This is a genomic window from Pseudobacillus sp. 179-B 2D1 NHS (genome assembly GCF_045370945.1).
In the GTDB taxonomy this organism is placed as follows: Bacteria; Bacillota; Bacilli; order Bacillales; family Domibacillaceae; genus Pseudobacillus.
Map to the genome: position 1 here is coordinate 1 of NZ_JBIQDP010000023.1, position 57671 is coordinate 57671.

At 40.3% G+C, this 57671-nt stretch carries 49 protein-coding genes and 2 riboswitches; of the genes, 41 read left to right on the forward strand and 8 right to left on the reverse strand.

Annotated features, from left to right (window positions below; all coding sequences use genetic code 11):
* Window positions 1-579: 579 nt before the first annotated feature.
* From ACH0BF_RS19110 to ACH0BF_RS19135, 6 genes are all read left to right on the forward strand, one after another.
* Window positions 580-1308 (forward strand): SDR family NAD(P)-dependent oxidoreductase, encoded by a 729-nt coding sequence (locus ACH0BF_RS19110; RefSeq protein ID WP_406910025.1) that lies wholly within the window; start codon window positions 580-582, stop codon window positions 1306-1308.
* 286 nt (window positions 1309-1594) lie between these two features.
* Window positions 1595-2023: a MarR family winged helix-turn-helix transcriptional regulator gene (locus tag ACH0BF_RS19115; RefSeq protein ID WP_120037523.1), complete on the forward strand. Its 429-nt coding sequence runs from the start codon at window positions 1595-1597 to the stop codon at window positions 2021-2023.
* Between the two features lie 215 nt (window positions 2024-2238).
* Window positions 2239-3855 (forward strand): MFS transporter, encoded by a 1617-nt coding sequence (locus ACH0BF_RS19120; RefSeq protein WP_406910026.1) that lies wholly within the window; start codon window positions 2239-2241, stop codon window positions 3853-3855.
* A gap of 55 nt (window positions 3856-3910) precedes the next feature.
* A complete protein-coding gene (locus tag ACH0BF_RS19125) occupies window positions 3911-4546 on the forward strand; it encodes a biotin/lipoyl-containing protein (RefSeq protein WP_120037527.1) in 636 nt (211 codons plus the stop codon).
* Between the two features lie 132 nt (window positions 4547-4678).
* On the forward strand, window positions 4679-5218 hold the full coding sequence (locus ACH0BF_RS19130) for an NAD(P)H-dependent oxidoreductase (protein ID WP_340854507.1): 540 nt from the start codon (window positions 4679-4681) through the stop codon (window positions 5216-5218).
* On the forward strand, window positions 5218-5625 hold the full coding sequence (locus ACH0BF_RS19135) for a hypothetical protein (RefSeq protein WP_340854505.1): 408 nt from the start codon (window positions 5218-5220) through the stop codon (window positions 5623-5625). Before ACH0BF_RS19130 ends, ACH0BF_RS19135 begins: the two co-directional genes overlap by 1 nt.
* A 317-nt stretch (window positions 5626-5942) precedes the next feature.
* Here ACH0BF_RS19135 and ACH0BF_RS19140 read toward each other — a convergent pair whose 3' ends face one another.
* The 4 genes from ACH0BF_RS19140 to ACH0BF_RS19155 all read right to left on the reverse strand — a co-directional run bounded on the left by ACH0BF_RS19140 (window position 5943) and on the right by ACH0BF_RS19155 (window position 12764).
* A complete protein-coding gene (locus ACH0BF_RS19140; protein WP_406910027.1) occupies window positions 5943-7208 on the reverse strand; it encodes an MFS transporter in 1266 nt (421 codons plus the stop codon).
* Between the two features lie 764 nt (window positions 7209-7972).
* Window positions 7973-8866: a 4-hydroxy-tetrahydrodipicolinate synthase gene (gene dapA / locus ACH0BF_RS19145; protein WP_340854501.1), complete on the reverse strand. Its 894-nt coding sequence runs from the start codon at window positions 8864-8866 to the stop codon at window positions 7973-7975.
* A 127-nt stretch (window positions 8867-8993) separates the two neighbouring features.
* Window positions 8994-9173: riboswitch (Lysine riboswitch) on the reverse strand.
* A gap of 843 nt (window positions 9174-10016) precedes the next feature.
* Complete coding sequence (locus ACH0BF_RS19150; RefSeq protein ID WP_406910028.1) at window positions 10017-11399, reverse strand: M20 family metallopeptidase; 1383 nt, start codon at window positions 11397-11399, stop codon at window positions 10017-10019.
* 126 nt (window positions 11400-11525) lie between these two features.
* Window positions 11526-12764 (reverse strand): MFS transporter, encoded by a 1239-nt coding sequence (locus tag ACH0BF_RS19155; RefSeq protein ID WP_340854498.1) that lies wholly within the window; start codon window positions 12762-12764, stop codon window positions 11526-11528.
* Window positions 12765-12963: 199 nt separating this feature from the next.
* On the opposite strand from ACH0BF_RS19155, the gene ACH0BF_RS19160 reads away from it, so the two are divergent.
* The 3 genes from ACH0BF_RS19160 (at window position 12964) to ACH0BF_RS19170 (ending at window position 16635) form a co-directional block, all read left to right on the forward strand.
* On the forward strand, window positions 12964-15066 hold the full coding sequence (locus ACH0BF_RS19160) for a helix-turn-helix domain-containing protein (RefSeq protein WP_406910029.1): 2103 nt from the start codon (window positions 12964-12966) through the stop codon (window positions 15064-15066).
* 89 nt (window positions 15067-15155) lie between these two features.
* On the forward strand, window positions 15156-15314 hold the full coding sequence (locus ACH0BF_RS19165; RefSeq protein WP_406910030.1) for a hypothetical protein: 159 nt from the start codon (window positions 15156-15158) through the stop codon (window positions 15312-15314).
* A 214-nt stretch (window positions 15315-15528) separates the two neighbouring features.
* Window positions 15529-16635 carry an MBL fold metallo-hydrolase gene (locus tag ACH0BF_RS19170; protein ID WP_340856424.1) on the forward strand — a complete coding sequence of 369 codons (1107 nt, stop codon included), beginning with the start codon at window positions 15529-15531 and terminating at the stop codon, window positions 16633-16635.
* A 144-nt stretch (window positions 16636-16779) separates the two neighbouring features.
* Here ACH0BF_RS19170 and ACH0BF_RS19175 read toward each other — a convergent pair whose 3' ends face one another.
* Window positions 16780-17325 (reverse strand): GNAT family N-acetyltransferase, encoded by a 546-nt coding sequence (locus ACH0BF_RS19175; protein ID WP_340854494.1) that lies wholly within the window; start codon window positions 17323-17325, stop codon window positions 16780-16782.
* Window positions 17326-17724: 399 nt separating this feature from the next.
* Between ACH0BF_RS19175 and ACH0BF_RS19180 the strand changes: the two genes are divergently transcribed.
* The 6 genes from ACH0BF_RS19180 (at window position 17725) to ACH0BF_RS19205 (ending at window position 25713) form a co-directional block, all read left to right on the forward strand.
* A complete protein-coding gene (locus tag ACH0BF_RS19180; RefSeq protein WP_340854492.1) occupies window positions 17725-18270 on the forward strand; it encodes a helix-turn-helix domain-containing protein in 546 nt (181 codons plus the stop codon).
* A gap of 134 nt (window positions 18271-18404) precedes the next feature.
* Entirely contained in the window at window positions 18405-20456 is a 2052-nt protein-coding gene (locus tag ACH0BF_RS19185) for a hydantoinase/oxoprolinase family protein (RefSeq protein ID WP_406910031.1), read from the forward strand.
* Entirely contained in the window at window positions 20449-22206 is a 1758-nt protein-coding gene (locus tag ACH0BF_RS19190; RefSeq protein ID WP_406910032.1) for a hydantoinase B/oxoprolinase family protein, read from the forward strand. Before ACH0BF_RS19185 ends, ACH0BF_RS19190 begins: the two co-directional genes overlap by 8 nt.
* Window positions 22207-22336: 130 nt before the next feature.
* A complete protein-coding gene (locus tag ACH0BF_RS19195) occupies window positions 22337-23680 on the forward strand; it encodes an MFS transporter (RefSeq protein WP_406910033.1) in 1344 nt (447 codons plus the stop codon).
* A gap of 92 nt (window positions 23681-23772) precedes the next feature.
* Window positions 23773-24372, forward strand: coding sequence for an aspartate/glutamate racemase family protein (locus ACH0BF_RS19200; RefSeq protein ID WP_406910034.1), 600 nt, complete (start codon window positions 23773-23775; stop codon window positions 24370-24372).
* A 39-nt stretch (window positions 24373-24411) separates the two neighbouring features.
* Window positions 24412-25713 (forward strand): S-methyl thiohydantoin desulfurase family protein, encoded by a 1302-nt coding sequence (locus ACH0BF_RS19205; protein WP_406910035.1) that lies wholly within the window; start codon window positions 24412-24414, stop codon window positions 25711-25713.
* A gap of 256 nt (window positions 25714-25969) precedes the next feature.
* Here ACH0BF_RS19205 and ACH0BF_RS19210 read toward each other — a convergent pair whose 3' ends face one another.
* From ACH0BF_RS19210 to ACH0BF_RS19220, 3 genes are all read right to left on the reverse strand, one after another.
* Complete coding sequence (locus tag ACH0BF_RS19210; protein WP_340854483.1) at window positions 25970-27574, reverse strand: sodium:solute symporter family protein; 1605 nt, start codon at window positions 27572-27574, stop codon at window positions 25970-25972.
* Complete coding sequence (locus tag ACH0BF_RS19215; RefSeq protein ID WP_182917129.1) at window positions 27575-27721, reverse strand: hypothetical protein; 147 nt, start codon at window positions 27719-27721, stop codon at window positions 27575-27577. It lies immediately after the preceding gene.
* 87 nt (window positions 27722-27808) lie between these two features.
* Complete coding sequence (locus tag ACH0BF_RS19220; RefSeq protein ID WP_406910036.1) at window positions 27809-29569, reverse strand: sigma-54 interaction domain-containing protein; 1761 nt, start codon at window positions 29567-29569, stop codon at window positions 27809-27811.
* Window positions 29570-29870: 301 nt separating this feature from the next.
* Between ACH0BF_RS19220 and ACH0BF_RS19225 the strand changes: the two genes are divergently transcribed.
* The 26 genes from ACH0BF_RS19225 to ACH0BF_RS19350 all read left to right on the forward strand — a co-directional run bounded on the left by ACH0BF_RS19225 (window position 29871) and on the right by ACH0BF_RS19350 (window position 57540).
* Window positions 29871-31856 carry an oxidoreductase gene (locus ACH0BF_RS19225; RefSeq protein ID WP_406910037.1) on the forward strand — a complete coding sequence of 662 codons (1986 nt, stop codon included), beginning with the start codon at window positions 29871-29873 and terminating at the stop codon, window positions 31854-31856.
* 438 nt (window positions 31857-32294) lie between these two features.
* Window positions 32295-33470 (forward strand): PocR ligand-binding domain-containing protein, encoded by a 1176-nt coding sequence (locus ACH0BF_RS19230; RefSeq protein ID WP_406910038.1) that lies wholly within the window; start codon window positions 32295-32297, stop codon window positions 33468-33470.
* Window positions 33463-34539, forward strand: a complete 1077-nt coding sequence (locus tag ACH0BF_RS19235; protein ID WP_406910039.1) for a helix-turn-helix domain-containing protein — start codon at window positions 33463-33465, stop codon at window positions 34537-34539. The genes ACH0BF_RS19230 and ACH0BF_RS19235 overlap by 8 nt, the downstream gene beginning before the upstream one ends.
* A 308-nt stretch (window positions 34540-34847) precedes the next feature.
* The gene (pduA, locus tag ACH0BF_RS19240; RefSeq protein WP_120037551.1) at window positions 34848-35153 is read left to right on the forward strand and encodes a propanediol utilization microcompartment protein PduA; all 306 of its coding nucleotides are present in this window, start codon (window positions 34848-34850) and stop codon (window positions 35151-35153) included.
* Complete coding sequence (gene pduB, locus ACH0BF_RS19245; RefSeq protein ID WP_406910050.1) at window positions 35153-35938, forward strand: propanediol utilization microcompartment protein PduB; 786 nt, start codon at window positions 35153-35155, stop codon at window positions 35936-35938. Before pduA ends, pduB begins: the two co-directional genes overlap by 1 nt.
* A gap of 32 nt (window positions 35939-35970) precedes the next feature.
* On the forward strand, window positions 35971-37635 hold the full coding sequence (locus ACH0BF_RS19250) for a propanediol/glycerol family dehydratase large subunit (protein WP_340854474.1): 1665 nt from the start codon (window positions 35971-35973) through the stop codon (window positions 37633-37635).
* 22 nt (window positions 37636-37657) lie between these two features.
* Window positions 37658-38347, forward strand: a complete 690-nt coding sequence (locus ACH0BF_RS19255; protein ID WP_340854472.1) for a propanediol/glycerol family dehydratase medium subunit — start codon at window positions 37658-37660, stop codon at window positions 38345-38347.
* A gap of 15 nt (window positions 38348-38362) precedes the next feature.
* The gene (locus tag ACH0BF_RS19260; RefSeq protein ID WP_120037557.1) at window positions 38363-38890 is read left to right on the forward strand and encodes a diol dehydratase small subunit; all 528 of its coding nucleotides are present in this window, start codon (window positions 38363-38365) and stop codon (window positions 38888-38890) included.
* Window positions 38891-38918: 28 nt separating this feature from the next.
* A complete protein-coding gene (locus tag ACH0BF_RS19265) occupies window positions 38919-40757 on the forward strand; it encodes a diol dehydratase reactivase subunit alpha (RefSeq protein ID WP_406910040.1) in 1839 nt (612 codons plus the stop codon).
* Window positions 40742-41224: a glycerol dehydratase reactivase beta/small subunit family protein gene (locus tag ACH0BF_RS19270; RefSeq protein ID WP_406910041.1), complete on the forward strand. Its 483-nt coding sequence runs from the start codon at window positions 40742-40744 to the stop codon at window positions 41222-41224. The genes ACH0BF_RS19265 and ACH0BF_RS19270 overlap by 16 nt, the downstream gene beginning before the upstream one ends.
* A complete protein-coding gene (locus ACH0BF_RS19275; protein ID WP_120037560.1) occupies window positions 41221-41733 on the forward strand; it encodes a BMC domain-containing protein in 513 nt (170 codons plus the stop codon). Before ACH0BF_RS19270 ends, ACH0BF_RS19275 begins: the two co-directional genes overlap by 4 nt.
* A gap of 38 nt (window positions 41734-41771) precedes the next feature.
* Window positions 41772-42056, forward strand: coding sequence for a BMC domain-containing protein (locus ACH0BF_RS19280; protein ID WP_120037562.1), 285 nt, complete (start codon window positions 41772-41774; stop codon window positions 42054-42056).
* A 23-nt stretch (window positions 42057-42079) separates the two neighbouring features.
* Complete coding sequence (gene pduL / locus ACH0BF_RS19285) at window positions 42080-42733, forward strand: phosphate propanoyltransferase (RefSeq protein ID WP_340854464.1); 654 nt, start codon at window positions 42080-42082, stop codon at window positions 42731-42733.
* Window positions 42733-43560, forward strand: a complete 828-nt coding sequence (eutJ, locus tag ACH0BF_RS19290; RefSeq protein ID WP_406910042.1) for an ethanolamine utilization protein EutJ — start codon at window positions 42733-42735, stop codon at window positions 43558-43560. The genes pduL and eutJ overlap by 1 nt, the downstream gene beginning before the upstream one ends.
* Before the next feature lie 10 nt (window positions 43561-43570).
* A complete protein-coding gene (locus ACH0BF_RS19295; RefSeq protein ID WP_120037568.1) occupies window positions 43571-44347 on the forward strand; it encodes a flavoprotein in 777 nt (258 codons plus the stop codon).
* Between the two features lie 15 nt (window positions 44348-44362).
* A complete protein-coding gene (locus tag ACH0BF_RS19300) occupies window positions 44363-44638 on the forward strand; it encodes a EutN/CcmL family microcompartment protein (RefSeq protein WP_340854459.1) in 276 nt (91 codons plus the stop codon).
* Between the two features lie 14 nt (window positions 44639-44652).
* Window positions 44653-45636 carry a cob(I)yrinic acid a,c-diamide adenosyltransferase gene (locus ACH0BF_RS19305; RefSeq protein WP_340854458.1) on the forward strand — a complete coding sequence of 328 codons (984 nt, stop codon included), beginning with the start codon at window positions 44653-44655 and terminating at the stop codon, window positions 45634-45636.
* 5 nt (window positions 45637-45641) lie between these two features.
* Window positions 45642-47033: an aldehyde dehydrogenase family protein gene (locus tag ACH0BF_RS19310; protein ID WP_406910043.1), complete on the forward strand. Its 1392-nt coding sequence runs from the start codon at window positions 45642-45644 to the stop codon at window positions 47031-47033.
* An 82-nt stretch (window positions 47034-47115) separates the two neighbouring features.
* The gene (locus ACH0BF_RS19315) at window positions 47116-48258 is read left to right on the forward strand and encodes a 1-propanol dehydrogenase PduQ (protein WP_406910044.1); all 1143 of its coding nucleotides are present in this window, start codon (window positions 47116-47118) and stop codon (window positions 48256-48258) included.
* Between the two features lie 108 nt (window positions 48259-48366).
* The gene (locus ACH0BF_RS19320; RefSeq protein WP_340854452.1) at window positions 48367-49467 is read left to right on the forward strand and encodes a glycerol dehydrogenase; all 1101 of its coding nucleotides are present in this window, start codon (window positions 48367-48369) and stop codon (window positions 49465-49467) included.
* Window positions 49468-50144: 677 nt separating this feature from the next.
* Window positions 50145-50252: riboswitch (SAM riboswitch) on the forward strand.
* Window positions 50253-50361: 109 nt separating this feature from the next.
* Complete coding sequence (locus tag ACH0BF_RS19325; RefSeq protein WP_340854450.1) at window positions 50362-51642, forward strand: Na+/H+ antiporter NhaC family protein; 1281 nt, start codon at window positions 50362-50364, stop codon at window positions 51640-51642.
* Between the two features lie 581 nt (window positions 51643-52223).
* Entirely contained in the window at window positions 52224-52979 is a 756-nt protein-coding gene (locus ACH0BF_RS19330) for an ABC transporter ATP-binding protein (RefSeq protein ID WP_340854448.1), read from the forward strand.
* The gene (locus ACH0BF_RS19335) at window positions 52980-54905 is read left to right on the forward strand and encodes an ABC transporter permease (protein ID WP_406910045.1); all 1926 of its coding nucleotides are present in this window, start codon (window positions 52980-52982) and stop codon (window positions 54903-54905) included.
* Between the two features lie 20 nt (window positions 54906-54925).
* Complete coding sequence (locus ACH0BF_RS19340) at window positions 54926-55285, forward strand: YxeA family protein (RefSeq protein ID WP_406910046.1); 360 nt, start codon at window positions 54926-54928, stop codon at window positions 55283-55285.
* A gap of 137 nt (window positions 55286-55422) precedes the next feature.
* A complete protein-coding gene (locus ACH0BF_RS19345) occupies window positions 55423-56130 on the forward strand; it encodes a response regulator transcription factor (RefSeq protein ID WP_340854445.1) in 708 nt (235 codons plus the stop codon).
* Between the two features lie 3 nt (window positions 56131-56133).
* Entirely contained in the window at window positions 56134-57540 is a 1407-nt protein-coding gene (locus ACH0BF_RS19350; RefSeq protein WP_120037586.1) for a sensor histidine kinase, read from the forward strand.
* Window positions 57541-57671: the final 131 nt, after the last annotated feature.

Consider the following 57671-nt stretch of genomic DNA (forward strand, 5'->3'; position numbering starts at 1 on the left):
GGTAGTTGGGGGATTCCCCCTGTGAGAGTAGGACGCTGCCAGGCAATCCAAAAGAACAGCAGACGCTGTTCTTTTTTAGTTTATAGCTTTTATCATTTCAGTCGTCCTCCTCTTATTAATAGCTTCCTTCTCCCGATCTATTGAGTATAAGCAAATTTATTATAAGAAAATGAAATCTTCGAACCTTCCAACTTTAATTATCTATCCTATATTAAAAAGCGGATATAAAAACGTTTATTTACACCGTCTCATGTGTGATTGTTTCTCTGGTCCTTTAGGATATTTTATTGTACATATGGCGTTTTAATTATTTCAATAATAAAGTATAATCCCTTTCAGGTAGAACTTATGAACATGAACTGGAAGTTTTTCTCTGGTTCTGCTGCCATGACTGGAGTGGGTCAAAGAATCCGATAGTTAAGCTCTCGTTGATACCGTTTTATAAGAGGGGAAATTATAAATGAGGAGTGAGATAGGAGGCTAACTACAGACGAAAATGGCCTTTTCAAAGCGACGGCACGAAAAACGAAGAGAACTGAGCGTTTTCTAAAAAGTGGATAAGAAGGAGACTCGAATAGGATGGGAAAATTAATAAACAAAAAAGTATGCGTCATCACGGGCGGAACAGGCGGAATTGGATATCATCTTTCGTTAGGATTTCATGAAGCAGGATATCAAGTGATTGCGTTAGACAGGGAACAGCGTAATCCTTTGGCTGGAGGTATAGCTTTTATTAAAACAGATGTCAGTATAGCAGAAGAGGTTCAGCATGCATTTAAACAAATTACTGTCCAATATGGCACGGTACACGTGCTGATTAATAATGCAGCTATCTCCGTATTCTCTAAACCTATCTCTGATATTTCTATTGAGGAATTTGATGCAGTGCTCAATGTTAATTTACGAGGCAGCTTTATTTGTGCAAAGGAATTTATTCATGCGAACAGCGGCCAAGATTATGGACGAATCATTAATATTGCCTCCACAAGATGGAATCAAAATGAAGCCAATTGGGAAGCGTATGGCTCATCAAAAGGAGGACTCATTTCCTTAACAAATACATTGGCGGTATCTCTTAGCAACAGACCAATCACTGTGAATGCTATAAGCCCCGGCTGGATACAAACAGAAGGGTATGAAAAATTAACGTACACAGATCATGCTCAGCACCCATCTGGCCGTGTTGGCATTCCGAGAGATATTGTTAATGCCTGCTTGTTTTTAGCTGATGAGCAGAATGATTTTATCAATGGGCATAATTTAGCGATCGATGGCGGCATGACGAAGAAAATGGTGTATGAAGAATAGTTGAATTGGTTGAATAAGCAGGAAAGCTATAGGGAAAGAGAAAGTAGATTGTATAAGATATTCATAAAACTCAATGTGTAAAATTCAAAAATCTTAACGGCTGAACAATGAATGTATTCCTATTGACAAGAAGCGGTATATATTATCTAAAAAACATGCATTTTATCAATTTTTTCCCATTGAAAAACACTTTTTGAATTTTGAAACGAACGATTATGATATACTTACACAATATAAATCTTTACTTAAAATTTAAATGCTGTGTAGTGTAAGAGGAGGAATAGATTTGAATCAGGATTCACTCCAATCGATTGAATATGAAATCGCCCTGCTGGTTCGGCTTACAACCGCTCAGAGTCCGAAGTTGGGGAGCTTGGATCGATCCGAATATCTTTTATTAAGTGAATTAGATGAAAATGGACCTTTAGGTATTAACGTACTTGCTGAAAAATTGTTGCTAAATATTTCTACGGCCAGTAGGCAGGTAAGCACTTTGGAAGCGAAGAATTACATCGTTCGTTATCCTGATCCGCAAAATGGACGAATTAGCCTGCTAGAGATTACTCAAGAAGGACAAAAGATACTACATAAAGTTCAAAAAGCTCGGTTTGCCGCATATGCAGAAGTGCTTCATGACTGGACAAAGGAAGAATTAGAAGAGTTAGATGCAAATCTTACGCGTTTGAATCGCGATTTCAAAAAGTGGAGAAAATAATTGAAGAAAAATGAACAAATGGCTAAAAAAGATGGCGGACAAATTGTCGGCTGTCTTTTTTATTGTTTTTTTTGCTCTTATGTTGTATGATACAACTTGTCTTATGCAATATAAAGGTGAAGCCTTGAAAATTTGCTTCTTTTAAATGAACTGTCTTATTTGGGTATGTTGTTATTCGATAAATAAGCTAACCGCTTGATGAAAGGAGGAAGAAGATGAGTCAACAGATAAATACATCTTCATCAGAGACGGAGAAGGTCCCTATTCCTCAATATTTAATTATCTCGATCCTAACTATATTTGGAATAGGATCTCAATATTTTTCAAATCTGTCTTATATTTTGAATCAAAATATTATCCAAAATGGGCTTCATCTGGATTCTAATAGTCTCCTTTTCCCATCGACTTTGTCCAATTTGGCATTCGCATTGACGGTACCGTTTGGACCGGTATTGACGAGGCGCATTGGTCTGAAAAGAAATTACTTGGCCTTTGTTTTTATCTTTCTATGCGGTTCTATCGTCAGTGTCATTTCGTCGGGATTAATTATTTTGATTATTGGAAGAGTCATACAGGGGTTGAGTGCCGGGATGATCTTTCTCACTATTCTGCCGGCCAGTCTAAAGTCATTTCCGAACAAGATTAGGAACACTTTTTTGTTTATGGTTATTACTGGTCTGTTTGGCGCGAGTGCTATTGGCGCTTTGTTCGGTTCTATTTCTTTACAAACGGATACCTGGCGCTGGTTGTTTGTATTAAATGTGATTTCGTCTTTATTATGCTTAATCATTGGTTTCTTTGGATTACCAAAAGATGAAAAGGAAAAACACGAACACAAACCAGTCGACAAAACGGGGATATTTCTATTAACCCTTATGATGATTGTCCTTGCCGTTCCGTTGTGTAATTTATATCAAAAGGGGTTCTCTTCCCAGTATGTATGGCCATTTTTTGTGATTGCCTTTATCTTACTCGTTTTGTTTGTTTATGTTGATCTTAAAGCAGAGGTGCCGTTGATCCCTTTTGCTACATTAAGAGCACCCAAACCCATTTCGGGAACCATTATGGCAGTCACTGCTCATATTTCCTTAATCGTTGCACTTGCCGGTATAAACGGATTTTTAAGAAATAATATGAATCTACCATTTCTATATTTGTCTCATTTTTATTTTTGGTTCTTTGTCGGAATCGTGGTGACAGCCATTCTAAAAACGTTTCTTTATGACAAATTAGGTGCTGGAGTTCTGGGGTTCATTGGCTCTTTAGCCGTCATATATGTCAGCATTCAGTGGAGAATGGTTGGAGCGGATGCTTCTTTGTTCTCGCTTTATTTCCAAGCAGCTTGTTTAAGCAGTGGGATAAGTATGACGCTTGTGTCGGGAGCTCTAGGAACCGCGCTTGCTGGTGATCTTCATCAGGCATCCATGCGGTCTGTTACGTTACATTCCATTCGAAACTTTTTAGGCGCAGTTATTTCACCGGTGATCGGCTGGTTTTTAACGACGCAAAATGCCAATCATTATGAAAGAATAAGGGAGCATTTAGACGCAAACAATCCAGAGTTTAAATGGGAAATGACGAAGTTAATAAAACATTTTGTTGAGGACGGTCTCTCTTTATCAAAGGCTAAGGATTTAGCTTCATATGAAATTGTAGCCAACGCAAAAAAAGCAGCCGTCTTGGGAGCTTATCATAATTTGTTTACTTTATTGCTCATTTTAGCTGTAGTCATGATGCTCGCTTCTATTGGGAAAATTGCTACAGGGAAAGGTAGATCACTTGTTCAAAAGCCGAAAAGGACGCTTTTGCCTGCCCCTCAAGAGAAAAAGTAGAAGGCTGTTTGACATGATGAAAGAAACATAACGAAATTGAACAGGAGAGAGAAACGTGTATAAAAGACGTCTAATCTTAATCAACATTATAGGGATCGTAATCGTTGTCGGGTTAATTGCTGGTGGAGCATTTTTCTACTATGAAAACAATAATTTTGTGCGAACAGATGATGCTGTCGTATCGGCTGATATTATGCAAGTGGTTGCACCAGCTTCAGGTGTATTGAAGGATTGGAATATGAAAGCGGGTAAACATGTTGCCAAAACAGAAGCTATAGGCAAGGTATCAGATGGGAAAGAAACTCTTCCTGTTCACGCAATGGATTCAGGAACAGTGATTAAAAATGAAGCTAAAGCAAATGAAATGGTTCAGGCGGGTCAGGTTTTAGCAGAGACGGCAGACATGAATAATCTGTATATTACTGCGAACATTAAAGAAACAGATATAAAAAATATCGAAGTTGGAAATAGCGTAGATATTACTGTTGATGGGGATGCAGACACTACTTTTAATGGCACCATTCAAGAGATTGGTTATGCTACAAATTCTGTGTTCTCAGCACTTCCTTCTGAAAACTCGAGTGGCAATTACACAAAAGTAACTCAAAAAGTCCCGGTAAAAATCTCTATTCAAAGTCCTTCTTCTAAGGTATTGCCTGGCATGAACGCAGAAATTAAAATTTCCATTTAATCATGGACATGTTCCATTTATAAATACTCTTTTCTATTTGCTTTCTAATTATGAGGTTCACTTTTTAGTTAAGTTTGATGAAACGACCTTTCCTGCAATAAGGATAAATACAATATGAGGTGAAAATATACGATGAAAATCTATGTAGTTTATGATAGCGAAGGAGAACATACAAAGGTCCTTGCGGAGTCCATCGCAGAAGGGGCAAAAAAGGTTGGGGGCGCAGAAGTATACCTTGACCATGTAGAGCAGGCGGATATATACAAACTTGCTGACATGGATGCAATTATATGGGGCTGTCCAGGACATTTTGGAACAATTAGTTCCGGGTTGAAGAATTGGATTGATCGACTTGGTTATTTGTGGGCTGAAGGAAAGCTTATTAATAAGGTGGGGGCTGTTTTCTGCACGACTGCAACAACTCACGGCGGATTAGAAGCTACCATGCTTAATTTGATCACACCAATGCTTCACCAGGGAATGATCATTGTAGGGTTACCAGGAAACATCCCTGAGAATTCCCTTTACGGATCTTATTATGGGGTTGGAATCACATGTTCTGTTGATGAAACACAGCTTATTCCTCAAGAAGGGTTAGCGCTCGGAAAAGCCTTAGGGGAGCGGGTTGCCATGGTAACAAAAACGTTTACGAAAGAAAGAGATGATCAATAATGGCAGTCATCATCTTTTTTATTGTCCTCGCTATTATTGGAGTAGTGGCCTTAACCATCATTAACACAAAGGCTGTATCATCGGAAAAAACTGAAGAAGAAATTCAGCAAGGCACTGAAATGGAAGGGCAGAATAATAATGAAGTGAAGGCTTTGGAAATGGCTGAGCCCATTAAGCCTGAAGAGAAAAAAGTGGAAAGTGCCAATAATATAACATTAGAAGTTGCCGATCGTCAAACCTCCTCTACCATGAATGATCAAGCTTATCGAAAGGCCCTTCAATCATTTAAAGAGACAACTAAAGGTGATAATATAGACCACCAACCGGAGAAAAAGATAAAAGACGATGAATACCGAAGAGCCTTGCAGGCAATATCTGAAAAAAATCAACTAAATAAAAAAGATTAGAATCAAAGAAATAGAGCTTGCTCTCTGCATATTCATGAGAGCAGGCTCTATTTTTTAGGTTAATGTAATGTCTTTTCTGTTTAGCAATGATGCTCGTAAAAGAGAAAGCCCTGTGTTTAAATGCCTGTTTCTATTTTGGGCGCATTTTCTATTAAATGCCCATTTACAGAGCATGAATTGACGGTAGGTTGAATGGTTCAATGGTTTTTATGATTCAGAGCTGTTTCCACTTTTTTCTTACATCTTTCATTGCTGTAGCATGACCCATTTGACATCCTCCTTATGAATTTTAGGAAGGACAGGATCTATTGAACGCATTACATGGCTTCTTGCGGTTGAATTTCCTCTACAGGATCAAACTCCGGCTTTGTTTTACTTGCGATAAAGAATAAAACAAACTGAACAATAGCAAGTCCAATTAATACATTTAGAAGCAAGCTATAAGAATGGCTAATATTGAAGATTGCTCCTGATATTACTGGAGTGGTCGCAGCACCGAGTGAGATAAAGATGGAAACCACACCGTATTTGGCTCCGTATTCTTTTTCTCCGTAAAGAGCGCCTGTAAGATAGGCCGGTGTAACCGTAACAGCCGTTGAACCGATTCCAGAAAAAATTGTGTAAAGAACGGCCGGAGCAACGACATTTGCTTTCATTAAAAATAGAAAACTGACCAAGCTGGATGCCGAAATCAAGAATACTGTAGTAATTAGCCCAAGCTTATCAAATAGCCGCCCTACTAATAGCTTTCCGATAATAACCATAGCTGAACCTAATGATAGAAGCAATGCAGCTGTTTTGGCCGTTGTGCCGATACTAGCCAAATATGGCGCGAGGTTGATCAACATGGCATTCACAACAATGCCGCCAATTAAGATTGCTGCACACAGAGCCCAAAATGACACGGATTTAAATGTTTCTCCCTGAGTAGCACCTGCTAATACTTTATTTTGCACAACATCTGACGATGGTGCTTCACCTAACGGCGCCAAGCCTTTATCAGCAGGGTGCAATCTAATAACAAAGACTGCTAATGGAATTAAGATCACAGCAATTAAAATTCCAATCACAAGATAAGCTGTTCTCCAGTCATAAGCTGAAATAAGCCAGTTGACAACAGGGCTCATGATAACACCGCCGAAACCACTTCCTGCAAGAGCAATCCCTAAACATAAACCACGTTTTTCATTAAACCAATTTGTAATCAGAACAGATCCTGGTATCATGGCACCGCCAGACAAGCCAGCACCCATAAGGATAGCAAATAAATAGAAATGAATCAGTTTTGTTGAGAAGGAAAATTCGATAAAGGCAAGAGCTGAAATTGAAATAAATAATGTTAAATAAACTCTTACGTCCATCTTTTTCATTAGTTTTCCGGCAAATGGTCCTGTAGCCATCGCAGCCAAGGACATAATGGTGAAATACAACATAAATTGAGAAGAACTAAATCCGAGTTCCTTTGTAACAGGCAGGGTAAACAAAGAAACCAAGTTTGCAATTGGAGCATAAATAAATGTCATAATTAAGAAGGCTGCTGCAACAATCCACCATCCGTAAAAAATTCCGCCTTTTTTATTCATATGAAAATATCCATCCTTTTCTATCTTTTTTCACAACCGTATACATTCACATCTAAATTATAGAAGCTAAGTAATAACCGCTTAGTGCTCCCCGTTATAAACCAATCAAGCGACTTTTCGATACTCCTCTCTTTACTGACTCAAGTGAGGATGATTTTAATCATCCGCTTGTAACCGCTTCCCTTGGTTTTATTCTAATATGCAATTTGTGTGCCAATCTCATAAAAATTTGCTGCGAAACGTTGTAAATAAGGAATTTTCTCAATATTATTTTATTGTTCAAACGAACTGACTAAAATCGGGGAGCCCCCTCAATCCTGAGTTATATAAAAATAATATAAATAGTAAAAAAAATTTCATCCGCTTGTAAAAATTTTTTTACATAGAGAGGCGCGTGTTGGAAATGATTTCGTGTGATTTTATTTTTAGCAGGAGGGAAATAAACTTCCAGCAGCTAAAATCCTTTACGGTAGATGACAGTCTTATCCGTGTATTTGGTTGTCGGGAGAATGAATGGTTATTCCTTTATTAATTGCATAATCAACAAAGGACAGTTGAATGAAATCAAAGTAGCTAATGGATTCTTTGGTAGAAAAGAGGATAATGGTTAATTTCACAATGAGTATAAGATAAGAAGCGACTGCAGCGGGGATCTGTTGAAGAGTAGGTGGTGGGGTTTATTCGTAGCAGTGTGAAATACGAGAAAAGAGCTGACCTTGGTGCAAAAATGCACGAAAGCCAGCTCTTTTTCAATAGAATGTACATTAAGAAATCGCTTTTTCTTTTACACTCAGTGATTGCAGTGCTTGTTGTAAGTCCGCTTTTTCTTCCTCATTTAGAGGAACCATTGGTAAGCGAACACCGCCTACAGGGATCCCGTTTAAATTTAATGCGGCTTTTACAGGTGATGGACTTGGTGCAGCAAATAACGCTTTCACGATGGGGAGAAGGTGGCGATGGGCTAGAGCCGCCTCTCTAAGTTTTCCATTCCTGAAGTTTTCAATCATCCTTTGCATTTCATTTCCGATAACATGAGAAGCAACTGAGATCACTCCTGTACCGCCAATTGATAATACTGGTAAGGTTAACCCATCGTCTCCACTGTACAATGAAAAATCGTCAGGTGTTTGGCTTATGATTTCTGTCATGGCATCTAAATTGCCGCTTGCATCTTTAATGGAGACAATGTTGGGGATCTGTGCCAGGCGAACAACTGTCTCAACAGACATATTGACCACGCTTCGCCCTGGTATATTATAAAGCATGACCGGTAATGACGTGGACTCAGCAATCGCTTTAAAGTGTTGATGTAAACCCTCTTGCGACGGCTTGTTATAATAAGGGACAACGAGCATAATGCCATCGACTCCTGCTTCCTCTGCAAGCTTCGTCAAATGAATAGAGGCTCTTGTGTTATTGGAGCCGGTACCAGCAATAACAGGAACTCTTCCATTTACAACTTCGACGACAAACTTAAATAACTCAACTTTCTCTTCCGTCGTTAACGTAGGGGATTCTCCGGTTGTGCCCGCTACCACTAAGCCGTCCGTGCCATTGTTAATTAAATAATTAATTAAGTTTTCTGTAGCATGAAAATCAATCTCACCATTTTGTTCAAATGGGGTTACCATAGCAGTTAAAATTTGTCCGAAATTCATTGCTTCTCCACATCCTTTATTATTTTTATACAATAGAGGGAGAAGGGCGGTTGGTAGTTAACGCAAAAAAGCAGCAACGAGGCTTCGCTGCTGCAGTAGAAACAATTAGGTGAAAAATTATTTCTGTGCGTAAGATAGCCCTCCATATAGTTTCCTATATGACAATTCTGTATTTATTCAATAACAGAACCAGCTTCAAGAAAAATGAGATTCTTTCGGCTTCGGCAAATTCCCCTTTTCGCAATCATCATTGGACCTCATTATCCTCATATTGCGTACTCATGGTCTTTGCGCCTCTATCCTTACTTCAAAAAAGTATTGAAATAAGTAAATATGTAATTATATTATACAATATCAGCTTTTCTATTGGATTGCAAGGATAAGTGAGAGCTGTCTTTAAGTATTTTAATGTAATAGAGTGGTAGGGGGAAAATAGTTGTAGTCGGGAGCAGGGTTAACAGAAAACAAGAGTACTCATCGTTCAATCCTGGAGTCAGGTCCAGTGGTGACAGGTGAGCACTCCCAAGATATTTTTAACTCATTTAAAATTAGTGAAAGGGAAGAACGCAATGAAGAAGGGGAATTTTTTCTTGTTAACGGTGATGCATATGTATCTACGTTCAATGGAAATTCGTTTAGTTCTAAGCATTACAGCGTCATATGATAAAAAGTTTTATCGTTATCACTCATATTAGCTTTTTTATTGAATTGATCACTGCTTTCATAGTAGTTTGTTTGTATGCTCTTTATTCGGAAAAGCCAATCGAGTGGAACAGCTCCCCATTCCTGCCGTGCGGGTAATTAAAAACCGACACCATTTACAGATGCCGGTCGTGATACTGACAGTATTACATATTAAACAATGCCATCTTAGCGTACGGCGCCTAAACGATCGAAAAGAACCACGGAGTCGGCTTTATACGCAATATCGGTTTTGTTTTCGGTGGCATTAGGTCACATAGCCGCCCATGGAAAAACTGTCTGGATGCTAAATTTTGTTAATCAGCTTCAGCATTCAGTTTTAAAGCCAGCTTAAATTGCCGATCTGAAGATGGAGCAGTTTGCCTCTAAGCTTTTGTCACCCAGCAAAAGAAGAGTTTTTTACTATCTGTTATTTAATAAGAAAAGAACGCATCAGTATATTCCGTCTTTACACAGGAAGAGCAGGCTTATACTTGTTATCTTTCGTACGAGTTTCAAATTCCCGTTTGGCTTGCTCGATTTTTCTGTCATCGCTGTACAGGTCATATAAACCCCCAGCGAGGGTTTTTGCTGCAAAAATCATTCCTTTTAAGCCGACTCCTGAACCGGAGGCAGCCGTTGATTGCCATGTGTGTGGAGCTGTGCCCATTGGCCAGCAGCTTATTAAGCATTGTGCAAGCGGAGTAATCCAGCTAACATCACCAACATCGGTGGAGCCGGGAGCAATTTTTCCTTTATCAAATGTGGCTTCAACTGAGTCATGAAGGACCATTTGGTTGATATAGTCTGGCGCATGATAGGTCTGCATCACGCTGCGTTTTTGACTTAAGGTATATGATTTAGAGATTTCCTCGGCAAATTGGTAGTCCTCTCCTGTGAAGCGAGGGGAGTGAATCTCATTCATATTATTATACAAAACATCTTCTAACACACTGTTAGATAACGTGTCATAACAGCCGGCGAGAAGCTCCGATTCAATCTCTGTTTCGGTCATCATGGCAGCACCAGAAGCAATCTTTTTTAATCTCTTTGTTATCTCTTCCACCTCTTCTCTATGGGGAGCGCGGATATAATACCATACCTCTGCTTCTGGATGGACGATATTTGGCTCATGCCCTCCATTTGTAATGGAGTAATGAATCCGGGCTGCGTCTATGATATGCTCTCTTAAATAATTCGCACCAATATTCATCAATTCCACACCGTCTAAGGCGCTTCTGCCCATATGCGGTGCTGCAGCGGCATGGGAAGCAACACCGGTGAACTTAAACTTGATAGAGTTCATCGCTAATGTTGAAGCGCTCCACACGGTTGTAATAGGTGCTGGATGCCAAGTGAAACAAGCATCTAAATCATCAAATACACCTTCTTTGGCCATGATAACCTTTCCGGTTAATGTTTCTTCCGCTGGGCAGCCATAATAACGAATGGTGCCAGAAATTTCTCCTTTTTCGAGAGCTTGTTTAATGGCTAAAGCCGCTCCAAGGCCAGCTGTTCCTAATAAGTTGTGCCCGCATCCATGTCCAGGGGCCCCTTGTTCAATAGGTTTGCGAGTAGCTATAAGCTCTTGTGATAAACCCGGTAACGCATCATATTCACCTAGAACCCCTAAGATTGGCTTCCCGCTTCCGTACTCAGCAATAAAAGCTGTGCGCATACCCGCAATAGTGCGTTTAATATGAAATCCGGTCTCTTCCAATAAAGAAGCTTGCAAATTAGAGGCGTACTCTTCCTCCATTGCTGTTTCTGGCTTATTCCAAATATTGAGGGCAATCTCGTTCAGTTTTTGTTCATATTGATTGATCCATTCCCATAAATTCTGCTTTGTCATCTATGAAACTTCCTCCTTCAGATCTTGAATAGCAAGATTGTGAAATTAAAAGTAGTAGAATAAGGTGAGAAGAAATTTTCTATCTTAATGAAAACTTCACATCCTTAAAACATAAGATAAAACGTTTTATTGCGCTGCCGCTTTTGAACTTTCAGTATTTAATTTCTTTTCATTATTGGTAATGGTGAAAGCGGCAACAACGGATACGACCGCTCCCGCAATTAAAAACCAAAAAGCTGCGTTGTATGTTCCAAATCCACTGATTAAAAAGCCCATCACGAGCGGTGCCAGAAATCCTGCAGCCTGTCCTCCCATATTTATAAAGCCCATTGCTGAGCCAATAATCTCTTTAGACAGCAATTTATGAGGCAATGAGTAGGTGGTAATAATCGCGGTCGATACAAACGTCATGCTTAATATATAAGCTGTGATAACACCGGCTACAGATGATGAAGCAAATATAAAGTATAAGCAGATTGAAGTTAATATCATGCCAATTCCTGTAAAGTATTTCTCCCGGCCGCTAAAAAACTTTTCAAGGAGTAAACCGCCAAACATCACAGTGAGTCCTGAAGCAATGGCTGGCAAGGACGCAATAAAGCCAGTTGACAGGATTCCCATTCCACGCTCATTAATTAAATAAGAAGGCATCCAGCCGGCTAATCCCCAAACAACAATATCAGCGCCAAACCACATAACCATAATCTTCCAGAGAGACGATGATTTTAAAAGCGTTTTCATTGGAACTTTATTTTTACTTGTATTTTCTCTGTCCTCCCATTCCAACCTTTTTGGGGGATGAAGGTGCTTCCAAAAAAGAATGCCCATAATCAGCCCGGCAGCGCCAATAGTGATGAACATCCATCGCCATCCTAGCCAAACCAACATCGGCGCTGCGATTAACGGAGCGAGGGCGATGCCAAAGCTATTAGAGGACATCATGAATGAAGAGGCTTTGGCCCGTTCTTTTTTAGAGTAAAACTCAGCAATTGCTTTTTGGCTGGCGGAAGGATAGCCGCCTTCTCCGAGACCAAACAAGAAACGGATGACGAGCAGTGATGTAAGTGACCAAGCTAATCCGCTTAAAACGGTGAATATAGACCAGGCAATGATAGAGAAGATGACGATTCTTCTAGAGCCATATTTATCACTTAACCACCCTCCTGGAATTTGCATGAGGGCATAGCCGGCAAAAAAGCTGCTTAGGACAACACCGATAGAGGCAGGGTCCAACTGGAAGTCTTGACTGATTGCAACGACTGCAACTCCCATTACCATTCGGTCAAGATAGCTAAGAAGCCAGCCAGCAAACAGAAGACCAAGAATAAAGTGTTTTTTGTTTTTCTGTTGTAAAAATGTTCCCATCCATATCCCTCCTAATAAATTGTTCCTGAAAAAGCTTTCGGGTTGATCATTTCTCGGTCCCAAGCATTTAAGAAACTAAAGCGCTTTCAATATCTTTTTTAAAATTATAAAATTTTCTAAATATTAATTGCAATGTTCACTTGCAACCAATATAGTTAATTTTAGTGTGGGAATACACACCATAAAAAGGAGTGTGAATATGGAATCTTCTTCTATACCATCATTGATTCAGGAGTGGCTAGCCTCCTTAACGGTTAAAGTTTGGATACGGAATCACCGAAATCATCAATTTCGGCTTATATATGAAAACGGGAGGGATACATCCCTTTTTTCTCTTCCAAAAGCTCCAATGAAAAAAACAGGGAAATATACAATCTACCAAAACAATGGAAATCGGTTTATATCTTTTTTTTATCCGAATGACTGTGAAATACTCATTTGGGCTTCACAAGACGCTTATGTTGATATTACAGAGAGACTTGAACAACTGTATACATTTTTCTATTTGATTTATCAGCAAGAGGTCATTCGGACGAAAGATGCAGAATTAGAGCATTTAATTGAAGGGATCAGTGCGATTTCTTCGCTTGATGAAAAGGATTGTTTAGAGGCGATCATCAACAGTGCAATCAACGTGATCCCTAGTGCCGATGCCGGCTTTTTGCAGTTGTTTGATTACGACTCGGAGTGCTTGACTGTAAAGGCTTCTATCGGTTTTAATCATTCAATAAAGGAATTTAAAATACGAGTGAAAGAGGCGATTACCGGGATTGTATTTCACGACGGGAAGCCAAGGATATTTCAGACAAAGGAAGAGATCTTTGATGAAATGGACCATTATCATATTAGTAAAGCAAATTTTGATATCCTGATGTCTGCCTCAGACGGGCATGCCATTAAAGCCATGTTGTGTACACCTGTAACAATCGGACAAAAACGAATTGGTGTACTAGCTGTCCATCAGTTTTATCAGAATGGAAAACTGATTAGCCGTGATCTTGAACTTCTTAAAGTGTTTGCAGATCAGGCGGCGATTGCCATTCAAAATGCACAACTTTATGATGAATTAAAAATCCGATTAAACGAAGTTACTATGTTAAGCCAACAATTAAAAGAAAAAAATAAGTTTCTTTTAAAGCGGGATAACGTGCACAGATTACTAACGAGTCTTTCTTTGCAGAACAAAGGGCCTGCTTCCATTATTTCAGCTTTAAGACGGATGCTCGATACGCCTGTCTTTTATATTAACTTTATAGAAGACGAATATATACCGAATGTGAAAGGCAGATCTCGTCCATTTAGTGTAGAGGAAATCTCCCTGATTTTTTCTGAAAGAAGGGAACCTGTTTTTATTGATGTTTTTGATATATATCAAGAACATTTTTATTTATATCCGATTACAGACGGTACAGTTTTTCTTGGCTGTTTAATTGTAAAAGTGGAAGGGGAGCTTTCAAAGATAGCACAGACAACTGTTGAACAAGGAGGAACAATTCTTTCTCTGGAGGCGGTTAAGGAGCAAACACTGACTGATGTCTATTATAAAAAAATACACGAATATTTTAGTAAGCTGCTCCAAAATGAAGATCCTGAATTACTTGTATTAAAAGGAAAAGAATTTGGGCTGAATCTATCTTCCTATTTTTGTGTCGCCTTGGCGGAAATCCCGGCCTGTTCGGATTTAAGAATGTTAGAGGCAATTGTCCATCAATTTATTTCCACCATTAAAAAAAATTTAAAGAACAGAGACATGTTAATATTTGGCTTGAATAACAAGGTCACTATTTTAGCCCCGTTTGAAAGCCCGGTAGAATTAAAAGCATTTACAGAAGAAATAAGTACTATCATCGAGGAGCGGAGGCATCAGGATGTTTTAGGAGTTAGTATCGGAGTGGGAAATGCTTATACGGGCGTTGAACTAATTAAAAAAAGCTATCATGAAGCGGTAAAAGCACTTTCCTATCTAACAACGCGTAATGAGACGGGGGTTATTCAATATAAGCAAATCGGAATCAACCGCTTTTTTCTCCACCAATCACCTGAGGAAGTCAAAGACTTTTCAGATGAAATTTTGGGACCATTGATGGACAAAGAAGAAATAAATAGTGAGTTAGAAAAGACATTGTTTAGCTATATCATAATGAATCGATCAGCATCTAAAACAGCTAAAAAGCTTCACATACATCCTAACACTCTTTATAAACGGCTCAAGAAAATCGAAGAAACTCTCGGTCTTGCATTAGATAATCATGAAGATTTTTTAAAAATTCAATTAGCCTTTCATTTGCGTGGGAATTTTTGAGGAACGCTGATTGTTAGGCGGTAATTAGAATAAATGTTTTTTATTGAAGCAACGACTACGCATGTTCTTGTTCGATGCGGCAGCCTGCCATGAATCGTTCAATGAGAGAATGGGTAACTCTTTCATTGCAGCGGGTGACAGGTACGAGAATCAATGTAATTAAGATTACGATTCCGCCGCTTAGAGAGTGGAGAGAAGAAGCCGCTCCTTCTCGGTGCCATAGTTTCAGCCAACATTTTTGCCATTAGTTTGATGCAAGCGCTTTTTATGACTTCTTGAAATGCGAAGGCCAGCAACTTCGGCAGCAACGAAAAAGAACTTGTTGAAGTGATTACCCATTTTGCTTTTTATGCTAGTCGGTTAAGGGTACCGGCTTCCGTTATAGCTGTTAAACAATTGTTTTCGAACGAAAAATGACCAATGGAAATACCTTAATTGAAAAGTGAAGGGATTAGAAAAGTGATTATTTATTTAGCCATATTATTAGTTGGATTGATTGTCCTCATCTTTTTGTTTATGAAACTAAATCCGGTATTTGGTGGAAATCCAAGCAAGGTGCAAAGGGAAGCATATAGTCAGTTGGATAATTACGTGGAGGGCAAATTTATTAACCAAATCCCAGCAAAGCTGAGTATGAGTGCATCTGATTATTTATCCATGGTGAGGGAGAATATGTCAGGTAAGGCCGAACGTCATCCTGCTGGCCCAATTCCTGTCTCAATGATTAATTGGAATAAAATCAATAGTGAAGAAGACAGCCTAACATGGTTTGGACATTCTGCTTTTTTGCTGAATATCGATAACAAGAAAGTACTCGTAGATCCGATGTTAGGTCCCATCGCTTCACCTGTTCCTTTTGCAGGAAGCAAACGGTATAGCCAAAATACACTGGATATTATTGATGAGCTGCCGCCTATTGATGCGATGTTTATTACACACGATCATTACGATCACTTAGACTATCCGTCCATCTTAAAGTTAAAGAGCAAGGTTGAACATTTTTTCGTTCCTCTCGGCGTCGATGCCCACTTGATTCGGTGGGGAGTGGAAAAAGAGAAAATTACAGTGCTAAATTGGTGGGATGAGATCCAATTCCGCGGTTTAACCATTGTGTTGACTCCATCCAAACACTTTTCCGGAAGGGGAATTGCTAATCGAGATACGACTCTATGGGGGGGCTGGATCATTCTCGGAAAGCAGACACGCTTCTTTACGAGTGGAGATGGAGGGTATGATGCCCATTTTAAAGAAATAGGAGAAAAATACGGACCTTTTGATATGGCATTAATTGAAGGCGGTCAATATGATAGGCGCTGGCCTTGGGCTCATATGACACCAGAAGAATCTATCCAGGCTAGCATAGACATAAAGAGCAAGCGAATGATGTTAATTCACTGGGGAGCTTTTACCCTTGCTTATCATGGCTGGACGGAACCGATAGAACGAGCCTTAACAGCAGCTGAAAAGGCCAAAATTAGTATAGTTGCTCCCAAAATTGGTGAAACCATCCCTCTAGATGGAGAACCCTCTATTTCTCATTTATCCTGGTGGAATAATATATCGGGATAAATTTTAGTACGACTTTTTGAAGAAGGGAGTGGTGTACACGTTAAGAGCCTGCACTTGAAGAGTGCAGGCTCTTTTCACTAATTGAGTCAAATGAGGGGTGGCAAGGTCTGTTTTTAACTTGTGAAAGCAAAATAGTTTTCATATTTACATCACTTCTGGCTGAGGGAGTTTATTCTGTTTCTCCCATTCACTACGTAGAAGCGCCATCTCAATATTATCCCAATATTCATCTTTAAACCTACATACCTGACGTTGAATCCCTTCCTTTTTAAAACCAAAATTTTCATAGCAGGCGATAGCCGCTTTATTAAAATTAAACACGCCGAGACTCACCCGGTTTAATAGTAATTCATTAAAGGCTAAGTGAAGAATCTTTTGAAAAAGCTGATTGGCAATTCCTTTGCCCCGGTGTTCTTTATAAACAAGTACGTAGCTGATTCTTCCTATCTGGTGTACCTGGTTAATTTCTCTTAATGCAATATGACCGACAACTTCATTGGTTATCGAATCTACGGCTTTATAAATGTAGCTGCCTTTTTGGACTTCCATCTCAACGTATTCGCTAAGCTGCTCTTTTGTTAATGGATACTGATAGGTTCGTCCTGACCATTGCATCATTAGTCGTTCGGAATCAATCTCTCGGATAAGCCCCTCAAAATCTTTTTCTGTGAACGTTTTTAAATGGATCACACTGTGTGGCTCCTTTTCTATTTTTTATTTACAGTGGTATGAGTATCCTAATTAAGCCACTCGAAAACCACATTTGTCCCTTTACTTTTAAAATTTTTCTTTGCACTTTCTTTTCACTGTTTTTATTGAAACTTACTTTTTGTTTGAGTAACAAATTTTTCAATGAATCTCATTAATGCGGGATAAACACAAGTCCTCGGCAATGGCTATGTCAGAGTGTTAGATAGATAAAGTTAATTAAGTGGTCTATCCTTACATTTTATCATCTTGATCTTCTTGTGCATGCCCCTCTGTAAAATTAATGAAAAATTTTTAATTGACAAAAAAGTGAGTATAATTCAAAATACTAAATATAATTCAATATATTGAATTTTTTGTTGAGAGGATGATCCTTAGATAATGGACCATATTCATGAAGAAATTAAAAGATTACGTTTGGATCGTAAATTAACATTAAAAGAACTAAGCGAAAAAACAAATTTATCAACTGGTTTTTTGTCTATGATTGAACGTGGTTCGTCTTCGTTGACGATCACTTCATTGAAGAAAATTGCTGATGCATTTGAGGTGGATATATCGTATTTTTTTGACAAACCTATTAATCACACAAAGTTTTATGTGAAGAAAAGTGATCAGAAAAAGTTTCGTATTGAAGGCTCAGAGACTGCCTATGTCCGGCTTAGTGGCAATTTTTCAAGCAGAGCACTGGAACCGCTTGTTGTGGCACTTCAGCCTAAGCAGCAGAAAGACTACGATTATAGTCATGCTGGGGAAGAGTTTTACTACGTATTAAAAGGTCTAGTTCGATTCAATGTGGATGGCGAAGAATTTGATGTCGCTGAAGGAGAATCGATTCATTTTCCTTCCCAAATCCCACATGATTATGAAAACCCTTTAGAGGAAGAATCCATCTTATTATGTGTGCTCACACCTATTCTTTTTTAACCTTTTGAAACACTTTTATATTCAGGCAATGACATGTTGCATTTAAATATAAGAAAACTTCGGTATGCCACCTTTAGAACTGGTGGCAATCCGCTGAATTTCTCTTAAAACAAATAGTAAGAGGTGAAACAGTGATGAGAGTAGCAACAGATGTTGGAGGAACATTTACGGATCTTGTGTATATGAAGGGAAATGGCGAGATAGGGTTTTCGAAAAGCAGTACAACACCGCCCCGCTTTGAAGAGGGAGTGCTCAATGTTTTAAATGAGAGCGAGCTTGCTTTGGAAGAGATCGAAACATTTATTCATGGAACAACCGTTATTATTAATGCATTAACAGAGAGAAAAGGAGTGAAGACAGGGCTTATCACGACGAAAGGCTTTCGTGATGTGCTGGAAATTGCTCGAGGAAATCGTCCTGATTTATTTAATGTACGTTACCAGAAACCAGCGCCTATTGTGCCTCGCTATTTGAGAAAAGAAGTAGAGGAGCGCTTGAATCATAAAGGAGAGGTCATCACACCGATAAATAAAGAACAACTGAAGAAAATTATCATGGAATTTAAAAAGGAAGAAGTGAAAGCGGTTGCTATTGCGTTTTTGCATTCCTATCGTAATCCTGTTCATGAAAAAGAAGCAGCAGAAATGATTAAAGAGATTTGGCCGGAAGTTTCCATAACTGCCTCGTATGAACTGACGAAAGAATGGCGTGAATACGAACGGACAAATACAGCAGTTATGAATTCATTTGTTAAGCCCATTGCTTCTTCTTATATCAATCGTTTAGAGGAAAAACTAGCGGACAAAAAGGTTACATCCAAAAAGTATATCATGCAGTCAAATGGAGGAACGACGACCTTTAGTTTAGCCAAAGAGGCTCCCATTAACATGGTGGAATCAGGGCCTGTGGCAGGTGTTTTTGGTTCTGCCATTTTAGGAAAGATTATTGGAGAAGAAAATTTGATTGCATTTGATGTGGGAGGAACAACGGCGAAATGTTCGTTAATCGAAAATGGAAATGTTAAAGTCTCCACGGATTACCATATTGAAAAAACAGACAGATGGGCAGGATACCCTCTTAAGGTCCCTGTTGTGGATATTGTAGAAATTGGCAATGGCGGGGGCTCCATTGCGTGGGTTGACCCTGTTGGATCGTTACGAGTCGGTCCGCACTCAGCAGGATCAGTCCCAGGTCCAGTCGCCTACGGACAAGGGGGAGAAGAGCCAACCATAACCGATGCGAATTTGATTACAGGCCGACTTTCCGCAAAGAACTTTTCTTACCCTGTAGATTTGCAAAGGGTAAGGGAAGTAATGGAAGAAAAAGTTGCGCGTCACTTTGATTTGCAAGTAGAAGAGGCAGCGTTGGGGATTATCCGCTTAGCCAACTCTAATATGCTGAACGCGTTAAAACTTATCTCAGTACGCAAAGGGTATGATCCACGTGATTTTGCCATGGTGGCATTTGGGGGGGGAGGTCCGCTGCATGCTACTTTTCTAGCCAAAGAGCTCGGAATCCGTAAAGTAGTTGTTCCTGTGGCATCCGCTGTTTTTTCCGCATGGGGTATGTTGATGACAGATTTACGGCAGGATTTCGTTAAAACCTATGTTGAACGACTGGATCACATCAACTTAAATGAAATGAATAAAGAGTGGGAACTATTGGAAGGACAGGCTATTAAACAATATACGCAAGAAGGAATGAACGAAGCAAGTATTGTTTTTTCAAAATATGCTGACATGAGGTACGTGGGTCAAGAGCATACAGTAAAAGTTCCTTTGCCAGCCATAGAATGGAGTCCGGAAACCCTTCAGCAAATTATCACTTCATTCCATGAACTTCATGAAAAGTCTTATACATTTCAACTTCCGGAGGCGCAAGTTGAAGTCGTTAACCTTCACCTTATAGCTTTTAGTCAAGTAGAGAAACCGAAAATGAAGGAAATGAAACAAGCTGCAGATACACAGGCGCCATTGAAGGAGAGGCGAAAGGTTTATTATGAGGAAACGGGCTGGATGGAAACAAACATATATAATCGAAACGATTTAGTCCCAGGTATGAGAATTTCAGGGCCAGCGGTCATTGAGGATCTTATGTCTTCTATTCTTTTGTATCCATCACAGGATTTAGAGATAGATAGCTATGGAAATCTAGTGATTTACAATGGGGGAGCAGAACATGTATAAAACAAAAGTTGATCCATTCACATTGGAAATTGTAAAAGATTCGTTAACGGCTGTCGGAGAGGAAATGTTTTATACATTGGGCAGGACATCAATGAGCCCGATTATTTATGAAGTATTAGACTATGCTACAGGTCTTACAGATGCAAAAGGAGATTTATTAACACAAGGAAACGGCGTGGCTGGTTTTATTGGAATGCTTAGTTTCATGGTTAAAGAAACACTGAAAAAATTCCAACATAACTTAAATCCTGGTGATATTATCATCATTAATGATTCTTATAATGGAGGCGGCTCCCATTTGTCGGATGTGGGTCTTGTGATGCCTATCTTTTATGAAGGTGAGCTGGTTGCGTTTTCTGCAAATAAAGCACATTGGACCGAAGTAGGCGGAAAAGATCCCGGCTCATTTACAAACGATGCGACGGAAATTTATCAGGAGGGGCTGCAATTCCCTTGTGTAAAGCTATTTGAAAAAGGAAATGTAAATCAAGCGTTAGTAGATGTTATTCAGGCTAACGTAAGGCTGCCTGAACTTTCTCTCGGTGACATGTGGGCACAAATTGCTTCATTGAGAATTGGTGAAAAACGCTTCCATGAGTTATGCGAAAAGTATGGAAAAGAAACTGTGCTGCAAACAACAAAGCATTTGTTAACGCAAGGTGAAATTATCTCCAAAAACGTTATTCAATCTCTTCCGAATGGTGAATATTATGCAGAGGATTATATTGATACAGATGGGCTCGGCAATGGCCCTTTTAAGGTTCAGGTAAAGGTAACAATTACAGATGAGGAATTCATATGTGATTTCCGTGGCAGTCATCCACAAGTACCTGGCCCAATCAATTGCTCCTATACCACTTTGGTTTCAGATGTGCGTACCGTGTTCTTAGCCATCACAAGTGACGACCAGCATATTAACGACGGTGTATTTCGCCCATTAAAAGTTATTACAGATCCTGGTTCCATTTTTTCTTGTGAACGGCCTGCTCCAATGTCTGTGTATTGGGAAAGTGGATCGATGGGAGGAGATCTTGTGTGGAAAGCTCTGTCTTCTGTCATTCCATCTAAGTTATCTGCCGGTCACTTTCTTTCTGTGTGTGCCGTAACCCTGTCTGGAAATCACCCAGATACCAATGAGCCATTTTTAATTGTTGAACCATCATTAGGCGGATGGGGGGCAGGAAATGACCATGATGGCCAGAGAGGACAGTTTTGTATTGGAGATGGAGAAACATACAATGTACCGGTTGAAATAGCGGAAGCCCGCTACGGTGTAATGTTGGAGGAGTATTCGCTAAATACTGATGGAGAAGGGGCTGGTGAATTTATTGGTGGAGCCGGTGTCATTCGCTCCTACCGAGCTTTAACAGATGGCCAATTTGCGACGGTCACTTATGGCCGCCATCAATATGTGCCGTGGGGATTAAATGAAGGAAAAGATGGCTCTCCTAATAAATTTTATGTCATTAAGAACAATGGAGAGATGGATGGCCCGTATGGTGTTTATGCACGATATCCGTTAAATAAAGGCGATGTGCTGAAATTAATTACCGGAACGGGTGGCGGATATGGACATCCATTTGCCAGGGAGATCAGCAAGGTGGTGGAGGATGTAAAGAATCAATACATTACTCTACAACAAGCGAAGGAAGTTTTTGGTGTAATTATTGATGAAGAAACACATCAATTTACTGGACTTTCATCTACCCGTAAAGAATGGGAGGACAACTCGGCAACAGACAATGAATAAAAGAATGAAAGAATTTAAATGTTGTTTTAGTGTCTGTTCTATCTGCTTATTTGGCAGATAGAACAGACATAGGTATATGGGTTTCAGTGTCTTTCATAACAACAAATAAGATAAAGGAGTGAAAGAGTAGATGAATGAAAGAGTCAGAAGAGACGTGGATCAACTTGTAAGAGTAGGAGAGCTTTTTAATCGCATGCCGCTTACTAAGAGCCACTTTTTTGTCGGTTTTGTCCTCTTTATTATTTCTGTGATTGAAGCATGGGAAATGATGTTAATCATTTTTATCAGCCCTAGTATTGCGAGTGATTTTCATTTGTCAGACCTGCAAATTGGCTCTCTCCTCGGCTCTATTTATTTAGGGATGATTCCCGGTGCCTATATGTGGGGAATTATTTCTGACAAAATAGGAAGAAGAAATTCCTTAATTTATAGTTTGCTTGGATTTAGTATTCTTTCCATAACCAGTGCTTTTTCGGTGAATTTTGAAATGCTTTATGCTCTAAGGTTTACAGCTGGTCTGGCTCTAGGAGGGGTGATGGTAGCAGGATATCCTTATTTTGAAGAGATGCTTCCTGTTAAACAACGCGGAAAAGGTATTGTCTATCTTTCAGCGGGGTGGCCATTAGGAACATTAATGGCTCTAGGCATGACGGCACTTTTTTTAGAGAGAGATGGTTTAATTGGCGGTTGGCGTGCAGTTCTTATTTTAAGCTCGCTCGTTGGGCTGTGGACGTTACTATTAAGAAAAATCCCGGAATCTCCTTATTGGCTAGCGGGCAAAGGAAAGCAAAAAGAGGCAAAAGAAGCTATCGGTTATTTAAGTAATGGCCAGATTACACTCAAAGAGGAACAGTCACTATGGGTACAGCCGATTGAAAAGGGGAGCTACACCTCTATTTTTAAGAAGAAGCTGTTAAAGTTAACAACATACCAAACGCTCGTTAACTTTGCTTTCGCTTTTGGATATTGGGGCTTGTACACATGGCTTCCGACCTTGCTTGCTCAGCGCGGCTTAGCTTTATCTGAAAGCTTAACATTTCTTGCGTTATCTACCCTTTTTCAAATTCCGAGTTATCTAGTCGCCTCTTCCTTAACAGGGAGATACGGGCGGAAGAAGATCATGGTTATATTTGTCTTATTGACCGTCATTTGCGGATTTGGCTTTGCTTTTTCAGCAGGCATGATACAAATGTATAGTTTTTATTTTGGTCTATCGTTTTTCAGTCTAGGTGCATGGGGAGTTTGGAATGCCTGGTTTGGCGAAATTTATCCAACGAATTCCCGATCTTCAGGCTATAGCTTTGGTGCCGCTGCTCAACGCTGGGCTAATGCCTTTGCTCCATCCATTATTGGATTGGTTATTGGCATGGGCTGGGCCTTTGGACAGACAATCTCTTTTGTACAATCTTTCGTCGTTATCACGCTTATTATCATTTTATTTATCCCTGAAACAGAAGGAGAAATTTTGGAGTAAAAGCGTACTTTCTCGAGTAGCAGGGTATGAGAGACTAATTTTGAATTCATTCAATGAGAACCTTGAAGATGTCAATCTGGAGGATAAATTAAATGAAGAAGAAAATACTTTTCATTGATCCGGTTTATAATGATGATTTCTGTGACAATATTTCTGAATATTTAGACAATGTAAAGAGGTCGGATACAGATATAGAGGTCATTTCGTTGGGAAAGAAACCAGGCCCCGAACATTTAGAATATCGTTGCTATGAAATTATGGCCATGCCCGATATTGTTCGTATGGTGAAAGAAGCAGAAGAGAGCGGATATGATGCAGCCATTATAGGATGTTTTTATGATCCAGCGCTGCGAGCGTGCCGGGAAGTGGCAGAGAAGATGGTAGTCTCCGCTCCTGCAGAATCATCTCTTCATATCGCCTCAACTATTGGGGAGAGCATTTCTATTATTGTTGGCCGTCAAAAATGGATGCCAGAAATAAAAGAAACGATTCATAAATATGGATTTTTCGATAAAGTAGTTTCTATTAAACCTCTTGGGATGGGCGTTCTTGATTTCCAAAAAGACCATGAGCAGACATTAAAAAGAATGCGCAGAGCTGCTATCGAGGCGGTTGAAAAAGATGGAGCTGATGTGATTGTTCGAGGATGTACCGCAGAATTAGGTTTTTTAAAGAATTGCAAAATGAACTAGGTATACCAGTAATTGATGTAAGTTTAGCAGCATTTAAATATGCAGAATTCTTGGTTGATCTTAAACAAAATATGGACTGGACGCATAGCAAACGAGCGGGGTATCAATCACCTCCAAGTGAAGAAATGGCAGCTTTGCGCCTATTTACAAATTAAATACATGGCACAATCATTAACGGGCATTGTGTTCGTAGTATCGGAAGGGAGAAATTTAAAGTTGCAGACGTTGCATTTACACGAAGTTGAAGACATATTATATGGGGCCTGTATTTATGGAACCGGTGGCGGCGGAAGCCTAGAGGAGGGGCTTAAGCTGGTGCGCAAGCTGTATGAAGCAGGAAAACAGGTGACAATCGCTGCCTTGGATGAAATACAAGATCATTGGCTGGTTGCTTCCCCTTATTATGTAGGATCAGTCGCTCCACCCTCCAAAGAGGTTTCCGAACGTTTAGAAAACCTTGCAACAAACAAAGAGAATGTTTCAACCATCGCAGCAAGGATGCTGCAGAAACACCAGAATGAACGGATTCAAGCCGTTATTGCAACTGAGTTAGGAGGGAACACCGCCTGGGCCATAGAAACGGCAGTAAACTTAGGCGTTCCACTGATAGATGCCGATCCGGCCGGGCGAGCTGTCCCTGATTTGGCTCATACAACTTTTAATATTTTCGATGTTTCCATTACCCCTTTTTCTTTAGCCAATAAATATGGAGACACACTAGTCGTTGAAACCGTTGCTAACCATAATCAGGCCGAACAAATTGCGCGTTCCTTTGCGACAATTTCGGGTAACTTTGCCGGAGTGTGCGACCATCCTATTAAAGGAGAGGTCTTAAAAAAGACAGTCATTCCGGGAACATTATCACAAGCGCAACGTGTAGGACAGGCTAGAAGGTTGGCGAATGACCAGCAAACTTCTCCTGTAGACGCCATTATTTCAGCTGGTGGTGGGAAACTCTTGATTGAAGGCACTGTTTCAAATGCCTCATGGGCAGATATAGGGGGATTTATTGAAGGGAGCATTACCGTGGAGTCTATAACTAGCGATAGTGAAATCCCTTCACTAAGCATTTGGTTTAGAAATGAATATATGATAGCTAAAAGTGGGGAAACGATCCTTTCCATTATTCCCGAGTTAATTATTGTTCTTGATAAAGAAACAGGAATGCCCATTCTTAACCCTAACTGTATAACAGGGATGGAGGTAGCCATAGGTACTTTTCCAGCACCCAAAGTGTGGGAGAGTGATAAAGGGTTGTCCATTTTTGGGCCTGAATATATTGGGTTGGATCGAGATGTCTATTTTGCAGTGCGAAAAGAAGGACGCAATTTGGAGATTTAAAATATAATCCATAGAGTAAAGATGATCACAAGTGAACCTTTTAGAAATTTCATAGGGAATTCAAGCTTATGTCCAAATGAGGTAAATTTCATCCTTGTTATTCAGCGGTTGAAAGCTCCATTTTTTGCGCCCAGAGCAAAATTATCCTCTCTTCTGTGTCTATAAGCTCCGTGATGCTTGCTGAATGAAAAAAGGCTAAGAGGTTCATCCTCTTAGCCTCCATTTGTCGATGAACGATTTAAGGGTGAGCGGCATTTTATGTTGCAAGTGTCAGCGGCCAATAGTAGAACACAAAAGTAATCATGATAATGACAAGGCCGCTTACCATTAAATACATAGGATATCTTTTGGTAATCGCCATCTCTTCTTTTTCGTTCGGCTCGATCGGTCTCTTTAAAATATTCGCTTGGAAATTTCGCTCTTCTATTGAAATCCCCCCATATTTTGAGCCTATATACAGAGCCATCAGGCTTAAAATAACGCCAATAATTACAGGGTTAAAGTAGACGGGAAGAGCAATGCCGAATTTATTCAAAAGTTCTCCAAATATGACTCCCGCAAAGCCTGTGATGATACTTGAGAGCGCCCCAGTTTTGGTTACTTTTTTGGAGAAGACGCTTGCGAACGCTACAGGTCCCCAGGAAGCGGCAAAGAGTGTGGCCGCAAAATAGCCGATCCACATAACAGAAGGCGGCTGCCAAATGCCGATCAGCAAAATGATGATGCTGACAATAATCATAGACAAGCGGCTGGCTCGCAGCAATTGTTTATCTGTATACTTCTTGTTTCTCGACTGCTCCATGATGTCCCTCGTAATGCTGCTGCCGATCAGTTGAAGAAAGCTTGCACAAGATGATAGAGCAGCTGCCATAATGCCGCTGACGATAATTATCCCTAACCATAAAGGCGTAGCATTCATGGCGGCCCAGATAAACACTTTTTCTGTAGGAACAATGTCGCTTTTGAGTGTGGTCACAGCGGCGATACTGATATGGAGGAACAGGTAAATCGTAATGATTGAAATGGTTGCCCAGATACCAGAACGGATGGCTACGTGCTCATTCTTAGCCATTAAATATCGGCTGCTTTGCCAAGGGCTGATCGAGATAACGGCAGACCAGACCAAGCCTAATACAATTGCCCATGTTAACGCTTCCCAAGGCTCTCCCATATAAGCATTGGGACCGGTAATCCCATGCCAGCTTAATAAATCAGGCCGGTCCGGATTGGTAGCCGCTTTTACGATGGCTTCGGGGAACCCTCCTGCAGATTTAATGATAAAAGGCAAGGCTAAATAAGTAGCCAAGGAAAAGATGAAAAACATAATAGTGTCATTTACCATGACACCCTTTGCACCAGAAAGGGTAGTGAAGGAGGTATAGACAATCCACATAATTAGCAGAGCGAATGTGTAGGAGATGCCTGAGATTTCAGCAAGTAATACAGCAGCTCCCTGGGTAACGGCCACAAGATAAGCGGAGATTCCGATTATCGTCGTAATAGCCGCAGCCATTCTGACTTTATTCGATTGAAAACGGTTGCCAAAATATTCAGGAACGGTCAATGACTGACTTCTTCTCAGATAACGGCCAAAGAAGAATACACCGACTACATAACCAGTCGCATTAAAGATTACAAGTATTAACAATAAAATCGGATAGCCTTCATAAGAAAATCCTGCTTCTCCCATGAAAGACACTGTACTTAAAAATGAAGCGACAAGCATGCCGGTGATCATTAAAGTCGAGCCGCTTCTCCCGGATACATAGTACTCTTCTGAATTCTTTACTTTTTTGGAAAGAACAATGCCGATAAGAACGTAAATAAGAAAAGAGCAGATAATACCGACTGTATAAACCAATTACATCCCCACCTTTTTATCCATCGTTTCCGTTTGATCCTGAAGCGGAGTTATGTCTTTTTCCATCTTAAGAATGAAGATTCTTGTAAGAAGGCCTAGAACGATTAGAGATCCTCCATATCCAAAGCAAAAAATCAATTCTCCCATTTCAACCACTCCCTTCGTTAAATGAAATCGATTAATATAATGCAATTTACATGCCAAATTCTAAAAATTCAGTAATTTTGATTCAGGCTATTGTAAATTGCGTAACTCATACTTTTGGAGCTTTCTCATGATCGTAGTCTGGTTCACTCCAAGAGCTTTAGCCATTTTTCTTGTCGTCTTATGCTGTTTCAATGCGTGAGAAAGAAGTTGTTTTTCCGTTTCCTCGACGGCTTTTTTCAAGGTGAGATGATTGAAAGGCAAATGGTGTTCATTATGGATCATATGTTTCATGGCTAAAGGGAGGTCTTCAAGATGGATGAGCGGCTTCTGCGCAGTTACGACTATTTGTTCAATAAAGTTCTCTAACTCCCTGACATTTCCTTTCCATTCTTGCAGTTGAATAAGCAATTTTGCATCTTCAGTGAGTTCGATCGGCCGAGAATAAATGCTGCTGAATTTTTCGAGAAAATAGTCAGCTAATAATGCGATATCCTGCTTTCGTTCTCTTAGAGGAGGAAGGCGCAGCGGTACAACGTGCAAGCGATAATACAAGTCCTGGCGGAATGTTTTTTCTTCAATCATTTGCAATAAATCTTTATTTGTAGCAGAGATAATACGGATGTTCACTTGCTTTTCAGTCGTGCCGCCTACTTTTTTAAACGTCTTATCCTGGACCAATTGTAATATTTTCACTTGCAGTCCTAACGGCATCTCGCCAATTTCATCTAGAAATAAAGTGCCTTCGTTTGCCATTTCCACAAGACCCGCTTTGCCACGCTTGTTTGCTCCTGTAAAGGCCCCTGCTTCATAACCGAATAACTCCGATTCCAGTAAGGTTTCAGGGATGGCGCCGCAGTTGACTTGGACAAATGGTTTGTCTTTTCTGGGGCTGTGCTCATGAATGATTTTAGCCAGGACGCCCTTGCCTACACCCGATTCACCATGAATGAAAATAGAGGAATCTGTTGGCGCAACTCTTTCAGCTAGTTGAAGGGTAGAAATCATGTTTTGAGATTGTGTGATAAATTTCTGGGAACCAATCGTTCTTTGTGTGATCGGCGCGCTCTGATCCTGTTGGGCAGACTGCTTTTCCATTAACTGCCTCTTCATTTCTACAAGCTCTGAGATATCCCGTGAATTGCACACAATTCTGTATAATTTTCCTTCCTCGTCGAAAACGGGCGTCGCCGTGGCAAGAACGGTTTTTCCACTCGGATATTCTTGTTCTACAGAATGAATGGTATGTGTAGCCATGGTTTTCAAGGTAACTGAATTGGTGATGATGCCCTTGTCCACCAACTCATGAATATTTCTGTTGATAAATGCTTCCGGAGGAAGGCCCGTAAAATGCTTGCATGATTCGCTTACAAATAACACATTGCCATTCTCATCTGTTACAAAAATTTCATCGTAAGTGGAATTTAATATTTGAGTAAATTCCTTGTTCTTTCTTAAAGCGATTTCCAGCTGTTCATGAAGTGATTGGTTGATCCCCAGCAAGCCATTGATTTTTTGTTGGTATTTCCATTCTCTTATTTCAGAGGCTGTATAGCATATGTATTGGCCTTCACCCTCCATAATGAAGAAATCGTAGTGATAAGGATCATTTTCGCTTATCTCAGTTAATGAAGAGATCCTTAAAAAACGGAGGCTAATACAATTCTCAACTAGCTCATTTTTTCCTTCTGCTCTCTTTTTCCAAACACAGTTATCATCCAGCACACCCACCAAATAATTTAGCTTATCCACGACTAGAATAGGCCCCTGCTGAAACGGCAGCCAATTTTCCAATTCCTTTATGCGAATATGAGAGAAGACAGAAACCGCTTGTTTATTTTTTATATCCATCCTATTGCCACTCCTTTGTTTAAAATTGAACCTTTTTTGCATCATAATTTGCTGTTTTTTACGAGAGGGAAGTTTCTGCTGAATATATATCAAGGCATTAAGTGATATGAACCTTTTTTGAAACAATGGTGCAGAAAAGGTTCAGTATAATCTCCATTATAAGGGATAAGGTGTTTAATAGTAAGAATATTTCGTCTGCAATAGTCGGTCTCGAAGCGAATTTTGACCCTCTCCCAATGAAAAACAGTTGGTATGATTTTTGCTTATTAAAAGACAAAAGCCCAGTTTAGGAGTGAGGAATATGACACAATTTAAGCATCTATTCAGCCCAGTAACCATTGGCTGTATGGAGTTGCCAAACAGAATATTAAGCACAGCTCATCAGACGAATCATGTGGTCAATGGTGTCCCCACCTCTGATATGACAGCCTATCATGTGGCAAGAGCAAGAGGGGGAGCAGGACTGCTGATTCTGGAGGCTGCCGCTGTTCACTCATCAGGAATGCTGACCACTCATACCATTGCCGGATATGACGAAAAGGTGGTCCCTGCTTATTTATCACTGACAAAAGAAGTTCACAAATACGGAACGAAGGTGGTCCAGCAGCTGTTCCATGGAGGAAGAGAGGTGGTCTCCAGCGACTATCGAAGCCCGGCTTGGGCACCGTCTGCTGTTCCGAGTTTGCGATTTGGTACAATGCCAAGGCCAATGAGCGTGGAAGAGATTCAAGAAGTGATTGAAGGCTTTGCTGTTTCAGCGAGGTTAGCAAAAGAGGGAGGAATGGATGGAGTAGAAGTTTGCTGTTCACATGGATACCTTCCTGCACAGTTCTGGTCAGAACATGCAAATCATCGAACGGATGAATACGGAGGTTCTTTTGAAAATAGGATGCGGTTCATTGTTGAAGTAATGCAGCGTGTGTGGGAGGAAGTAGGCAATGATTTCACTGTCGGCATACGGATGAGCGCAGATGAAATGACGATGGATGGTACAGACGTTAAAGATGCTGTGAAAATCGTAGAATATCTGGTCGATCAAGTAAGGATAGACTTTGTGAACGTGACGGCAGGGGATTCCAGCACATATGCCGGCTCAACGCACATTGTGCCTCCATCGCCTATGAAACATGCATACGTTTCTCCACAAGCGTTCAACATACGGATGGCTGGTGCTGTTCCCGTATTCGTCGGATCCCGTATAGTTGACCCTGTTGAAGCTGAGCAAATTGTGGCGAAAGGGAAAGCGGATGTCGTAGGAATGACGAGAGCATTAATCGTTGACCCGGAAATGCCGAATAAAGCCAAGTCAGGAAATCACCATTTAATAGATGCCTGCCTTGGTTGCCTTCAAGCTTGCATAGGACATTATCATAAAGGACTGCCTATCGGCTGTGTGCAAAACCCGTCAACCGGAAAAGAAGCAGAGGTTCAAGCCCTGGAAGAAAGTCTTCGAGAGAAAAAGAAAGTAATGGTCATAGGGGCCGGTCCGGCTGGTTTGAAAGCAGCGTTAACGCTAGACGAGCTGGGGCATGAAGTCATATTGGCTGATAAGTGTGAGGAGGTCGGTGGGCTATTGCATGCATTAAAACGTGCACCGATGAGAAAAGAATTAGCTGAAACGATGCTTGATAATTATAGAAGAAAGCTGCTAAACAGCAGCGTGCAGCTGAAGCTTGGATGGGACGTAGGACCAGAAGAGGTTCTAAATACGGCACCGGACGCTATTTTATGTGCCAGTGGTTCAAGGCCATTCATCCCTAAAATTCCTGGAATCCATGATCCGAGAGTGAAGACAGTCGATGAACTTTTTAATAATCAACATAAAGAAATCGGGGAGAATGTATTAGTCTTTGACTTCGGAGGAGATTGGCCTGGAATGGAAGCAGCCATTCATCTGGCAGAAAAAGGTCATCAAGTGACATTGATTTCATCGAAGCTTTACATTGGGGAAGAGGTTCATCAATATTTGCGGAATGAATACTTGAAAAAGCTGTATCAACTAAAGATTAACATGATCACGCACCATGATCTGGGGGAGATAAGGAACAATCAAGCCATCATCCGGAACTTATTCTCATACGAGAAAGAAACAATGGAGAATTGGGACTCTATTATTCTGTCGCTTGGCCGTGTCCCGAATGTAGAGCTATATAACAGCATTAAAAATTTGAATTTGGAAGTTTATCAAATAGGGGATTGCTTAGCTCCAAGAACGTTAGAAGAAGCTACCTATGAAGGATTTATGACATCGTTACAAATTGGCATTCAGGAAGAAATTAAAATATAGGAAGAAAGAGGGTGTCCCCGAAGCATAGCTTCGGGGTACCCTCTTTTCTGTAGAGGCGGCCATTTAAAGCTAACTATTGTTCGATGGTATAGCTACGCAGTTTAACTTAATGGCTCTGTTAAAGCTAAATGTTGTTTTTTAATCGTTGATTGTAACGGAAATCTCCTACATGCAGTGAAAATCAACACTCAAGTATAACAGAGCCAGCTTAATAAGTGGTTTATCCAGACCGAGGGCTAAACTTACGAATATAGTTAGCAATTTTGAAAAGATACACCCATAGAGGATTGTGCACCTACAGACGAGAATAGAATAATAATTTTAATAAGGATTTAGAGTTCTAATGAGAAATGTTTTCAAATTGATTGTTGAGAAGGAGAGCATAAATTATAATGGAAGTAAAGATTAAATTACCTATATTATAAGTGAGCTGATTCCATGATGAATGTGCAAGAAATGATTGATATTGATTTTTTGCAGAAGGTGCAGGATACATTTGCAAAAGCAACTGGGTTCGCTGCTGTAACGGTCGATTTTCGTGGAAATCCTATAACAAAATATAGTAATTTTTCTCCTTTTTGCAGTCTTGTCCGTCAAGACCCGCGGTTTGTGGATTCATGTCTGAAATGTGATGCTTATGGCGGATTAGAAGCGGCAAGAAGAGAGAAGCCTCATGTATATCATTGTCATGCCGGATTGGTTGATTTTGCTGTTCCTATTATTGTGAAGGGGAAGTTGGTAGGTTCTATGCTTGCGGGTCAGGTGACACTGCATGAACTTGATAATGGAAAGCTTTCTTCAATCACGAATGATCGTTCTTCCTGGGAGGAGAATGAGGAGATTGCAAGGGAGTATGCAAATATTCCGTCCAAATCCTATGAGAAAATCTATGCGGCAGCTGAGATGATGTTTTATGTTATCAACAACATGTTCGAAAAAGATATGAGGCATTATGTGAAGGAAGAATGGAATGAGAAAAAACATCAAATGATTGATCAGTTGAAAGTACAAGCAAATTTGGAACAAGAATTAACAGAAAAACACAATCAACCGTCCCATTCGTTTATAGACCCTCACTTTTTATTTACTGCTATGAATACACTGTCGTGTTTAGCCATTATAGAAAAGGCACCACAGACACAGGATACGATTTTAACCCTCACTGCTATGATGAACTATATGCTAACAACAAATGAGAGTCGTTTTGTCCCATTGGGGGCGGAAATGGATTATATTGAGCAATATGTAAAGCTGCAAAATGTAAGATTTAAAGCTGAGCTGTATGTTCTTATGGATATTCCTGAAGAGTATCAATCTATTTTTATCCCCTCCTTTATTCTCTACTCTATTATCAATCAGGCCATTCAACATAAAATAGAATCTAAAATGGGACATGGAAAGATTGTGATTAAGGGATATGTATATGGCGATGATTTCATTATAGAAGTTTCCGATTATGGGATGAGCTTCTCAAAAGAGCAATTAGCTGATCTTTACGACGTTTCACATTATGGAAGAAACTATACATTGACGGCTCATCCAAATCTGGAGGGAGGGACAACGGTTAAGATAAGAATTCCAAATGATGGGGTGGAGGGTTCGTATCGTGTATAAAGTACTTCTCTTAGATAACGAAGACTTGATGAGAGAAACCTTAAGATGTATTTTGGATGAGTTAGAAGAGATAACCGTCATTGGTGAGGCGGCTTCAACTGACGAAGCTCTCACATGGATTAATGTTGGGGACCCTGATATTATTTTCCTTAGTATAGATAATCCCGGAATAAATATTCAGAATTTATGTAATTATTTGAAAAGTGACTTGCGTAAACATCGTGTAGTTCTACTAATGGGTATTGATTCTTTCAGTAACCGGAATAAGCGGGTAAAAATAAAAGCGGATGGCTTCATAAGAAAGCCTATCAGCAAACAACATATCATCAAAAGTATTGGTCAACATGTACCTGTACATAGAAGCGGCAGAAAGAGTTTAGAAGAGATGATCGATGAATTCGTATCAGCGGTTTTTCAAAACGATGTTAGAAGTATAAAGAATGAGTGGAAAAAGCTTGCACAACTGCTTATTTCATCATGCAGCCACGATGTAAATAGTATGGGTTCGATTGTAGAAACAATAGTCGAGAAATTAGAAATTCTTTCTTATAAAGAAGGGTTATTCACTGGCAAAGAAATGAAATGGAAAGAAAAAACGAGATGCGTAGATAAATATACATTAGAAAGTACAATGTTCGATCTTCTGGAAGAGCTATTTGCCGAAATGATCGAATATAAGCCTACCCGCAAAAAGAAAGAGATTCAATCAGCCCTCCATTATATTGAAAATAACTTTCATAAGGGAGTGACACTAGAAGAGGTGGCTTCTCATGTTCACTTAAGTCCATTCTATCTCAGCAAGCTTTTTAAGAAGGAACTAAATGTGAACTTTGTGAGTTACGTAACGGAGAGGAAAATGGAGAGGGCGAAAGAACTTCTCCAATCGACGGATATGCCGGTTTTAAATATTGCATTAGAACTAAACTATCAAGAGCCTAATTATTTTAGCAAGGTATTTAAAAAAGTAACAGGTATGACCCCATCAGATTTTAGGAAGACAAAGGAAAAAGGAGGAAATGACGCATTAAGAAAGCACCACCATATTCAAAATGGAAAATGGTATATATAAAAAGCAAATCCCTTCAGCCTGCATGTATTGGACGAAGGGATTGCTTTTTGTCTTGGGGAATCACGAAAATAATTAAATATAACAATAAATTACATGATTACAGCAAAAAAATTTCTTTTATATTTACTTGTTCAGTTCCTCAAAAACCAAAAGCAAAAATATATCTGAATATTCCAATTATTTTCACTTAGAGAGCAAGAACCTACAGCAAGTGCGGACAGTATTTTAGATATAGTAATTGTAAGCGTTATCAGCGAGGGAGTTAAGATAATAGTTGCATGAAAAAATGGGGCTAAGGAGGGTTCGATATGCTTAAGGAAGCATTAGGAATGGTGGAAACAAGAGGTTTGATTAGCGCAATTGAAGCGGCAGATGCAATGGTTAAATCAGCAAACGTTACGCTGATGGGCTATCAAAAAATTGGATCAGGTCTTATTACTGTGATGGTTAGGGGCGATGTCGGAGCGATAAAGGCAGCAACGGATGCAGGGGCTGCTGCTGCAGAAAAAGTAGGTGAAGTCATATCTGTACACGTCATACCAAGACCGCATACAGAAATAGAAGGCATTTTACCTAAGGATGAACAAGAAAGAGTGGAGGGGAAGGTTAAGTGATGAGAGAGCAATTAATTGAAAAAATCATGGAAGAGGTAATAAAAAAGGTCGATACGCCAAAGGCAGATGAAGCGCCAAAAAAAGAAGAAAAGAAGTATAGCAGCTTAACTGAATTCGTTGGTACAGGCATCGGTGACTCTATTGGTTTGGTGATTGCGAATGTAGACACCAGCATTCATGAAGCGATGAATCTTGATAAGAAATACCGTTCGATTGGTATTTTAGGCGCTCGTACGGGAGCAGGTCCGCAAATTATGGCAGCGGATGAAGCGGTGAAAGCAACAAATACAGAAATTTTAGCGGTAGAACTGGCACGTGATACGAAGGGCGGGGCAGGTCATGGCAGCTTGATTATTTTTGGAGCGGAGGATGTAGCGGATGCACGTCGGGCGGTAGAAGTGGCCCTTAAAGAGCTGGACCGGACGTTTGGTGATGTGTATGCCAATGAAGCAGGCCACATTGAACTTCAATATACGGCACGTGCAAGCTATGCGTGTGAAAAAGCATTTAATGCGCCAGTTGGCAAGTCCTTTGGATTGGTTGTTGGTGCGCCGGCTGCTATTGGGATTGTACTGGCAGATACAGTGGTGAAAGCGGCGAATGTGGATGTTATTAGCTACAGCTCTCCTGCTAAAGGGACGAGCTTTACCAATGAAGTGATTTTAACATTTAGCGGTGATTCAGGAGCCGTTCGTCAGGCGTTAATTACCGCAAGAGAAGCAGGGGTTGAGTTGTTAGGAACACTTGGAGATACAGCTGTTTCTACGACAGTTCCCTATATTTGAAAGAAGATCCGTCTTTGAAAGGAGAGGAAAATATGAAATCAAAACGTTTTGAAGTATTAGCAGCGCGACCAGTGAATCAAGACGGCTTCGTGGCCGAATGGCCGGAAGTAGGATTGATCGCTATGGATGGACCAAATGATCCCAAACCTAGCATCAAAATCGAAAATGGCCAAGTGATAGAACTAGACGGAAAAATGCGTGAGGAATTTGACTTCATTGATCATTTCATCGCTAATCACAGCATTAATATCGAAAAAGCGGAAGAAGCTATGGCGATTGACTCTCTAGAGATTTCAAGAATGCTCGTAGACATTCATGTACCAAGAGAAGCTATCATTCCTTTGACTACAGCCATCACGCCGGCAAAAATCTGTGAAGTCGTTGGAAGAATGAATGTCGTTGAAATGATGATGGCTCTTCAAAAAATGAGGGCAAGAAAAACACCTTCAAACCAGTGCCATGTGACAAGTGTAAAAGACAATCCTGTCCAGATTGCGGCAGATGCGGCAGAGGCCGCAGTTAGAGGATTTGATGAAATGGAGACGACTGTTGGCATCCTTCGTTACTATCCATTTAATGCATTAAGTCTATTGGTTGGTTCCCAAACGGGGCGTGGCGGAATTTTAACTCAGTGTTCGGTAGAAGAAGCGACAGAGCTTCAGCTCGGAATGAGAGGATTAACTAGTTATGCAGAGACTGTATCTGTATATGGAACCGAGCAAGTATTCATAGACGGAGATGATACCCCATTTTCTAAAGCATTCCTTACCTCTGCTTATGCTTCCCGCGGATTAAAAATGCGTTTCACTTCAGGCACAGGCTCGGAAGTGCAGATGGGATATGCGGAAGGAAAGTCGATGCTTTATTTAGAAGCCCGCTGTGTTTTCATAACGAAAGGAGCAGGAGCTCAAGGTTTGCAAAATGGTTCAATCAGCTGTATTGGTGTTCCGGGAGGCGTGCCATCAGGTATACGGGCAGTATTAGCTGAAAATTTGTTTACGACCATGCTCGATATGGAAGTCGCTTCAGGAAACGACCAGACATTCTCCCACTCTGACATTAGAAGAACGGCTCGCACGCTGATGCAAATGCTTCCTGGCACAGACTTTATTTTTTCTGGCTATAGCTCCGTTCCGAACTACGACAATATGTTTGCGGGTTCCAATTTTGATGCGGAAGACTTTGATGATTACAACGTATTGCAACGCGATTTAAAAGTAGACGGCGGATTGCGCCCAGTTACCGAAGAGGAAGTCGTTGCTATTCGCAATAAAGCGGCGAAAGCTTTGCAGGCAGTGTTTGAAGAGTTGGGCCTCCCTGCTATTACTGATGAAGAAGTAGAAGCAGCCACTTATGCACATGGAAGTAAAGATATGCCGGAGCGCAATGTGATCGAAGATTTACGAGCTGCTGAAAATATGATGAAACAAGCCGTTAATGGACTTGATGTCGTAAAGGCGTTAAGCAAACACGGTTTCGAAGATGTGGCTCAAAATCTTTTAAATATGTTAAAGCAACGTGTATCCGGAGATTATTTGCATACATCAGCTATTATTGATGAAGACTTTAACGTTATCAGCGCGGTGAATGACGTCAACGATTATACGGGACCGGGAACAGGATACCGAATAAGTGATGAAAGATGGGAGGAAATCAAAAACATTCCTCGAGCCATCAGCCCGGAAGATGTGAATTAAGAATGAAGAGAGGTGGAGAGAAATGGCTATTAATGAACAGATCATCCGTGAAGTAATTGAAGAAGTATTACAGAGCTTCAATAAGGAAGAGAAACAAAAGCAAAAGATAGAAGGCGAGCAAGAGCTTCCTGTTGAACAGTCAGACTTCCAAGCGGCCCATTCGAAGGAATTAGAGCTGATCGAAAAAGATGTAGCTGTACCAGGACTAAGAAAAGATGAAGTAGTCATTGCTCTTACGGCAGCTTTCGGCATCCATCAAACAAAAAGCATCGTAGGCATTCCACATAATGAATTGTTAAGAGAAGTGATTGCCGGCATAGAAGAAGAGGGGTTAACAGCTCGAATCGTTCGAGTCCATCGTACATCCGATGTCGGGTTTGTGGCACATGAGGGAGCTAAGCTAAGCGGCTCTGGGATAGGCATCGGCATTCAATCAAAAGGAACAACAGTCATTCATCAAAAAGATCTTCAGCCATTAAATAATTTAGAACTGTTCCCCCAGGCACCTTTACTGGATTTAGAGACATTTCGTTTGATCGGAAAGAACGCGGCCAAATATGCGAAAGGAGAATCGCCAAATCCAGTACCCACAAGAAATGACCAAATGGCACGGCCGAAATATCAGGCTATTGCAGCATTGCTTCATATTAAAGAAACCCAATATGTTGATCCAAACAAAAAACCAATGGAATTACAAGTTACTTTTCATTAAGTGGAGGTAAATAGGATGAACCAACAACTCATTGAGCAGATTGTCAAAGAAGTGATGTTGTCTATAAGCGAAGCAAAAGAAATGGGTGAAGAAACAGCGGTAGCTGTCGCTGAACCAAAACCAGCTTTGGAGTCCGTATCGAAAGAAGATTATCCATTAGCAAAGAAACGGCCGGAGCTGATTAAAACGCCAACAGGAAAAACATTAGATAATATTACGCTGCAAGAGGTTCTTGGTGGAGCTGTAAAACCAGAAGATGTACGGATTTCCCCTGAAACATTAGAATTGCAAGCCCAGGTGGCAGAGTCTGTAGGGAGAGAGCCGTTTGCGCGGAACCTTCGCAGGGCAGCTGAGCTAATCACTGTTCCGGATGATAGAATCTTAGAGATTTATAATGCTTTACGGCCATATCGTTCAACGAAGGAGGAGCTCTTAGCTATCGCAGATGAACTGGAACATCAGTATAGCGCAAAAATAAATGCACATTTAGTTCGGGAGTCTGCAAAAGTATATGAATTGCGAGACAGATTGAAAAAGAATTAACTCTTTCGTCGTGTTGGGAGGTAAAGGAATGAAACTGGTTGCAGGCGTGGATATTGGAAATGCCACTACAGAGGTAGCGATTGCGGCTGTAACGGATGATCATCAAGTAACGGTTCTAACAAGCGGATTTGTAAAAACAACTGGGATCAAGGGAACACGCCAGAACATTCATGGTGTTCTTGATACAATGAGAAACACTCTTTCTGAGATTGATCGAACAATAGCTGATTTAAATCTTATTCGTATCAATGAAGCAGCTCCTGTTATCGGGGACGTGGCGATGGAAACCATTACGGAAACGATCATCACTGAGTCAACGATGATCGGCCATAATCCTTCTACACCTGGAGGGATAGGAACAGGTATCGGAAAAACGATTAATATTAATCGATTAGAGTATGCAAGTACAGAAGAAGACTGGATCGTTTTAATCGGAAGGGAAGTCGATTTCGAAGCAGCGGCTACCAAAATCAATGAAGCGATAGCAAAAAGAATTCGTATTACAGGAGCCATTGCGCAAAAAGATGATGGTGTACTCATTAGTAACAGAATCAAAAAGAAAATTCCCATTATTGACGAAGTGACGCTGATAGAAAAAGTGCCACTCGGCATGAAAGCGGCTATTGAAGTAGCTCCGCCCGGGGGTGTCGTTGAAATGTTATCTAATCCATATGGCATAGCCACAGTATTTGAATTAACCGGGGAAGAAACAAAGCTGATTGTGCCAATTGCTCGGGCGCTGATCGGCAACCGCTCTGCGGTAGTCATAAAAACGCCAAAAGGAGATGTACAAGCAAGAAGCATTCCCGCTGGAAAACTTCATATTTTTGGGAAAAGGAATGCAATAGTCGATGTAGATGAAGGGGCTGAACGAATGATGTCCGTATTAACGGCATCTGCACCGATCGAAAATATTAAAGGTGAGCCGGGCACGAATGCGGGTGGAATGCTGGAGCGTGTAAGGCAAGTCATGTCAGAGTTAACGGCACAGCCTCCTCATTCTATTAGAATTCAAGATTTGTTAGCAGTAAATACTTTTAATCCGCAAAAGGTGAAGGGAGGGCTGGCGGAGGAGTTTTCAATGGAGAATGCTGTTGGAATAGCGGCAATGGTAAAAGCCGATAAATTACAAATGCAAATGATCGCTGAAGAACTTCGCTCAAAGGTTGATATTGAAGTAGAAGTTGGTGGTGTCGAAGCAGATATGGCCATCCGCGGGGCTCTTTCCACCCCAGGTACAAATATTCCTGTGGCCATTGTCGATATGGGAGCTGGTTCAACAGATGCCTCTATGATGACGAGCACAGGACATGTTACATCCATCCATCTAGCCGGAGCAGGTGATATGGTCACAATGCTGATTAATTCTGAGCTAGGGCTCGATGACATGGATTTAGCAGAGGACATCAAAAAATGTCCTTTAGCGAAAGTCGAGAGCCTATTCCATATACGCCATGAAGATGGAACTGTACAGTTTTTCGAAGAGCCATTAGAGCCGAACGTATTTGCCAGGGTGGTCATCTTAAAAGATGGCTACATGGTTCCTCTTCCAGGCCAGCATTCTATTGAAGAAATTAGAACGGTTCGACGAGGGGCAAAAGAGAAAGTGTTTGTTACAAATGCTCTTAGAGCGTTGAGCATGATCTCCCCCACTGGAAGTATCCGAGACATGGAGTTTGTTGTATTAGTTGGTGGATCTGCATTGGATTTTGAAGTCCCTCAATTAGTTACCGATGCTTTATCACAATATGGAGTAGTGGCAGGAAGAGGAAATATAAGAGGGACAGAGGGGCCGCGAAACGCTGTAGCTACGGGATTAGTATTAGCTCTCGGTGAAGGGAGAATTGTTCAGTGGGCGCAAATGTGAACAAGGGTGAGGAGGTGCCGGCCATCCATGTATATTACCGTCCATTGCAGAACGGCAGTTGGCTTTTTCATTCATTGCTCCATGGAATAGAAGAGGAGGGAGTGCCCATCTTTTTGAAAGAGAGCCGTGAAAGCTCGGCTTTGGAATTAGGCTACCGGGCAGCTTTGGATTCCAGCTTAGGTGTCGGTATCGGTATCGGTGCAGATGATTGCATTATTCTTCATTATTCAAAGCTACTGAAAGATCGCCCTCTATTCCAAATTCATCAAAAAGAGACACATAAACAGCGGATACTCGGGGCTAACGCGGCAAGGTTAGTAAAGGGGATTCCATTCAAAATATTTGCTGAAGAGGCGGAGCATACCACCGCTTCTGAGGAATTGCCATCAAAAGAGGACATAGCTGCTATTGTGGAGATTGTAATCAAGAAACTAAAAGAAAGAGTTGGGAAGGAGGGGATTGGATGAATGCTTTGGGATTGATTGAAGTCATCGGTATGACGACAGCTGTGGCAGCTGCAGATGCAGCCGTTAAATCGGCCAACGTGACTTTGCTGGGATATGAGCTAGCAAAAGGTCGAGGAATGGTAACAATTAAGTTTGAGGGGGATGTCGGCGCAGCCAAAGCGGCACTTGAAGCAGCCTCCATAGAAGCGGATCGAATAGGAACGGTTGTGAGCAGGCACTTGATTCCAAGACCGTACAAGGAGCTGGAAAAACTCCTCTTTCCTCAGAATACACCGAACGAATCTCTTCCTTCAGTTAATTCGGAAGAGGGTGGGGGGACAGGCAGTGAACCAGAGGAAAATGAGAACAATCAAATGGAGTCAGCTGTAGGAGAGAAGAATTCAGACGACGGGGAATCGGGGCAAGAAAAACAGCGTAGTCAAGGACGGAAAAAGAAGAAAATGGACAAGGAAGGCCAGCAGAACAAGAAATCTGCCGTATCTGTAACGGATGGACTGGAACAGAAATAACCTGTATTTACTATAAGAGCATAGGGAGGAAATATTTAATGAGCAATGCATTAGGAATGATTGAAACAAAAGGCTTGGTTGGGGCAATTGAGGCAGCGGATGCTATGACAAAGGCAGCAAATGTTACACTAATCGGCTATGAAAAGATTGGCTCAGGCTTGATTACTGTTATGGTGCGAGGGGACGTTGGTGCAGTGAAGGCTGCAGTAGACGCTGGGGCCGCAGCAAGTGAAAAGGTTGGGGAGGTTGTTTCCGTTCATGTAATCCCAAGGCCGCATATGGATGTAGAAGTCATGCTGCCTCGTAACCCTGTTAATGTCTAACCAAGCGGCAGGGAGGGGCTTACATGGCATTCGATCAAGTAACGCAGGAAAGGATTATCAAGGAAGTAGTTAAGAGATTGCAAACGTTAGAGGAGGAACCTTATGTACCTATCGGGGTTTCTAACCGACATATCCATTTATGCCAAAAAGATTTAACCCTCTTGTTTGGAGAAGGTTTTCAGCTCACCCCAATGAAAGATCTAAGGCAGCCTGGACAATTTGCTGCAAATGAAACGCTGACTCTTATTGGAACTAAAGGAGAAATTACGGGTGTAAGAATCTTGGGACCGCTTAGGGATCACACTCAGGTGGAAATCTCCAGGACCGATTGTTTTAAGCTAGGAACAGTAGCACCTGTAAGAGAATCCGGAAAAGTAACAGGTACGCCGGGAATTATTTTAAAAGGGCCAAGAGGCACGGTTGAATTAAAAGAGGGCGTTATCGTAGCCCACCGGCATATCCACGTACCTCCAGGGTTTGCAGAAAAGTTTAAATTAAACGATCAAGATAGAGTGGAAGTAGAGGTTGGAAGGGAACGAAAGACGGTCTATAGCAATGTTCTTATTCGTGTATCAGCCCAATATGAACTAGAAATGCATGTAGATACAGATGAAGCGAATGCCGCTGGAGTCAAAACAGGGGATCTCGGGAAAATCCGGAAAGGCCAAGAAGACTGATGTCTATAGATTTGATAAAGGTTAATGACTATATAGATACTTTTGTTAGGTTAATAGATGAACAGAGAGTCAATGCGTATAAAGGGAAACTAAAAGTGGGTGTCGATCTTGGAACAGCTAATATTGTACTGGCTGTTGTGGATGAGAGCGGTCAAGCGGTTGCCGGTGCTCTTCAACCGTCTTCTGTCGTAAGGGACGGACTGATCGTCGATTATGTGGGGGCTGTGGCAATTGTCAAGACGCTCAAGGAACAGGTTGAGGGATTGCTTGGAACAACATTAACCTATGCAGCGACAGCTGTGCCGCCCGGTACCATTGATGGCAACAGGAAAGCTTTTTCAAATGTTGTCGAATCAGCCGGCATGGATGTCAGTAATATTGTCGATGAACCGACTGCTGCGGCAACAGTATTAGGTCTTTCTGACGGAATCGTTGTTGATGTCGGCGGCGGCACGACAGGGATTAGTATTCTTAAAAATGGAACAGTCACCTATACAGCAGATGAACCAACCGGTGGAACCCATATGAGCCTTGTTATTGCTGGAAACTATCATATTTCTTTCAAAGAAGCTGACGAGCTAAAAAAAGATCCTGCCAGACAAAGAGAGATTTTCCCAATTGTTCGGCCTGTGATCGAAAAAATGGCGTCCATCGTAAAAAGGCATATCAGTGGTGTGGAATCAACTGATATTTATATAGTGGGTGGAGCTAGCTGTTTCGATGAGTTTGAGGAAGTGTTCCATGAGGAGATTGGCATGAGAATCATTAAGCCAGCTCATCCTCTTTTCATCACTCCATTAGGCATTGCATTAAATGGTATGAAATGAGGGACTGAGAATGGATTCTGAAGAAGTGATACAGGCGATTGTAGCAGAAGTATGGAGAAGATTGCAGAAGAGGGTGAAAAAGGCAACGGCCTTCTTTACTGGAGGTGCTTACGGTTTTCAAGAGGCTATAGAGCAAATGAAGAATCTCTTAAAAGAAGAATGGGAGTTAAACATTCTGCTCTCCAATAGTGCTGAGTACGTACTAACTCCTCGATTGATCAAGGAAGAGTTAGGTCTTTCAAATGTGCATGTGGAGCATGAGGTCAAAAGTTTAAAGCCCTATTATGAGGGAGTTAGCACGTTGATTTTTCCTACCTTAACTTTGAATACAGCCGTGAAGATATCATTGGGTGTAGCGGATAACCTGGCAACCAATTTAGCCTCTCATGCCATTATGAAAGGGCTGCCAATCATTGCAGCAAGAGATGGCTGCGACTTGAGAAACCCAATAAGAGAAGAATTAGGGTTACACAAAGCTCCGCCAGCTTACGTAGACCAGATAGAAGGTCATCTTCATGCGCTTGAAGATTATGGTTTTAAGCTTATAGAAGCAAAGAATTTGTCCCAGGCGGTTCGAGACCATACTCTAACCATTTTTCGAAAAGAAAAAGTGACGGACAGATTCAAGGAAGCCAGAGATTTTAAGAAAAAGGTTCTCACAAGATCAGATATTATCGAAGCAAAACAGAAGTCTCTTATTCTCAATGTTTCTTCTGCAACGATCATAAGCCCGCTTGCTCTTGAGACAGCCCAGGAGCTGGGGATAAAAGTGATACGAAATGAATAAGTGAAGGTGATAGATATGTATGTGGGAGTGGTCTCTGGTAGTATTGTTGCTACTGCAAAGGAAGAGGATCTTATAGGTAAAAAGCTCTTGATCGTACAAAAAGTAGCCATCCCTGAGAGAACAAGTATGAAGAAGAGCATAGAAATAGCCGTGGATGCTGTTGGAGCAGGAACAGGTGAATACGTTCTTGTGACGAAGGGAGAAGCGGCGAGAAATGTATTTGGTGCTTCCACCTCTGTTATTGATGCGGCCATCATAGCTATTGTCGATTCAATAGAAGTATACGAATAGGGAAGTGAAGCTTTATGGCAATTTATACAAAGAAGGGTGACAAAGGAGAGACAGGCCTTTTTGGAGGCAGCCGCATTGCCAAGAATAGTTTAAAGGTTAACTGTTACGGGACGCTTGATGAAGCAAATGCTTCTTTAGGTATTGCCTATTCATTAGTGAAAAGTGAAGAATTAAAGCATATCATCAGGACCATTCAGCAGCAGCTATTTATTGTAGGAGCAGAGCTGGCTAGTGATGATCAAGGAAAAAACCTGCTGAAAGAGAAAGTGAATAAAGAAAATGTAGCTTGGTTCGAGCAAATTATTGATCAATACGAGCAAAAGCTCGGTCCTATTTATGAATTCATCATTCCTGGCGAAACGACTGCTTCCGCATGTCTTCATTTGTCCCGGTCGATGATCCGGCGAGCAGAGCGGTTAATTGTTAAATTGAATGGGCATTCGAGCGTACGAAGTGAGTTGATTCAATATGTCAACCGATTATCAGACGTTTTATTTATGCTGGCTAGAGCAGAAGTTTATTTCCATCTTTTAGAGGAGGTAAAAAGCAAAGTGGCAGAAAAGATAAAAGAAACGAAAAGCACTCCTGCCGTTTTAACACTTGAACTGGCTTGTCAAATGGCAAAAGCCGCGGAGGAAAAGGCGGCTGCTATCGGGATACCTATTGTGTTTTCGGTTGCTGATTCGGGAGGGAATACGATATTAATCCACAGAATGGAAGAGGCTTTACTAGCGAGCTTGGATATATCACCCAATAAAGCTTATACGGCTGTTGCGTTAAAGATGGCTACGCATGAACTCGTTCCTCTTATACAGCCTGGAGGAGAACTATATGGTGTGCAGCTTTCGAATCAAAATAAAATTGTCACTTTTGGCGGGGGATATCCGCTTAAAATAGGTAAACAAGTTGTTGGCGGCATCGGTGTGAGTGGCGGCAGTGTAGAAGAAGACATGACGATAGCCGTTGAAGCTTTAAAGGTATTTAACCAAGGAGGGTGAACACAGTGGCCGTTCAAGAAAAAGAATTAGAAAGCATCGTAAAGAAGGTGTTGGAGGAACTGAGCAGGAAAGAGGCTGTGCCAGAAGCCCGGCAAGGGCTATTTGAGGACATGAATGATGCCATTGAAGCGGCAGGTAAGGCTCAAAAAGAGCTCATAGAGCTATCTCTTGAAAAACGAGCGGCCATTATTAGGGCGATTCGGGAAACAGCTAAGAAACATACAGAGACTTTCGCCCGCCTGGCAGTAGAAGAAACAGGCATGGGGAACTACGAAGATAAAGTCCGCAAAAATTTACTCGCCATTGAAAAAACGCCAGGTATTGAAGACTTAAAGACAGAGGCAGTTTCCGGTGACAATGGACTGACTGTCGTGGAACTCTCTCCATATGGCATCATTGGTTCCATTACGCCTACAACAAATCCGACGGAAACAATTATTTGCAATTCGATCGGAATGATTGCAGCTGGCAATGCAGTCGTATTCAGCCCTCATCCGGGTGCCAAAAATACTTCGCTAAAAGCGATAGAGGTGATTAACCAAGCTATTGTAGAAGCAGGAGGACCGAACAATTTAATCGCCTCTATTACAGAGCCTTCCATTGACCAAGCAAATATCATGATGAATCATAAAAAGATTAAGATGCTTGTCGCCACTGGCGGCCCTGGAGTGGTGAAGGCAGTATTAAACTCAGGGAAAAAAGCAATTGGTGCAGGAGCGGGAAATCCACCAGTTGTTGTAGACGAAACAGCTGATCTTGAAAAAGCTGCGAAAGATATCGTTGACGGCTGCAGTTTTGATAATAATTTACCGTGCGTGGCAGAGAAAGAGGCATTTGTTGTTGAAGCTGTCGCTGATTATTTGGTTTTTCATCTGAAAAAGAATGGCGCCTTTCATCTTCATAAAAAAGAGCAAATTGAAAAGCTTACAGAGTTAGTAGTAGATAAAGGACATGCAAATAAAAAATTTGTCGGGAAAGATATTAGCTATATCTTACAGCAAATAGGCATTCAGGTTCCTCAAGGAACACGCATTGCCATTATGCATGTAGAGGCAAATCATCCGTTAGTTTCAGCAGAGTTAATGATGCCTATCCTCCCAATTGTTCGTGTAGAAAATGTAGATCAAGCGATTGAATTGGCAGTAAAAGCAGAACACGGATTTCGCCATACATCTATTATGCATTCTAAAAATATAGATAACTTAACGAAATTTGCTGCAGCTATTCAAACAACGATTTTTGTTAAGAATGGTCCATCTTACGCAGGACTGGGTGTGGGCGGTGAAGGCTATACAAGCTTCACCATTGCAGGACCTACTGGAGAAGGGTTGACTTCGGCGAAAGATTTTGCGAGAAAAAGAAGATGTGTTCTCGTAGATAGTCTGTTTATAAGATAGAAATAGAAAGGTCGTCGCTTAAAGTTTCTATGTTAAAAACGAGCGGAGGGGTGGAGCAAAATTCCTCGGAGGAAAGCAGCCAATGAAAACGTTTTGGATACAGCCAAAAATTTATTATGGAAGCAATTCGTTAGACTATTTAAATGAATTAGACGCAAAAAAAGTGCTCCTTATAACAGATAAATACACCATTCATTTAAATGCGGAAGAAGAAGTGATCAACCGTTTAAAATCAGCATCAGTTAAAGTGTTTTCTGAGATCGAGGATGCTTCCTCATTAGCGGTTGTAAAGAAGGGGCTGGCCTGCTTTTTACAAGAAGATCCGGACTTAATGGTTGCGCTTGGGGGCACAGCAGCCATTGATGCGGCTAAAGCTATCCGTTTTTTCTGTCACCAACCAGCCGTTCATGGCAGCAGAAAAAAACTGCCGTTTGTTGTTATACCGACAACAAGCGGCACAGGATCAGAGGTCACTCCTTATTCTGTCATAACGGGGGGAGAAGATAACGAGCGAATGCCTTTACATGATGAAAGAATGCTGCCCGATGCCGTGATTTTGAATGCACAACTAACCGTGGTCACTTCTCCTTCTGTGACAGCTGATACGGGGATGGACTTGCTTACTCATGCGATAGAGTCATATGTTTCATTAGAAGCGACAGAATTCACCACTCTTTTTTCTGAAAAAGCGATAAAATTAGTGTTTACACACCTGCTCAGAGCTTATCGGTTTGGAGAAGATTTGACAGCGAGGGAGAGTTTGCAGCTTGCTTCTTGTATGGCAGGATTTGCTTTCGTCAATTCTTCTTTAGGGGTGAATCATAGTATAGCTCACGCCATGGAAGCGGAGTTTCCGCTATCTCATGGCCGAATTAATGCGATGCTACTTCCTTACATCATAGAGTACAATGGAGGGCTATGTGACGGCACTCTCCATTCCTCGGAAGCAGCAAAAAAATACATGAATATCGCAAACATGCTGGGACTTCCCTGTTCAACGGTAGAAGAGGGGATAAGAAGCTTGTCCACAGCGGTTAAACTCCTAAATAAAAAATTTAATATTCCGTTAACTTTTCAGGATAGCTTGATTGAAAAAAATACTTTTGAGAAGAGCATTCCGCTCATCGCCAAGAAAGCACCCCAGGATGTTTGTACAGCTGGAAACCCAAAGCAGGTGAAAGAGATGGATCTCGTCTACCTGTTAAAGTGGGCATACACAGGCTGACCCGTTCACATTTTGTGATGTGAAAAGTTCATTGTGAAATAACATGCCATGTAGTAGCTGAAAAGCAGCAATCTCGCTGTAAAAATAATTATTCAATGGGAGGTTCCTATGACCAATATTATCTTTGTATCGCCGGGTAAATATGTACAGGGCAAAGGAGCTTTAAACAGTATTGGAAAATATGTAAAACAGCTTGGACAAAAGCCGTTGATTTTAGCTGGAAAGACGGCGTGGGAAGTGACAGGTAAAGGGATTAAAAGCAGCTTGCAGGCAGAAGGCATAGATTTTCACTCTCTTCAATTTAGGGGTGAATCGTCTATTAATGAAGTGAACCGGATCAAGAAAGAAGGAGAGGCACACTCAGTGGATATGGTCATCGGAGTAGGTGGAGGAAAGGCGCTCGATACGGCAAAAGCGGTAGCTGACGAGCTGAAAGTAAAGGTAGTTATCGTGCCTAGCATTGCCTCGACAGATGCCCCGACAAGCGCATTGTCCGTCATTTACACGGATGAAGGTGTCTTTGAGGCTTACAAATTTTATAGTAAAAACCCCGACCTCGTTCTTGTGGACACGGCCATTATTGCTAAAGCACCTGCAAGATTATTCGCTTCAGGAATTGCTGATGCAATGGCTACATGGGTAGAAGCCAGAGCGACATTGAATAGTAATGGCACCGCTATGGCTGGCGGGAGGACAAGCATTGCAGCGAGAGCGATTGCCGAAATGTGTGAAAATACGCTGTTCAATCATGCGATACCAGCATACAAGGCGGTTCAAAAAGGCGTTGTCACAAAGCATGTAGAAGCCGTTGTAGAAGCGAATACGTTACTGTCTGGATTAGGTTTTGAAAGCGGAGGGCTCGCAGCCGCTCATGCCATTCATAACGGATTCACAGAGCTAGACGGCGACATTCACCATTTAACACATGGTGAAAAAGTCGCTTATGGCACGCTTGTGCAATTAATGCTAGAGTTTCACCCGGAAGAGGAATTGCACAGGTATATCACATTTTATCGCAAGCTGGGATTGCCTACTACACTGAAAGAATTACACTTAGAGGACGTATCCTATGAAGATCTGCTGAAGGTCGGCCAAGCCGCCACTCAAGAAGGAGAAACAATGAAGAACTTATCCTCTGACATTACTGCTGAAGATGTGGCAAATGGCATTCTAGCTGTTGACCAGCTGAGTGCGCCAGTAGGAATATGAAGAAGATTGAAATGGGCTGCGTACCAGTAGGCTAAACGAGACAACCCGAGTAGAGGCAGCTGAAATTGGCAAAAAAATTCGAGATACAATATTATTTATTTTAGCTCCCCGTTAGTTGTGCCAAAAGGCAGCTATCATGTTAAATCGTAGGCTTCAAATACAGTAGCTTTAAAACGTTTTACGTGTATGAATAAAATCTTTGAGTGTAAACAATGATATTTTAATCCCTCTTTTCTATAAAAGGCAGGTCTATTCTAAGGCAAACCCGCGCATGTTGAATCCTCTTTTTTAATGCGTGGGTTTTTTCTAATGCAAAATCAGATTAACATTCCAAATATAGCCTTCCCAAGGAGCAAAAAGAGCAGAAGCCACAGAGGAAGAAATAGCCGGAGTCATTATGGTGGCTACATCATTAAACGGAGATGTTAAACTTTTTAGCAGGAGGATTTATTTATCGTTGTAAAGTCGTGTTCCTTTGACGGCACCCTTTGTAAAAAATTATGCGAAAATGATGATATAACTGTCACTGGCCTGTATTTTCTAGTATTAGCTATACTTTTTAAGTCCTCATATAATCTTCTATCCGTCATTTAAAAATATCCATAATTTTTTTGTTGATAAAGGAATAAAAATCATGTAGTCTTTTAGTTGCTGTGACAAAAAAATAAGATTTTTTCTTCTTATCAAGAGAGATGGAGGGACTGGCCCGATGAGATCTCGGCAACGGAACTTAGTGATTAAGTTGCTGTGCCAAATCCAGCAAGCAAAGGCTTGATAGATAAGAGGAGTGTTTTATAGATATAAGGCCTCTTCTTGTCGTTCAAGATGAGGTCTTTTTTCGAGGCAAAGAATGGGCAAAAGACGTGTCCCATTTTATTTTTTGGAGGTGGAACAATGAAGAGAGGGAATCCATGGGCGTTGATCCCATTTGTTGTTTTTTTAATTTTATTTATTGGTTCAGGGGTTATTACAGGTGATTTTTACGCCTTCCCTGTCATTGTAGCCATTGCTATTTCGGGCGCTGTGGCTCTGGCGATGAATCGAAAAGAACCCTTTGGGCGAAAGGTGGATATTTTTTGCCAGGGCGCAGGAAACGTAAATGTGATGCTGATGGTTGTTATTTTTCTATTGGCGGGAGCCTTTTCAGAAGTAGCAAAAGGCATGGGGGCAGTGGACTCTACTGTTAACTTTGCTTTAGCGGTTGTTCCGCAAAACTTGCTTGTCGTAGGCTTGTTCGTCATTGCCTGCTTTATCTCCCTATCCATGGGTACATCAATGGGAACGATTGTTGCATTGGCGCCAATTGGAGTGGGGATAAGCGAGCATATTGACCTTCCCATGGCTTTAGTCATGGCGGCGATTATTGGCGGTTCAATGTTTGGCGATAATTTATCCTTTATTTCCGACACAACCATTACTGCCGTTCGTTCACAGGGCGCACAAATGAAGGACAAATTTAAGGTGAATTTTTGGATTGTGCTGCCGGCAGCTATTGTAACGGGTGTTATTTTAGGGGCTATCACAATGGGGGAAACGGCGCAAGTGGAACATTTAAGCTATAATTGGGTAAAAATTGTTCCCTATGTTTTAGTCATTATTCTAGCGTTAACTGGAATGAATGTTTTTCTTGTGCTAGCACTTGGAATTGTTCTCGCTGGAGCTGTTGGCTTAGCGGATGGCAGCTATCATTTAATGAGCCTTTTGCAAAAGATGGGCGAAGGAATGGCTAGCATGTATGAAATGGCCTTTCTTGCGATATTAATAGCTGGAATGGTGGAGGTTATTAAGTTTAACGGCGGGATTGACTTTCTGCTTCACCTCGCAACAAGAAGAATTAAATCGAAAAAGGGTGCTGAATTTGGGATTGCCGGTCTTGTCGGCCTAACGAATTTATCGACGGCTAATAATACGATTGCTATTTTAATTGCTGGTCCGCTTGCAAAAAATATGGCTGATCAGTATGAAATTGAGCCGCGAAAGTCTGCGAGCATATTAGATATCTTCTCCTGTGTGATTCAAGGACTTTTGCCGTATGGAGCCCAATTCCTGGCAGCCGCAAGCGTAGCCGGAATATCGCCAGTGAGCATCGTACAATACTCTTTCTATCCAATCCTTATAGGAATCTGCGGAATCATCGCTATCCTCATCGGATACCCGAAAAAAAAGCAAGTCTGAGTTTCACCACTTTAAACAAATGGAGAGCCTATTCCGTTTGTTTAAAGCGGTAAATATTTAATATATCGGTGATTGCTCTCGAATTCATTGAAGTTTGGAACATTTGACTGCGTCCTTTCGATAGTTTACTTAGTTAGAATTTTAACTGGAATCATATTTATGGGTGTTACTCTTTCGCTTTAAATGCCGTTTGTAAAAGTCAAACTTTTACGAACGGTTATTTTTTTATCCAAAAAAGGCTGTTTTTCACTTTGTTTAAGTCTAAAAATTATTTTCGAACATTTTTGCTAGCATGGATCATACAAGAAGAGCGGGAGCGGATTCGAAGGCAGCAGCGTGAAGGAATGGATGTGGCCTATATAATTTATCCTTGTTACGATCATCCTTATAATAAAAGAGGGAAACGGACCTTCTAATTTGACGATATAACAGATTAAATGCCGATGAAAAATTAATAGAAACCATAAAAGCAAATCCAGATGAGGATTTGCTTTTATTTTTAAGGTTTATTTAAGGTTTGGATTAAGGTGGTGTAAGGTCTAGGAATTATAATCATCATTAGTTACAAGGAGGGCATATCAATGAAAACCATTTTACAAGCAAAAAACGTTCAAAAAATATTTGATACAAAAGGAAATGTTTATAAAGCATTAGAAGATATTGATTTGAAAATTAAAGAGGGAGAATTTATCGGCATCATGGGACCTTCTGGTGCTGGGAAATCGACATTATTAAATGTTTTGTCCACTATAGATACACCAACATCAGGGGATATTATCATCAATGATCAACATATTGTGGGCATGAAAGAAAAACAATTAGCGGAGTTCCGCCGAAATCAGCTTGGCTTCATTTTTCAAGATTATAACCTTCTGGATACGTTAACGGTTAAGGAAAATATTCTACTTCCACTTGCATTATCAAAAGTTTCAACTAGTGAAATTGAAAAACGTGTTGAACAAATTGCAGAGACGTTTGGAATACGTGACATACTCGATAAATATCCCTATCACATATCAGGCGGCCAAAAACAGCGAACAGCGGCATCAAGGGCCATTATTACTAACCCAAGCCTAATATTGGCGGACGAACCAACAGGTGCATTGGACTCAAAATCCGCAACCAGCTTGCTAGAAAGTTTGTCTATGTTAAACGAACAGAATAACTCGACGATTATGATGGTTACGCATGATGCTTTTGCCGCCAGCTTCTGCAAGCGAATTTTGTTTATTAAAGATGGCAAGATCGATGTTGAGATTCATAAAATACGGCAATCCCGTGAAGAATTCTTTCAAAAAATATTAGATGTTCTCGCTTCACTTGGGGGTGGCCGTTAAATGTCGCTATTTAGCATTGCAGGGAAAAATATAAGAAAAAATTTTAAAAATTACTTTTTATATTTTGCTTCGATAACTTTTAGTATTGTGATTTACTTTACATTTGTTTCATTGAAATATGATAAAACAATCGCTGCCACGTCGGAATCTTCAACTAAAATTAGCTCCGTTTTTAATGCTGCATCGGTTGTGTTGATCATCTTTGTTGCAATTTTCATCTGGTATTCGAACTCTTTCTTTACAAGGAAACGAAAAAAAGAGATCGGACTGTATTCATTGTTAGGTGTACGCAAGAAACAAATAGGTTGGATGCTGTTTTATGAAAACTTTTTAATGGGAGTTATAGCCCTTTTTATTGGAATTTTGCTCGGTTCCATTTTATCCAAGTCTTTTGTTCTAATTTTAATGAAGGTGATGGGCTATGATGTGATCGTAAATTTTGCTGTTTCGCCTGCTGCGATTATAAACACTATTATCGTGTTTACTCTCATTACAGCTGTTACCTCATTTTACGGTTATAGATTAATTTATCGATTTAAGCTGATTGAGTTATTTCAAGCGGACAAAGAGAGAGAAAAAGAGCCAAGAGCATCTTTGTCTATTGCCGCATTATCCATTATTTTTATTGGGATTGGTTACTGGCTCGCTCTTCAAAACATAATGGAATCAGAAGTTTGGAGAAAAATCGGTTTCATGGTAACACCACTTACCATAATCATCTCCGTTGTTTTAGGTACTTATTTATTGTTTAGCACATTAACTGTCTATCTATTGGGTCTTTCAAAAAAGAACAAGAGGAAATTTTGGAGAGGGATTAATTTAATAAGCACATCTCAACTTCTGTATCGCATGAAAGGTAATGCACGCATATTAACGATCATTGCCATTCTCAGTGCGACCATATTAACTGCTGTTGGGGCTTCCTATAGCTTGTATTATAACAATAAAGGGAACGCTAGGTTAGCAAATCCAAATAGTATGATGTTCATAAACAATGATGAGCATATAACGAATAAGGTGAATGATAGAATATCGCAAGAAAAGGACCATAGTGTCATCTATCATAAAATTATTCCCACCTTACAAATTGAGGTAGATACTTCTAGTTTAAATAGCAAAATGGGTGAAGTTAAAACGATTTATACCATTATCTCAAATAATGCTTTTAATGACATGGCAAACCTTCAGGGAAGAAAAGTCCATCTTTCACTGAAAGGAAACGAGGCAGCCGTACTAGATGCAGGATACTATGAAGGGTTATCACCAGAATATATAGGCTCAAGCATTCCTTTACATGTAGGTGACCTTGCAGAAGATCTTACGTTTAAAAAGCTGATGAAATATAATGTCCTTAATATTCAGACTGCAAATGTTACTGTGGTGACAAGCAATCAATTATTCTCCCAATTAGAGAAAAAAACAGACCCTGTCAACATGGAAGCCTATAAATTTTCCAATGAAGAGAGTTCAAAAGTATTAAATGAAGAGGTTCAATCTATTCTTCCTGAAGATGCAGGTTTCTCGAGTTTTTACAATGAGTATGCTCTTGGGATGGAGACAACAGGGTTAATGATCTTTATTGGTGCTTTCTTAGGTTTAGTCTTTCTTGCTGCAACGGGAAGCATCATTTACTTTAAACAGTTAACAGAGGCAAATTCTGATAAAGAGCGCTATGTGGTTCTCCACAAAATCGGCGTAAACAAAGAAGAGATCAGAAATTCAATTGCTAAACAGGTATTCTATATTTTTGTCCTGCCATTATTAGCAGGAATAGTACACAGTGCTATAGCATTAACTGCTTTATCAAGGTTAATGCAAACAAACTTGGTTATTCCTGTATTAATCTGTATCGGTGTATATATTTTCATTTACCTAATTTATTACTTATTAACAGTGCGAACCTACTACAAAATTGTGACTAAATAAAATAAGCGAGGAGTGGAACCATGAAAAAATTAATCTTAGCTGTTGGAATAGGGATAGTGATTATCGTTGGTGCTTTGATTTTTATGCAAAATGTAAATTTTAATCGAATAGGAACGGATAAATATTACACACAAATAAATGGAAAAGGAAGTAAAATGGAGGATAAAGGAAGCAATGGAGTTGTTTATGTAAGATATGAATATGAATTACCTGCTTATGATCAAGATGGCGACAAAAAAACATTAACATTTACTTCCGAAAAGCAACTACGGGAAAAAGCCTACTTACTTCTGTATACGAAAAGTGGAAAAGGAGTTACATCTTATCAGGAAATACCTGCTAAAGAATTACCTGAAAAAGCTGCCAAAATGTTAAAGTAATATTTTACCGAAATCAAGTTCAGAAGAATCCTTAATCATAAGGATTCTTTTTGGTGTACATGGAATGATAAGCCTATTATGGCATTAGATTTATTTGCTTTATAATGAAAGTACTGAAGGTATGGAGGTAGTAATGAATGACACTAAACAAAACAGTATTAATCATTGATGATGAGGAAGACATTTTAAGAATTATTAAAACGGTTCTAATAAAAGAAGGAATTGAAAAAGTTGTAACATCTACCACTGCTAAAGAAGGCTTTGCTCAATTCCAACAAACACAACCAGATCTTGTTTTATTAGATATTATGTTGCCGGATGGCGAAGGGTATGATGTATGTAAACAAATGAGAACTATCTCGAATGTGCCGATTTTATTTATATCAGCAAAAACGGAGGAGCTTGATAAGATCGTGGGCTTTGCTATAGGTGGCGATGATTATATAACGAAGCCATTTAGTCCTAAAGAAGTTGCGTATCGAGTAAAAGCGCAGTTGCGAAGAGCGGACTATACGCAAACGGATAACCAGACAGCGCCTGTTATAATAGCTGGTCCATTTAAATTAAACGAACAAAAAGCAGAGCTGTTAAAAAATGGGAAAATGATTGAATTAAAGCCGAAAGAACTCGGTTTAATGAAGTATTTCCTCCAAAATACGAATAAGGTGATTAGCAAAGAAAGGCTTTACGACACCGTCTGGGGTGAGAACTATTTTGGCTCTGATAATACGGTAATGGTACATATCCGGCGATTAAGAGAAAAAATAGAAATAGATCCCTCTGACCCTAAATTTTTAATTACTGTAAAAGGCCTGGGCTATAAATTCACTGTTGAGGATGAATAGGTCATGAAATGGAAGCTGACTGGCAGGTATATACTTTCCATCGTTTTAGTCGTTATTCTAGTTGTTTTCATAAACACTTTTATTATGCTTTCTTTAATAATGGCACAGTCTGTTTTTAATTTACCAATATTTCAAGGAGAAGAAACAACACCCGAGCAATTTGCAAGACAATTTCAAGATAAAATAAATATAGAAAATCATCATCTATCTATTACTGAATCAGGAAAAAAGGAGCTGGTTGAAAAAAACGCATGGATCCAGATCTTAGACGAGAATGGTAAAGTGATTCATAGCTATAGAACGCCAACAGGGATAAAGGAGAAATATACGCCGGCAGAAATCATTCAAACATATAAGTACAAAGAGATTGATGCAAACACTACAGTATTTGTTAGTGAGAAAAAGAAAGGAACCAATCGTTATAGTTATTTTATTGGAATAGAGAATCCCAGCTTTAATCGCTATTTTATTTCATATGACAATCGTGACATATTTCAAGTAGTTAAAATTGGCGGTATCGTTTTTATAATAGATATTTTAATCGCCTTATTGATTGGATACCTTTTTAGTAAACGTCTAACGAAGCCTTTACAAGCACTCATCAACGGAATCAAAAAATTGGCTAATAAAGATTATAATGTCAATTATGAACCTAAAGGGGTTTATAAAGATGTCTTTCATAATGTCAATTTTTTATCAAATCAACTAACAGCCAATGAAAAAGAAAGGAAGAAATTGGAGGTTATGAAGGAAGAGTGGATAGGAAACATTTCACATGATATAAAAACACCACTAGCCTCCATACAAGGATATGCAGAATTAATAAAAGACCAAGACTATACCCCTACTTTACCGGAAATAAGAGAATACGCCGAAATTATTGAACAAAAGTCGTTGTATATAAAAGAGGTAATAGATGATCTTAATATATCGACAAGATTGAAAAATAAAGCACTGACTTTAAATAAAAAAACAGTTAACATTGTCGCTTTATTAAGACATATTGTGATTGATATATTAAATGATCCTAAATATTCTAATCGCCAGATTACCTTTCATGTAAATCAAGAGAATATTCCAATGGAAGTTGATGAAATATTGTTTCGAAGAGCTATTAATAATTTAATTTATAATGCGATTGTTCATAATGACGAAAATGTGAAAATAGATGTGTGTGTTGAAAAAGATGAACAAATATATATAAAAATAATGGATAATGGAAAAGGCATAAAGAAAGAAGAACTCGATAGAATCTTTGACCGTTATTATCGAGGAACAAATACGGGGGAAGCGCATAAAGGTTCCGGACTGGGAATGGCCATTTCAAAAGATATTATTGAAGAGCATAATGGAGAGCTTGTGGCTAGCAGTGAGATTGATCATGGAACAGAGATTGAAATTAAATTTTAAAGATCTTTGAAAAAAGAAAGTTTACTAAGCCGCTGAGTGAACAATATTTTTCGAGATAAAGCTGGATATACAATTTCTCTAAATTGTACATCCAGCTTTATTCAGTTGTAGGGTGTTTTTATGGGGCAACC

Coding starts and splice junctions, on each gene's coding strand:
- ACH0BF_RS19110 (WP_406910025.1), top strand. CDS start 580: ATGGGAAAATTAATAAACAAAAAAGTATGCGTCATCACGGGCGGAACA.
- ACH0BF_RS19120 (WP_406910026.1), top strand. CDS start 2,239: ATGAGTCAACAGATAAATACATCTTCATCAGAGACGGAGAAGGTCCCT.
- ACH0BF_RS19130 (WP_340854507.1), top strand. CDS start 4,679: ATGAAAATCTATGTAGTTTATGATAGCGAAGGAGAACATACAAAGGTC.
- ACH0BF_RS19135 (WP_340854505.1), top strand. CDS start 5,218: ATGGCAGTCATCATCTTTTTTATTGTCCTCGCTATTATTGGAGTAGTG.
- ACH0BF_RS19140 (WP_406910027.1), bottom strand. CDS start 7,208: ATGAATAAAAAAGGCGGAATTTTTTACGGATGGTGGATTGTTGCAGCA.
- dapA (WP_340854501.1), bottom strand. CDS start 8,866: ATGAATTTCGGACAAATTTTAACTGCTATGGTAACCCCATTTGAACAA.
- ACH0BF_RS19150 (WP_406910028.1), bottom strand. CDS start 11,399: ATGACAAAGCAGAATTTATGGGAATGGATCAATCAATATGAACAAAAA.
- ACH0BF_RS19155 (WP_340854498.1), bottom strand. CDS start 12,764: ATGGGAACATTTTTACAACAGAAAAACAAAAAACACTTTATTCTTGGT.
- ACH0BF_RS19160 (WP_406910029.1), top strand. CDS start 12,964: ATGGAATCTTCTTCTATACCATCATTGATTCAGGAGTGGCTAGCCTCC.
- ACH0BF_RS19165 (WP_406910030.1), top strand. CDS start 15,156: ATGAATCGTTCAATGAGAGAATGGGTAACTCTTTCATTGCAGCGGGTG.
- ACH0BF_RS19180 (WP_340854492.1), top strand. CDS start 17,725: ATGGACCATATTCATGAAGAAATTAAAAGATTACGTTTGGATCGTAAA.
- ACH0BF_RS19185 (WP_406910031.1), top strand. CDS start 18,405: ATGAGAGTAGCAACAGATGTTGGAGGAACATTTACGGATCTTGTGTAT.
- ACH0BF_RS19190 (WP_406910032.1), top strand. CDS start 20,449: ATGTATAAAACAAAAGTTGATCCATTCACATTGGAAATTGTAAAAGAT.
- ACH0BF_RS19195 (WP_406910033.1), top strand. CDS start 22,337: ATGAATGAAAGAGTCAGAAGAGACGTGGATCAACTTGTAAGAGTAGGA.
- ACH0BF_RS19200 (WP_406910034.1), top strand. CDS start 23,773: ATGAAGAAGAAAATACTTTTCATTGATCCGGTTTATAATGATGATTTC.
- ACH0BF_RS19205 (WP_406910035.1), top strand. CDS start 24,412: ATGCAGAATTCTTGGTTGATCTTAAACAAAATATGGACTGGACGCATA.
- ACH0BF_RS19215 (WP_182917129.1), bottom strand. CDS start 27,721: ATGGGAGAATTGATTTTTTGCTTTGGATATGGAGGATCTCTAATCGTT.
- ACH0BF_RS19220 (WP_406910036.1), bottom strand. CDS start 29,569: ATGGATATAAAAAATAAACAAGCGGTTTCTGTCTTCTCTCATATTCGC.
- ACH0BF_RS19225 (WP_406910037.1), top strand. CDS start 29,871: ATGACACAATTTAAGCATCTATTCAGCCCAGTAACCATTGGCTGTATG.
- ACH0BF_RS19230 (WP_406910038.1), top strand. CDS start 32,295: ATGATGAATGTGCAAGAAATGATTGATATTGATTTTTTGCAGAAGGTG.
- pduA (WP_120037551.1), top strand. CDS start 34,848: ATGCTTAAGGAAGCATTAGGAATGGTGGAAACAAGAGGTTTGATTAGC.
- pduB (WP_406910050.1), top strand. CDS start 35,153: ATGAGAGAGCAATTAATTGAAAAAATCATGGAAGAGGTAATAAAAAAG.
- ACH0BF_RS19250 (WP_340854474.1), top strand. CDS start 35,971: ATGAAATCAAAACGTTTTGAAGTATTAGCAGCGCGACCAGTGAATCAA.
- ACH0BF_RS19255 (WP_340854472.1), top strand. CDS start 37,658: ATGGCTATTAATGAACAGATCATCCGTGAAGTAATTGAAGAAGTATTA.
- ACH0BF_RS19260 (WP_120037557.1), top strand. CDS start 38,363: ATGAACCAACAACTCATTGAGCAGATTGTCAAAGAAGTGATGTTGTCT.
- ACH0BF_RS19265 (WP_406910040.1), top strand. CDS start 38,919: ATGAAACTGGTTGCAGGCGTGGATATTGGAAATGCCACTACAGAGGTA.
- ACH0BF_RS19275 (WP_120037560.1), top strand. CDS start 41,221: ATGAATGCTTTGGGATTGATTGAAGTCATCGGTATGACGACAGCTGTG.
- ACH0BF_RS19280 (WP_120037562.1), top strand. CDS start 41,772: ATGAGCAATGCATTAGGAATGATTGAAACAAAAGGCTTGGTTGGGGCA.
- pduL (WP_340854464.1), top strand. CDS start 42,080: ATGGCATTCGATCAAGTAACGCAGGAAAGGATTATCAAGGAAGTAGTT.
- eutJ (WP_406910042.1), top strand. CDS start 42,733: ATGTCTATAGATTTGATAAAGGTTAATGACTATATAGATACTTTTGTT.
- ACH0BF_RS19295 (WP_120037568.1), top strand. CDS start 43,571: ATGGATTCTGAAGAAGTGATACAGGCGATTGTAGCAGAAGTATGGAGA.
- ACH0BF_RS19300 (WP_340854459.1), top strand. CDS start 44,363: ATGTATGTGGGAGTGGTCTCTGGTAGTATTGTTGCTACTGCAAAGGAA.
- ACH0BF_RS19305 (WP_340854458.1), top strand. CDS start 44,653: ATGGCAATTTATACAAAGAAGGGTGACAAAGGAGAGACAGGCCTTTTT.
- ACH0BF_RS19315 (WP_406910044.1), top strand. CDS start 47,116: ATGAAAACGTTTTGGATACAGCCAAAAATTTATTATGGAAGCAATTCG.
- ACH0BF_RS19320 (WP_340854452.1), top strand. CDS start 48,367: ATGACCAATATTATCTTTGTATCGCCGGGTAAATATGTACAGGGCAAA.
- ACH0BF_RS19325 (WP_340854450.1), top strand. CDS start 50,362: ATGAAGAGAGGGAATCCATGGGCGTTGATCCCATTTGTTGTTTTTTTA.
- ACH0BF_RS19330 (WP_340854448.1), top strand. CDS start 52,224: ATGAAAACCATTTTACAAGCAAAAAACGTTCAAAAAATATTTGATACA.
- ACH0BF_RS19335 (WP_406910045.1), top strand. CDS start 52,980: ATGTCGCTATTTAGCATTGCAGGGAAAAATATAAGAAAAAATTTTAAA.
- ACH0BF_RS19340 (WP_406910046.1), top strand. CDS start 54,926: ATGAAAAAATTAATCTTAGCTGTTGGAATAGGGATAGTGATTATCGTT.
- ACH0BF_RS19345 (WP_340854445.1), top strand. CDS start 55,423: ATGACACTAAACAAAACAGTATTAATCATTGATGATGAGGAAGACATT.
- ACH0BF_RS19350 (WP_120037586.1), top strand. CDS start 56,134: ATGAAATGGAAGCTGACTGGCAGGTATATACTTTCCATCGTTTTAGTC.